Source organism: Pantoea sp. 1B4, from assembly GCF_016925765.1.
Classification (GTDB): Bacteria; Pseudomonadota; Gammaproteobacteria; order Enterobacterales; family Enterobacteriaceae; genus Pantoea; species Pantoea agglomerans.
The window spans coordinates 1,440,938-1,498,608 of record NZ_JAEUWZ010000001.1; the positions used below are offsets into that span (position 1 = coordinate 1,440,938).

Sequence of the window (57,671 nt, forward strand, 5' to 3'; positions counted from 1 at the left end):
GGCCGGGTCGCACTTGAAGCGCAGCTGGAAGAGCAGAAGATTATTCCGCACAGTATCTGGTTTGGCGCGCTGCTGCGTCTGGAACCTGAACTGGCGACCTTCAAGGCGGGTACCTATCGCCTTGAGCCGACCATGACGGTGCGTTCGCTGTTACAGCTGCTGGCCAGCGGTAAAGAGGCGCAGTTCCCGGTGCGGTTCGTGGAAGGCCAGCGGCTGAAAGAGTGGCTGAGTGAGCTGCGCAAAGCGCCTTATATCCGGCATACCCTGAAAGATGATCAGTTCGCCACCCTTGCCAGCGCACTAAAAGTGGAGCCTGAGCAGCTGGAGGGCAACTTCTTCCCGGATACCTGGCTCTACACGGCTAATACCACCGATATGGCGCTGCTGCAGCGCGCTCATGAGCGGATGAAAAAAACCATTGCTGAGGTGTGGCAGGGACGGGCGGATAATCTGCCCTATAAAACCCCACAGGATCTGGTGACCATGGCCTCAATCATTGAGAAAGAGACCGGCGTCAGCGAAGAGCGCGCGCGCGTAGCCTCGGTGTTTATCAATCGCCTGCGCACCGGTATGCGGTTACAGACCGATCCCACCGTCATCTATGGCATGGGCGACAGCTATAACGGGACGCTGACCCGCAAAGATCTTGAGACGGCCAGCGCTTACAATACCTATATCATTAACGGTCTGCCGCCGGGTCCGATCGCCATGCCGGGTAAAGCCTCTCTGCAGGCAGCGGCTCATCCCGAGAAAACCAACTATCTCTACTTTGTTGCGGACGGCAAGGGCGGCCATACCTTTACGACTAATCTTGCCAGCCATAACAAGGCGGTGCAGGTTTACCGGCAGACGCTAAAGGAAAAAAATGAACAGTAAGTTTATCGTCATTGAAGGCCTGGAAGGTGCCGGCAAAACCACCGCGCGTGACGCCATCGTCGCCACGCTGCGTGCACGTGGCATTCACGATCTGGTCTTTACCCGTGAGCCAGGCGGTACGCCGCTGGCAGAACAGCTGCGGGTGCTGGTTAAGCAGGGTATTGAGGGCGAGCAGGTTACAGATAAAGCGGAACTGCTGATGCTCTATGCGGCGCGGGTTCAGCTGGTGGAAACCGTCATTAAACCGGCGCTGGCGCGCGGTGCCTGGGTGATCGGCGACCGCCATGATCTCTCCTCTCAGGCTTATCAGGGGGGCGGACGTGGACTTGACGCCGGTCTGATGCAGACGCTGCGTGATACCGTCTTAGGCGATTTCCGTCCCGATCTCACGCTCTATCTTGATGTGACACCCGACATCGGTCTGCAGCGCGCCCGTGCGCGCGGTGAGCTGGATCGCATTGAGCAGGAGTCATTGCGCTTCTTTGAACGCACCCGAGCGCGCTATCTGGCGCTGGCAGCGGAGGACCCCACCATCATCACCATCGATGCGACACAATCACTGGGTGATGTGACAGCGTCACTTAAGTCGGTGCTGGATGGCTGGCTGGCGGAGCAGGCGTGATGAACTGGTATCCGTGGCTGAATCAGCCTTATCGCCAGGTGATTGGCCAGCATCAGGAGAATCGCGCTCACCATGCGTTGTTGATCCAGGCGATGGCAGGTATGGGCGATGAGGCGCTGGTCTGGGGGGATGAGCCGCTGGCTGATGTGCCAGCAGCGGGATGGCCTGAAAAGTTGCGGGCAGTGTCACGGTTGCCAGCTGATGCAGGCCAATACCCATCCTGACTGGTATCGGCTTGAAGCGGAGAAGGGCAAAAGTACCCTGGGCATCGACGCGGTGCGGCAGGTTACTGAAAAAATGTACCACTTTGGTCAGCAGGGCGGCGCGAAAGTGGTCTGGCTGCCGGATGCCGCGCAGCTTTCGGAAGCGGCGGCCAACGCCTTGCTGAAAACGCTGGAAGAGCCGCCAGCCAACAGCTGGTTCTTCCTCAGCAGCCGCGATCCCTCGCGACTGCTGGCCACGCTGCGCAGCCGCTGCATGGCGCTGCATCTGACGCCGCCGGACGAAGGACAAAGCCTGCTCTGGCTGAAGAAGCACGCTTCGCACGACGAACAGATGCTGCTGGCGGCTCTGCGTCTGAGCGCAGGTGCACCCGGTGCGGCGCTGAGCCTGCTGGAAAACGGACCGTGGCAGGCCCGGCAGAAGCTCTGCGATGCGCTGTCCGCTGCGTTGCAGCAGGACATCCTGCAACTGCTGCCTGCGCTGAACGCCGACGACGCGGCAGCGCGTATCGGCTGGCTGCTCTCTTTGCTGCTGGATGCAATGAAGTGGCAGCAACATGCAGGTCAGTGGCTGAGTAATATCGATCGTCAGGATGTGGTGCAGTTGCTGGCCGGATACTTTTCTGCCAGCGCGCTCAACAGCAGCCTCCAGGATTGGATGCGCTGTCGCGAGCAGCTACTGCATGTGGCATCGGTGAATCGCGAATTATTGCTGACCGATCAGCTTCTGAGCTGGGCGGACAAACAGAAGCCCGCACTTGTCGGCTAAACCTATCTGAGAGTAATTATGTTTATTGTGGATTCCCATTGCCATCTTGATGGCCTGGACTATGAAAAGAACCATCGTGACCTGGATGATGTGATCGCCAAAGCGGCGGCGCGTGATGTGAAATTTATGCTGGCAATCGCCACCACGCTGCCTGGTTTTCATACCCTTAAAAGTCTGGTCGGCGAACGGAAAAATATAGCGCTCTCCTGCGGTGTGCATCCGCTGAATCAGGAAGAGGCCTATGATGTTGAGGAGTTTCGTCGGCTCTCTGCCGATCCTCAGGTGGTGGCTCTGGGGGAAACCGGGCTGGATTATCACTATCAGCCAGAAACAAAAGATCAGCAGCAGCGCTCGTTCCGGGAACATATCCATACCGGTATTGCGCTGAACAAACCGATCATTGTTCACACCCGTGATTCCCGCGAAGATACGCTGGCGATTCTGCGTGAAGAGCAGGTTGAACGTTGCGGCGGCGTGCTGCACTGCTTCACTGAGGATCAGCCCACCGCAGCAAAACTGCTGGATATGGGCTTCTACATCTCTTTTTCCGGCATCGTCACATTCCGCAATGCCGAGCAGTTACGTGAAGCCGCACGCTATGTGCCGCTGGATCGGATGCTGGTGGAAACGGATTCGCCTTATCTGGCCCCGGTGCCTTTCCGTGGTAAAGAGAATCAGCCCGCTTATACGCGCGATGTTGCCGAATATCTGGCTGTCCTGAAGGGGGTGGATTTAGAAACGCTGGCAGCCACCACCACCCAAAACTTCTCCACGCTGTTTCATATCCCGATGAGCCAGCTGGGCGCCTGATCAGCTATTATTTCAGCCTCTGTAATTAATCTGTAACCTGCGTATATGACCCTGTTTTTTCAGACAGGGTCAGCTTTTTTATCGCCGATTAGTGGTGCGGATCAGTAAGAAATTTCGTAAAGTGCGCCCTTGTGATTGTCGAAACGTGATACCCGTCAAAGTAACAAATCGGGAATTATTTTACCCTTCGTAATAAATCAAAAGGCGGTCACCGCCGGCCCGGCAAAGAATCCTCCCTCTTTGCCACGCGCACTGCGCAAATATGCACTCTTACTCAGGAGCTTCACGCTATGTTCAAAAATGCTTTTGCCAACCTTCAAAAGGTCGGTAAATCGCTGATGCTGCCGGTATCGGTTCTGCCGATTGCCGGTATTTTGTTAGGGGTCGGTTCAGCCAATTTCAGCTGGTTACCTGCAGTGGTTTCGCATGTGATGGCAGAAGCGGGTGGATCGGTGTTCGCCAACATGCCGCTGATTTTCGCTATCGGTGTGGCGCTGGGCTTTACCAATAATGACGGCGTTTCGGCGCTGGCAGCGGTTGTTGCTTATGGCATCATGGTGAAAACCATGGCGGTGGTTGCCCCGCTGGTGCTGCATCTGCCTGCGGCGGAGATCGAGGCTAAACACCTCGCCGACACCGGGGTGCTGGGCGGTATTATCGCCGGTTCCATCGCCGCTTACATGTTTAATCGCTTCTACCGCATCAAGCTGCCAGAATATCTGGGCTTCTTTGCCGGTAAGCGTTTTGTGCCGATTATTTCCGGTCTGGCAGCTATCATTCTCGGCGTACTGCTCTCCTTTATCTGGCCACCGATAGGTTCCGCGATTCAGGAGTTCTCACAGTGGGCTGCCTATCAAAACCCGGTTGTCGCCTTTGGTATTTATGGCGTAATTGAACGCGCGTTGGTGCCATTTGGTCTGCATCACATCTGGAACGTTCCTTTCCAGATGCAGATCGGTGAATACACCAATGCGGCAGGTCAGGTGTTCCACGGTGATATCCCGCGCTATATGGCGGGTGACCCGACCGCAGGTAAACTCTCTGGCGGCTTCCTGTTCAAAATGTACGGTCTGCCAGCGGCAGCGATTGCTATCTGGCATTCAGCGAAGCCTGAAAATCGCGCCAAAGTGGGCGGTATCATGATCTCCGCCGCGCTGACCGCATTCCTGACCGGTATCACCGAACCGATTGAATTCTCATTCATGTTCGTGGCACCAATCCTGTATGTGATCCATGCGCTGCTGGCGGGTCTGGCATTCCCAATCTGTATCCTGCTTGGGATGCGTGATGGCACCAGCTTCTCTCACGGTCTGATCGACTTTATCGTCCTGAGCGGCAACAGCAGTAAAATCTGGCTGTTCCCGATTGTTGGTATCATCTATGGTCTGGTTTACTACACCATATTCCGTGTACTGATCGCGAAGCTGGATCTGAAAACACCTGGCCGTGAAGAGAGCAGCAGCAGCGAGCAATCTACCGCAACCGGTACCGAGATGGCGGGCAAACTGGTGGCGGCGTTTGGTGGTAAAGAGAACATCACCAACCTGGATGCCTGTATCACCCGTTTACGTGTCAGCGTCGCCGATGTGGCGAAAGTGGATCAGACTGAACTGAAAAACCTCGGCGCCCGTGGCGTGGTGGTTGCCGGTTCCGGTGTGCAGGCGATTTTCGGGACTAAATCCGATAACCTGAAAACCGATATGGATGATTACATCCGCAGCATGTAATGATTTACAGCGATGAAAAAGCCCCGCTAAGCGGGGCTTTTTTTTGGCCGGGATTCAGAGGTAAACGCGCAGATACTCTGTCAGGCAGAGCAGGGCCATCGCCTGGCCGTAGGGCATAGAGGTCAGAGGAACTGTGCGGTAGTAATCCAGATCCTTGCCCATTGCGGTACCAAAGGAAACCTGTTTTAACTCGCCATTGTCATCAATATTGGCAATCACGCCGCGCAACGCTTTTTCTGCCACCTCGCGATACTCCGCGGGCAGATAACGCTTGCGAACCCCTTTCAGAATGCCATAAGCAAACCCGGCGGTGGCGGAGGCTTCCGGGTAGCTGTGCGGATCATCAAGCAGGGTGTGCCACAATCCGCTGCTGTGCTGACACTCCCTGAGCGCTTTAACCTGGGTCTCCAGCACCTGCTGCAGAAAACGGCGGGTAGCGTGATGCTCAGGCCAGTTCATCATCTCCAGGAAGTCGGGAATGACAATCGTCACCCAGCTGTTACCGCGCGCCCAGCGTGCATCAGCAAAGTTATGGCGGCCGTCAAAGTTCCAGCCGTGGAACCATAAGCCGGTTTTGCGATCCATCAGATACTGGGTGTGCAGCAGGAACTGATAACTCGCTTCTTCAATCCACTCATCGCGCTTCAGCAACTGGCCAATTTTAGCCAGCGCCATCACGCTCATCATCAGCGTATCGTCCCAGAGCTGCTGTGGGTTTTCGTTGTTATAGACAATGTGCTGCAGGCCGCCCTGTTCGGTACGCGGCATCTCATACATAACCCATTCTGCCCAGCGCTCCAGCACCGGCACCCAGGCCGGGTTACCGGTCTCTTCGTAACGGTAGGCCAGCGTCAGAAAAGGACAAACGGTATTCACATTTTTGGTCGGCGTGCCTTCCGCCAGACGCTGCGTAAACCACTCATCAATGATCGCCAGCGTCTGCTGGTCACCGGTCTGCTGATAGTAGTGCAGCATGCCATACAGACCGATGCCGTGTGTCCATTCCCAACCCGCCCAGCCTTTGGTATCAATCACCCGGCCATCGTCCAGCCGTAATAAAAATTCGCCTGTCTCATCGGTGATGTTAACCAGATTCTGTGTCAGCTTTTGAATCAGCTGTACCAGTTCGCTGCGTGGCAACAGATGTTCGGGCTGGCACAATAATTTGCTGTGTTTAACGGGAAATACAGTCATGGTTTATTCCTGTCGTTTTAAGGTCGGGTTTAAAGAAGGGTTTAAAGTGGGATGTGCGGACAATTTTTCCGGCGCTGACTTATTACGATTAAGGAAGCCAATGTTGTTGTTGCCCCAGAGGTTTTCGTAAGGCATGCCAGCCAGCGTTTCTACAATTCCGCGTGCTTCCGGCGTGATGCTTTCCGGCACGATGCGGCCCGCGTCGCGCATCTTCAGCGTCTCCTGGCGCAGCACAGTGTGGGTCTGCAGATTAAGCTTAAAGCGCAGTGACACGATAAAGCCGCAGGCCAGTACGGCCACAGTGCCAATGCTGAGAATCGCCAGAATAGTGTGGCTGACGCCGGGTACCTGGGTCGCCTGGCCAGAAACAAAGCCGGAGAGCTGCAGCACGATACCGACCAGCATAACTGCGCCAGCCTGCGACGCTTTACGCGTCAGGGTCATGATGCCGGCAAAAATCCCTTCACGGCGCTGTCCGGTGATCACCTCATCCACATCGGCGATATAGGTATAGGTGTTCCACGGCACATAGTTGATGCCGCCACGTCCCAGGCCTGCCAGGGCAGAGATCACCAACAGCAGTGACATGTTGTCGTTCATTCCGGCATACCACAATCCAGCGTAGGAGAGCGCCGCAAGGCCAAACAGCACAGCCACCAGACGGTAGGCGGGCGCGGGTCCCATGCGGATGCAGAGCGGAATCATCGCCATCACGGCAATAAACTGCAGCACCGCCATGGTGCCCATCAGGCTGGAGGCGACCTGAGCGCTCTGCATCAGCACAAATACCACATACCAGGTAAAGACGGCGTTAAACACATCCTGGGCGATATAGCCGCCGAGGTACATGCCAAGGTGCTGGCGGAAGATGCGGATGCGTAAGGTTGAAGCCAGCTCGACATAGAGCCGCTTGAGATTCTGCATCAGCGTCAGCTGCTGCTTTTCCTGTTCTGCACGGCGTGACTCGGCGGAAAAGTCGTCGGGGTGACGCTCCCAGGTAAAGCACCACACCAGCGTCAGCACCAGCGCGCAGATTACCGAGAACACCAGGCTGGCGTAGAAGAAGGAGAGAGGATTATCTTTGCCCAGCATACCCAGCAAAATACCGGGTAAAAAAGGCAGCCAGAATGGCCGACAGCTGAGCCAGGCCGATGCGGGCACCGGAGAAGCGGGTTTTCTGTTTGAAATCGTCGGTCATTTCCGGCACCAGCGTTTCATACGGCACCAGGATCATGGTGTAGACGATATCAAACAGCAGATACGTGCAGAGATACCACCAGAAACTCATGTCGCTGAGCCACATCAGGCTATAACTGAATACAGAGGGTATGCCGAGCAGGATAAAAAATTTGCGGCGGCCAAAGCGTTTGCCCAGCCAGGTCGAACCGAAGTTATCGGTCAGAAAGCCCATCAGCGGACTGACTATCGCATCCAGCACGCGGGCAGCGGCAAAGATCAGCGTGGCCTGAATCGGGGTTAACCCACAAAAGGTGGTGTAAAAATAGAGCAACCAGGCGGCGGTCAGCGCCGTGGTGCCTGCTCCAAGAAAATCTCCGGAACCGTAGGCCAGATAGTGGCCAAGACCAATTTTACGTGAGCGCATGTCTGATGCTCCTTGATGTTTATGGCGGTTTATCCCTGGTGACGCCGGTCATCTCACCCGGACTGGTTAGCAAAGTAGAACTGACGGGTCGGCTAAACCTTCGCAATTTGGCAAGTGCTGGCGCTGAAGTGGCAGTCATACAAAGAAAAGGGTGGCGAAATTCTAATTTATAAAACAGCGTTTCATTTTCTGGTGTGGCAGGGGCGTTGTTAGCATTCTGAACAGCGTGCGGGTTACGGAGAGAGGATGCTGCTGCAAAGGCAGGCGAACAATGCAAGAAAAGTGGTCCTGAGGTTGAAAGAAAACAAATTTCTCCCGCATACTGATTGATTAAGACTCAGGCTAAAGGAATTGCACCATGGCAGAAGAAACCATTTTTAGTAAAATTATCCGCCGCGAAATCCCCGCTGATGTGGTTTATCAGGATGAGCTGGTCACTGCCTTCCGCGACATTTCGCCCAAAGCGCCGACCCATATTTTAATCGTGCCGAATGTGCTGATCCCAACGGTCAACGAGGCGGAAGCGGCGCATGAGCATGCGCTGGGACGTATGTTTACTACCGCGGCGAAAATCGCCCGTCAGGAAGGTATCGATCAAAATGGTTATCGTCTGATTGTGAACTGCAATCAACATGGTGGTCAGGAGGTTTATCACATTCATATGCATCTGCTGGGCGGTGAACCGCTGGGACCGATGCTCTCTAACTGACCTGATAACGGAAGCGTGCTATGCGATCCTGGCTGACTGGCCTGCCGATCCTGCTCTGCCTGACGGCCTGCAGCAGTGAAAAACCGATGATTAATACGTCACAGTCGCTGGTGATGGAGTCCTCTGTGTTGTCGGCAGGGATCATTACCGATGAACCGACGCTGGATGAGAACGATGGACTGAAGCGTGCCACCAGCGTGCTCTATAATCAGCGCGAAAAACCGGTTGTTGTGCACTATCGTTACTACTGGTATGACGACAAAGGGCTGGAAATCACCCCGCAGGAACCGGCGCAGACCGTTACCGTTCCGGCGCAGGGCAGCATTATCGCCACTTCGCAACTGGGTAACCTGACGGCCAGCAAGGTTCGTCTTTATCTCTATCTTTAAGGATTTTCTACGTGATACGCAGTGTTAATCGTACCGGAGCGCTACTGATGGCGCTCATTCTGACCGGCTGTGTCGTGAAACAGCAGCAGCCTGCACCGGTTGAACCGACCCAGCCTGTGGAGCCGGTGCAGCCCGTTCCACAACCTGAACCGGTGCCGCAACCGCAGCCTGTGCCGCAGCCACCGAAACTGGTCACTATCAACTGGGATGCCAGCGTTCAGCCGCTGGTGGCGCAGATGTTGCAGGCCGCCAGCGCCGAGCCGGGCAGCGTGTTGCTGGTGGATCGGGTTAAAAACAGCACCAACGGTGCGCTGCAAAGCGAGAAAGCGACGGCAGCTATCCAGAATGCGCTGAATAACAACGGCAAATTCACCCTGGTTTCTGCTGACCAACTGGCGCAGGCCAAGCAGACGCTGGGATTATCGCCGGATGACAGCCTGAACTCGCGCAGTAAAGCGATTGGCCTGGCGCGTAACGTTAACGCTCAGTATGTGCTCTACAGTAACGCGCGAGGCGATGTCAAAGCGCCGACGCTGCAAATGCAACTGATGCTGGTCCAGACAGGCGAGATCATCTGGTCCGGCAACGGCATTGCACAGAATTAATCCCGCTTTCCAGCGGATGATTCAGCAGGTCACCGGCGAACCAGAAAAGACATCCTTTATCCCGCTTGCCGGTCTGACCGGGCACAGCCAGAAGATTGTCAGCCCGCGCGGAACTTTTATCGCGCGGGCGGCACCGCAACCGGTTATTCCGTTTGTGGATCGGCAGCGCGAATTCCGTCTGTTACGCAAACTGCAAGCCAGCGGAGTGGCACCGCAGCCCGTGGCGGGCCATCATCAGGGGGATTATCCTGACCTGGTGCGCAGGCGAAGCGCTGGATGAACACCGTTTCAGCCAGCAGCGTCCACAGATCGTGGCACTGCTACAGCAGCTGCATCAGCAGCCGCTGACCGGCTATCGTCTGCAGTTGTTGCCGCTGTTATGGCGCTACTGGCAGCTCACTCCACAGCGGCATCACCGCTGGTTGCGGGCGCTCAGGCGTCTGACGCAGCAGGGTGAACCCCGGCCGCTGAGGCTGGCTCCGCTGCACATGGATCTGCATGCCGGAAATGTCATACAAGGTCCCGAAGGTCTGCGTCTGATCGACTGGGAGTATGCCGCCGATGGCGACGTGGCGCTGGAGCTGGCGGCTGTCTGTGCCAGCGATCCGCAGCACCAGGCCGACTGGCTGGCAGAGTATGCCGCGGCGATGCAGCTGCCGCTTACCGCGCTGGTGCAGCAGGTCAGACGCTGGCAGCCCTGGCTGCAGTTGCTGATGGCCAGCTGGTATCAGCTCCGTGCCGGTCAGCGTGACGACGACACATTACAACAGCTGGCTCGACAGAGCTGGGAATAGATTTAATCGCGTCACGCAGGTGCGTTTCGCTACAGGATTCATGATATGAGATCAGATTTACCCGGCCCCCCTGATGCTTGACGTCGAGGGTTATGAACTGGATGGCGAAGAGCGCGACATCCTGCAGCATCCGATGGTGGGCGGTTTAATTTTATTTGCCCGAAATTATCATGATCCCGCTCAGCTGGCAGAGCTGGTGCGGCAGATCCGCGCCGCCTCTCACACCCGGCTGGTAGTGGCGGTGGATCAGGAGGGCGGTCGCGTGCAGCGTTTCCGTGACGGCTTCACCCAACTGCCTGCCATGCAATCTTTTGCTGCGTTGCACGACCTGGATACCGCCGGTGAACTGGCGCAACAGGCGGGATGGCAAATGGCGGCCGAGATGATCGCCATGGATATCGATATCAGCTTTGCGCCGGTACTCGATATTGGTCATATCAGCGCCGCGATTGGTGACCGTTCTTTCCATGCCGATCCGGCCATCGCCCTTGACGTCGCCCGCCGCTTTATTGCCGGGATGCACGAGGCGGGCATGAAGACTACGGGTAAACATTTTCCGGGTCACGGTGCGGTGAGTGCGGATTCGCATAAAGAGACCCCACGCGATCCGCGGGACGAAAAGACGCTGCGTGAGCATGACATGGCAATCTTCAGCAAGCTGATTACCGAACAGGCACTGGACGCCATCATGCCCGCACACGTCATCTACTCCGAAGTTGATCCGCTGCCCGCCAGTGGTTCGCCATACTGGCTTAAAACCGTGCTGCGTGAGCAACTGGGCTTTGACGGTATTATTTTCTCCGACGATCTGTCGATGGAGGGCGCAGCGGTGATGGGCAGCTATCCTGAGCGGGCGCAGCAGTCCCTTTCCGCGGGCTGTGACATGATTCTGGTCTGCAATCAGCGTCAGGGCGCCATCAGTGTACTGGATAACCTGATCCCGGTCGGGTCAGAGCGGGTCACACAGCTGTATCATCAGGGCAGGTTTACCCGCGATGAACTGCGGGGAACGCATCGCTGGAAAAACAATGCTCAGCAACTGAGTGCGCTTCAGGAACGCTGGCTGGCTCATAAGGCGTCGTGGTAAGCAGTGACTGCCCGGCGCTATCACTACCTTGAGGATTATCATGATCATCTATCTGCACGGTTTTGATTCCAACAGTCCGGGCAATCACGAAAAAGTGCTGCAGCTGCAATTTATCGATCCTGACGTCAGGTTGATCAGTTACAGCACCCGCCATCCCAAACATGACATGCAGTTTCTGCTAAAAGAGACCGATAAGATGCTGACGCTTTCTGACGACGACCGGCCGCTGATTTGCGGCGTCGGCCTAGGCGGCTTCTGGTCAGAGCGCATTGGATTTCTGTGCGGCATCCGCCAGGTGATTTTTAATCCCAACCTCTCGCCGCAGGCGAACATGGAAGGGAAGATCGACCGGCCGGAGGAGTATCAGGATATCGCAACGAAGTGCGTCAGCGATTTTCGCGAGCGTAATCGTGACCGCTGTCTGGCCATTCTCTCCCGTCACGATGAGGCACTCGACAGCCAGCACATTGCTGACCAGCTGCATCCGTTTTATGAAATTGTCTGGGATGAGACGGAAGGGCACAAATTCAAAAATATATCCCCACATCTTAAGCGGATAAAAGCTTTTAAAACATTAGGTTAAGCAGCAAAGGCACCGCAAGGTGCCTGTTTTTATTACGTAATTATCTGAGTTTTATTTTCCCGCTTTGATGTATATCAATATTCTTATGTTCTCCTCTTCCCGCCATGCTATTCTCCCAGCAGATTGCGATTTTAACTTCGCCAACCCTATGTTTCTTAAGGTTTAATTTAACCTTTGGTTAACTTTTGGTTCACAATTTGAGGGGGTCTTTGTTGACTACGTCTGTTAAGAAAATTGTTATTGTCGGAGGGGGGAGCGGGCGGCCTGGAAATGGCCACGCAGCTGGGCCATAAACTGGGTCGTAAAAAAGAAGGCCGAGATTATCCTGGTTGATCGTAACCACAGTCACTTGTGGAAGCCGCTGCTGCACGAAGTGGCGACCGGCTCAATGGACGAAGGCATTGATGCATTGAGCTATCTGGCTCATGCCCGCAATCACGGTTTTGAGTTCCAGCTGGGTTCGCTCACCGATATCGATCGCACCCGAAAAGTGATCCGCCTGGCCGAAGTGCTGAATGCGCAGGGCGAAGTGCTGGTGCCACAGCGTGAAGTGGCCTACGACCAGTTGGTAATGGCGCTGGGCAGCACCTCGAATGATTTCGGTACGCCAGGCGTCAAAGATCACTGCATCTTCCTGGATAATCCGCATCAGGCGCGTCGTTTCCATAACGAAATGCTCAACCTGTTCCTGAAATTCTCCGCCAGCGAAGGCCGGGTCGAGAAAGTTAACATCGCCATCGTGGGCGGCGGGGCAACAGGCGTTGAGCTGTCAGCTGAATTGCACAACGCGGTGAAACAGCTGCACAGCTACGGTTTCAAAGGCCTGGGACGCGAAGCGCTGAATGTGACACTGGTTGAAGCGGGTGAGCGTATCCTGCCTGCACTGCCACCACGCATCTCTGCTGCGGCACATCAGGAGCTGACCAAGCTGGGCGTTCGCGTGCTGACGCAGACCATGGTCACCAGCGCCGAGCGTAATGGCCTGAATACCAAAGGCGGTGAGTTTATCGAAGCCGATCTGATGGTCTGGGCGGCTGGAATCAAAGCGCCCGACTTCCTGAAAGAGATTGGCGGACTGGAAACCAACCGCATCAATCAGCTGGTGGTCAAAGAGACGCTGCAAACTACGCTGGACGATGACATCTACGCGATTGGCGACTGCGCCTCCTGCGCCTTGCCGGGCGGCGGTTTTGTACCACCGCGCGCCCAGTCAGCGCATCAGATGGCTTCACGCGCCATGGAAAACATCCTGGCGCAGCGTCACGGTAAGCCGCTGAAAGCCTATGTCTATAAAGATCATGGCTCGCTGGTATCGCTCTCCCGCTTCAGTACGGTCGGCAGCCTGATGGGCAACCTGATGCGCGGCTCAATGATGGTGGAAGGGCGCATCGCGCGCTTTGTCTACATCTCGCTTTACCGTATGCACCAGATCGCCCTGCACGGCTACTTCAAAACCGGTCTGATGATGCTGGTCGGCAGTATTAACCGGGTTATTCGTCCCCGGCTGAAGCTGCACTAAGCAACAGCAATAACGCTGGCTAATTAATGTTAAGCCTCCTCGGTTCTGAGGGGGGCTTTTTTTTATGCCCCGGAGAAGCCCCTGAAACAGACGCTGGCGCAGGACAGTGTGGTATCGGTTAAAGCAAAATGCATTCATAATTTTGACTAAAGTAAAATTTTATGAGAATGGCAGAGTAGTATCAGGGTGATGCCTGAAATGCGTACCATTCATAAAAACAGAATAACCGAAAAAATATTTGCTATAGCCAGAAAACTTTTAAGGTAACGAGTTCGGCTACTTCAGCTCCGTCATTAGCCCGGCTACTAATCTGGTCTCTGACGCGCTGAACGAATGGCTAATTCCTTGTTATTCATTGGCTAAAAATATCCGCCTCTGTGCCTTTAGCTAATCCCGGCGATTCGCCAGACTCAGCAATCCCTGAACTACGATTAATTACTGGTACTTTTTTAAATGGCGTGTCTCACTAACTTTTGTAAGTTTAGTGTAAGTTTTTCTATAATTTTTCTTGTGGTTTTTGATTCCAGCGGCATAATGTGCGCAGGAAAGCAGTAATATACATTTTGTTACAACTTAACCACACGGATCGGTTATGCAGCCCCAAAAAAATGGAGTTTTAACAACGCTGGCACCTCTGCTTTGCGCTCTGCTGATTACCACCCTGCCAGTTTGCACTGTGCAGGCGGCACCGGGTGATGAGCAATTACAGCATCAGCAGGAGCAACAAAAAGCGCGTCAGCAGCGGCTGATGCCACAGGTGCCTGATGTGCGTCTCTCAGAAACGGTTCCGGCACCTTCCCACGTGACGTTCCCGCAGGAAACACCCTGTTTTGTTATTCAGCAGGTCACTCTGTCCGGGCAGGAGGCGCTGCCGCACTGGGTGCCTTTGCAGCGTCTGGCCAGTCAGGCCAATGGTCATTGTCTCGGCGTGAAAGGCATCAGCCAGTTAATGAGCACGCTGCAAAACCGGCTGATCAATCATGGCTGGGTTACTACGCGCGTGCTGGCTCCGCAGCAGGATCTGCGTCAGGGCGTGCTGCAACTTCTGATAGTGCCTGGCAAAATCCGCAGTGTGGAACTGTCACCCTCATCATCCCGCTATGTCAGCCTGTGGCCGACATTACCCGCCCATGCAGGCAATCTGCTGGATTTACGGGATATTGAACAGGGGCTGGAAAACCTGCAGCGTCTGCCGACGGTGGAGGCGCATATGGCGCTCCGTCCTGGCCTCAATCCGGGTGAAAGTGACATTGTGATTGAACGCACGCAGCGCCGTTTCTGGCGACTCGGCGCATGGCTGGATGATTCCGGCACCGAAAGTACCGGGCGCTATCAGAGCGGGATGATGCTGGCGCTGGATAACCCGACCTCCCTCAGCGATCTCTTCTACCTGACCGCCAGTCGCGACCTGGGATTTGCTGGCAGAAAAAGCAGCAAAAGCCTGTCGGGACATTACTCGGTGCCTGTGGGCTACTGGCTGTTTGGACTTACCGCCAGCGACTACGACTACCATCAGACAGTCGCCGGTTACAGCCGTGATTTTCTTTACGCCGGAAAGAGCCGCTCGCTGGATGTGCAGGCCAGCCGGGTGATCTACCGCAATGCCGCCGCCAAAACCACCGTCAGCGCCGATGTGCTGGTTAAAGAGTCGCGCAACTTCATCAACGACACCGAAATCAGCAGCCAGCAGCGCCGTACCAGCGCATGGCGACTCGGCCTGTCACACCGGCACTATATCGGTCCGGCGACGCTGGACGCCGGTGTCAGCTATCAGCGTGGTACACGCTGGTTCGGTGCGCTGCCCGCCTGGGAGGAGTCATATCAGGACTCTACCTATGCCACCGCGCTCTCTAAAATCCTGACCTGGCAGGCGGGACTCACCACGCCATTCGCGCTGGGGAATCAGCGTTTAAGTTACAACATCCAATATCGTCGCCAGATGAGCAACACCCCGCTGACACCGCAGGATGAGTTCGCGATTGGCAACCGCTGGACCGTGCGCGGTTTTGATGGTGAGCGCACCCTCAGCGCCAGCCGGGGCTGGACCGTTCAGAACACGCTGGCCTGGCAGACGCCGCTGCCCACTCAGGAGCTTTATCTGGGTGCCGACTATGGCGAGGTGGGCGGCAACAGCGCCTCCCAGGGTGGACCTCTGGGACGACATCTGGCGGGCGGCGTCATCGGATTGCGCGGCGCGATCACGCCCGCCAGCCTGAGCTACGACTTTTTTGCCGGGATTCCTCTGTCGAAACCGGACGGCTTCAAAACCGATCCTGTCACCTATGGTTTCAGCGTGAACTGGAACTACTAAACCTTTTATCGATATTGCTGACAATGGACTGTGCGCATTATGAATAAACTCTGCTATCGCCTTATCTTCAACCGGGTTCGCGGCATGCTAATGGTGGTGTCTGACATCACCCGTAGCGGCTATTCACGTGTTGCCCGAAGCCCGAAGCGCACCTCATATGCAGAGGCGAGGGTGCGGATCTCACCGCTCAGCTTTGCACTCTGGCTGGCAGCGGGCGTGGTCAGTCTGCCGGTGCAGGCCAACATTGTGGCAGACAGCAGCGCGCCGGGCAGCCAGCAGCCTACCGTCATGGCCACCGCAAATGGTCTGCCGCAAATCAACATTCAGACGCCCAATAGCCAGGGTGTTTCCCGCAATCAGTACAGCCAGCTCGACGTTGACGCGCGCGGCGCAATCCTGAACAACAGCCATCAGAACACGGCTACTCAACTGGGTGGCATGGTGGCGGCTAACCCCTGGCTGTCAAAGCAGGAAGCGACGGTTATCCTCAACGAAGTCAACAGCCGTAATCCCAGCCAGCTTAACGGGTTTATCGAAGTAGCCGGTAAGCGGGCTGCGGTAGTCATTGCTAACCCGTCAGGCATTACCTGTAACGGCTGCGGATTTATCAACGCCAGCCGCAATACGCTGACCACCGGACAGGCGCTGATTGAAAACGGCCAGCTCAAAGGCTTCGATGTTAATGGCGGCCGAATCAATATCGAAGGTCAGGGCCTGAATGACAGCGATGCTGACTACACCCAGATCATTGCGCAGTCGGTAGCGGTTAACGCAAAAGTTCATGCCCGCGAACTCAATGTGGTCACAGGCAGGAACCAGGTTGCGACCGAAGGTACCGTCACTACGGTGAAAGCGGATAATGGGACGACACGGCCTGAGTTTGCGCTCGACGTCGCGGCTATTGGCGGCATGTATGCCCATAAAATCACCCTGACCGGCACTGAAAAGGGCGTTGGCGTGCGTAATGCCGGTGAACTGGGTGCCAGTGCCGGTGAGCTGCACCTGACAGTGGATGGCAGACTGGAGAACAGCGGCACGCTGCAAAGTCAGGCTGCGCTGCAGATCGCCAGCACTGGCGACCAGGAGAACCGCGGCAACATCGTGTCACAGCAGGATGTCTCGCTGGCCTCCAGCGGCACGCTGCGCAACAGCGGGCTGGTGAGCGCAGGCCGTAACGCGACACTCTCCGCCAGCACCATTGAGAGCACCGCTGAAAGTACGCTGGCGGCAGGCGTTGGCGGCAATGAGACGCTGAGCCAGCCCGGTAATTTGCTGCTGACCAGCCAGGGCGAGCTTAAGGCGCGGGGTAAAAACCTGGCGCACGACCAGATTCAGGCGCGGGGCAGCCGGGTCGATCTTGCCGGGAGCCAGACCTCAGCCGATGCCATCGCGCTGACCTCTACGCAGGCGGATATCAGCACCCAGGGCGCCACGGTGGCGGGCCGTACACTCGGGATTCAGGCTGCGACGGCGCTTAACAATGATGACGGCAAACTGGCGGCGGGCAGCCTCGCTGTCGCGGCACAAAACATCAGTAACAATCGCGGCCTGCTGCGCCAGCAAAACCGCGAAGCCCTGACGATCTCCACGGGGTCGTTGCTTAACAATCAGGGCACGCTGAGCAATGAAGGCGATACCCGGCTGCAGGCAGAGCATATTGAAAACCGCAGCGGGCTCATCGCAGGTAACGCTGACTTACTGCAGCTGGATACACCATGGCTGGATAATCAGGGCGGCACCGTGCAGCTGGCGGGCAATAATGGCGCGCTGAACCTTAATGCGACCCGGCTGGAGGGCAATCAGGGCAATCTGCTGTCAGCGGGTGCGTTAACGCTCAGCGGCGACAGGCTCGATCTCTCACAGGCACACACCCAGGCAGAGTCGCTGACGCTGACGGCGGGCACGCTGGATCACCGTCAGGGTCTGCTGTCGCAGCGTGGCGCTGGCGAGATGGCGATCGCAGTTTCGGGTGACACAGCCAACCGCGATGGGCGGATTGAGAGCGGCGGTAATCTGCATTTTGCATCAGGCAGCCTGGATAACAGCGGTGGCACGCTGCTGGCTGCTGGCAGCGGCGATCTGCAACTGGATGTTCAGGAGACCCTGACGAACGTGCAGGGTGCGCTGCAGGCCAGTCACAATCTGCAACTCACCAGCGCAAGCCTGAATAATCAGCAGGGCCTGATTGCTTCAACTGGCGGTGACGCTACGCTGATGACCCGCGAGGCTATTGATAATACCCAGGGTCGCATCGAAGCGGGTCAGCAGGTCACTTTGCGCAGTCAGGCGCTGGATAATCAGCGTGGAACCCTGCTTGGCCACGGCGTGACCATCGACACGCAGCAGGGTGAACTGAACAATACTGGCGGTAACCTGGTCGCCCGTACCGATCTCAGCATTTCCAGCGGGACAACGGACAATCACAGCGGTCTGATCCAGTCAGGCGGCGATCTGACACTTGATACCCACGGACAGGCGCTGATTAACCGTGACAGCGGTAAAGCAGGGATAATCAGCGGTGGCGCACTTGCCCTTAACAGTGGCGACCTGGATAACCAGAACGGCGTCATCGCCGCTGCCTCGGCGGCCAACATCACCAGCGGCCTGCTGACCAACATTGACGGCACACTGATGTCTGATGGGGCGCTGACGCTGAAGACCGGCGCGCTCGACAATCAGCGAGGCTTATTACAATCGGGTCAGGCGCTCTCACTGGATACTCACGGCGCGCAGCTGAACAACAACGCCAGCGGCGATCGCGGCGGCATTGTGGCGCGCGGCGATCTGCAACTCTTAACCGGAAAGTTAGCCGGTGATCACGGCGTCATTCAGGGACAAAAACTGGTGATCGATACGCAGGGCCAGGCCGCTGATTTCAGGTCTGCTCTGCTCAGCGCCAGGGGCGAACTATTGCTGAGCAGTGGCGCGCTGAATAACAGCGGCGGGCGACTGCAGTCCGGCGGTGATATGCAGCTTAATACACACGGAGAGGTGCTGAATAATGCGGCATCAGGCGGAGTTATTGCGGGGGGCTAATCTGCATATCAGCAGTGGTGATCTTGATAACGGCACGGGCTCGCTGGTCTCGGCGGGCGCTATGCGGCTCACCAGCGGTGGACTGAACAATGTCGATGGGATTATTAATGCCGATCATGGACTAACGCTGGAAAGCAGCAGCGTGGATAACCAGCGCGGCTTGCTTCAGTCGGGTGAGGCGCTGTCCGTCAACACCCAGGGCGGCGAACTGAATAACCGCGACAGCGGCGAACGCGGTGGCATTGTTGCAGGCGGCGATCTGCTGCTCTCCAGCGGCCAGATTGATGGCCGTAGCGGGGTGATGCTGGGACAAAATATTCGCATCGATACTCATCAGCAGACCTTCGACCACCAACAGGGTCAACTGGGTGCTAAAGGCACCCTGCAACTGGATAGCGGACTCCTCAACAACCGGGCAGGCAGGATTGAGTCGGGTGGCGATTTGCAACTGGATACCCACGGCAACAGCCTGATCAACCGTGACAGCGGAGCCGCAGGCGGCCTGTTCAGTGCGGGCATGCTGAAGCTCTACAGCGGCGCATTGGATAATCTGCGCGGCTTCATCACCGGTCATAGCGGCGCGCAGCTTGTGACGGGCGATATCAACAACCAGTCTGGCACGCTGACGGGCGGCAAAGGGCGGCTCGCTCTCACCAGCGGGGGAGCTGCAAAACCAGGGTGGCCTGTTACAGGCTGGCAGCGACATGACGCTGGACACTCAGGGTCACGCCCTGATCAATCGCGACAGTGGTGACCAGCGCGGTATCGTTGCCCTCAACAGTCTGGATCTGCGCAGCGGAGCAATTGATAACCAGACGGGTTTCATTGCCGCCGGACAGCAGGCATCACTCAACGCCAGTGAACTGAACAATAGCCAGGGGCAGGTCGCAGGCAATGGCGGGCTGACTTTCAACGGTCAGGCGCTGAACAACAGTGACGGTAAACTGCAGTCGGCGGGGGGATATCACCCTCACCACGGCAGGTCAGACGCTGACTAACCAGCGCGGACTTATTGCCGGTGCCGGTAACCTCAATATTGAAAGTGGCGCGCTGGATAACCAGCAGGGACAGATCCAGGGTGGCACCGATCTGACGCTCAATGCGGGACAAAATGCGCTGCTTAATCAGGCGGGCAAACTCCTTTCGGCAGGCACGTTGTCGCTGACGGCAGGTCAGTTGAACAACAATGACGGGGTGGTGCAAAGCGTGGGCAACGGTACCCTGTCGCTGAGCCAGCAGCTGGATAACCGTAGCGGGATGATTCAGGGCGGCCAGCAGATGACGATCACCACGCCATCGCTGATCAACCGCGATACACGACAGAGCGGCAAAGGCATTGAAGCGGGCAGTTTAACCATCGAAACCGGCACGCTGGACAACAGTCAGGGTGCTCTGCGCGCAAAACAGAGGCTGGCGCTTACAGTGCAACAGGCACTGGATAACGTCAGCGGGCTGATCTCGTCAGCGGATACGCTGACTATTCAGGACTCAGCCCAGGGGCAGGCGCTCGCCATCAACAATCAGCAGGGCACGCTGATTGCTGATAAAGAGGCGCAGATCAACGCAGCTTCCCTGAGTGGCGACGGACAGGTGTTGTCGCAGGGAAATCTCGGCATCACGCTGGCAGGTGATTTCCATAACCTCTCAGAGGTCAAAGCCAACGGTACGCTGCGGCTGACGGCGGGCGGAAACGTGACCAACGACGGCACCCTTGCTGCTCAGCAGGCGCTATTCCTTACCGCGCAAAATATCAGTAATCAGGCAAATGGCGAGATAAGCGGTGGGCAGACCGAAATTACGGCAGCCGACACCCTGAACAATCGTGGTCTGATTGACGGCGGACTGACGCACCTGGTGGCAGGCATCCTGAATAACAGCGGCACCGGCCGTATCTATGGCGATCACATTGCCATTGCGGCCACGCTGCTCAACAACCTCAGCGAAGCGGGCAAAGCGGCGGTGATTGCGGCGCGGCAGCGACTGGATATTGCGGCTGGCACGCTGAACAACCGCGACCATGCACTGATCTACAGTGATGGCGATCTGCACATTGGCGGCCAGCTGGACGTGAATAATCAGGCCACCGGACAGGGGCAGCAGCTCAACAATGACGGGGCAACAATTGAGGCCGGGCAGGATGCCACGATCAGCATGGCGGAAATCAACAATACCAACCGCCACCTGACCACGCAGGTCGTTACGACCGAAGATAGCCAGCATCACGACGCGGTGCTAAAAGGCCACACCGATCGTTTTGACTGGGCCGACGTGGATACCAGCAAAAAAAACAAGTATGGCGTGCACACGGCAAAAATGCCGGATGGCACCAGCGGCAGCGAGTTTTATGAGTATGACTACCGACGGGTAGTGAAGGAAACCCAGATTCAGGAGAGCGATCCGGGCAAGATTCTGTCGGGCGGTAACATGACCTTTAACGCCGGCCGTCTTAACAACCACGACAGCCAGATTGTCGCGGGTGCTGTGCTCGGCGGTCAGATAGGCGAGCTGAATAATCAGGCGACAAAAGGAACGCGCGTTACCACGGACGACGGGAAATCGGTTCGCTGGTACGCGAAGAAGAAGAAAAAGAAACTGGGTGGAACCAAAACGTCGCAGGGCAAAGATAAGAAAAACTACCGCCCGGCGCCCGTGACGGAAACCATCGATCTGCAGACGCTGAGCTGGCAGGCGAATGCCGCGCCGCAGGGAAATGGCTATCAGACCGGCAACCGCCAGCAGCAGGGCGTCACCACGCAGGCTGACCGCATCGGCACACCTGCTCTCCAGCAAGCGGTTGCGGCAGTGGCGCTGAGTGCCACGGATAGCGGCAGTGCGTTACTGCCAGCCGGATTACGCTATGACAGTGCGCTGACGCTGGACAAGCTCGGCAGCCTCAAAGACCGGCCACTGCTGTTACCTGCCGGGCAACAATTCTCGCTGACACTGCCAGCAACGGTCGTCGACGGACAGACGATTACGCCGGTGATCCGCGCCGTCTCACCTGATATCCGGCTGCCGGACAACAGCCTGTACCAGCTGCAACCTGGCAGTGACAGCCATTACCTGGTCGAGACCGATCCGCGCTTTGTGAATCAGAAGCAGTGGCTCAGCAGCGACTATATGCAGAACGCTCTGACCACCGACAGCAGCCGGATCCTGAAGCGGCTGGGCGATGGTTATTACGAGCAGCGACTGGTGCGCGATCAGATTATTCAGCTGACCGGCAACCGCTATATCAGCGGGTATGGCAGTGATGAAGATCAGTATCGCGGACTGATGAATAATGGGGTAGCCTTTGGCAAAACGTACCAGCTGGAGCTGGGCGTGGCGCTGACCCCGGCGCAGATGGCGCTCCTCACCAGCGATATCGTCTGGCTGGTGAATCAGACCGTGACGCTGCCGGATGGCACACAGCAGACCGTGCTGGTGCCGCAGGTTTATGCGAAGGTGAAAGAGGGTGACTTAACCGGCGACGGCGCGTTGATCGGGGGGCGGTAGCGTGGCGCTGAATGCCCGCAACGATATCACTAATAGCGGGACCATTAAGGGCCGCGACGTGACGCAGCTGACGGCGCAGTCGCTGACCAACAGCGGCTACATCAGCGGCAACACGGTCAATCTTACCGCCCGTCAGGATATTACTAACCTCGGCGGCGTCATCAGCGGTGATAAGCAGGTGTCGCTGCTGGCCGGACGGGATATTACCAGCCAGTCAACGCTGCGCGGCGACGGCACCGACCGCTGGATAGATCGTCCGGCCGGTATCTACGTGCAGGGCACCGACGGTGCGCTGACGCTGAGCGCGCTGAACAACATCACCCTGGCCGCCAGCGATATCGGCAACGCCGGAGAGAAGAGCACCACGAAGATTCAGGCGGGCAAAGACCTGACGCTCGGCACCCTCAGCACGCAGCACACTGAAAATGACAGCTGGAACAGCAGCAACTACCGTCGCCTGTCACAGCAGAGCGATGCCGGGTCACGCATCACCGCCGTCGGCGCGCTGCAGCTGAGTGCCGGACAGGATATCCGCGCTACGGCAGCGGACGTCACGGCGGGCGGGGCACTGAACGCCAGCGCCGGACGCGACATCGTGCTCAGCGCGGGCAACAGCCGTACCGATCTCACCGAACACAGCAGGCAGTCAAGCAAAGGGCTGCTGTCGGGCAGCAGTCTGGAAACCCACGACGAACTGCACAGCAGCGAGGCGCTCAGTACCACGCTGAGCGGCGACAGCGTCCGGCTTCAGGCGGGCCGCGACATTGCCGTGACCGGCAGCAACGTCGCCGGTACGCAGGATGTTGCCCTGGCCGCCGGCCGCGATCTCAGCATCACGACCGCCACAGAAACGCGTGATGAAGTGCATCAGCGCGAGGAGAAAAAATCTGGCCTGATGGGCACTGGCGGCATCGGTTTCACCGTGGGTCAGGCGATGCAGAAGAGCAGCACCGACGCCAGCGGCGCCCTCAGCCGCGGCAGCACGGTGGGAAGCAGCGACGGCAGCGTTACCCTCAGCGCCGGTAACCAGCTTAACGTGCACGGCAGCGACGTAATCGCCGGTAAAGATCTCTCCCTGAGCGGCAGCGACGTGACCCTCAGTGCGGCCGAAAACAGCCACACCGCACTGACGAAAACCGAGCAGAAGCAGAGCGGGCTGACGCTGGCGCTGTCCGGCACGGTGGGCGCGGCGCTGAACACGGCAGTGCAGACCGCCCGTACCGCCGATGAGAGCGGCGATGACCGGCTGAAGGCGTTGCAGGGCACCAAAGCGGCGCTGACGGCGGCCCAGGCCGCGCAGGCTTACCAGATGGACGGCGCGCAGACCAACGCGGCGAACGCCAGAAACACCGCCGCAGGCCTGAAGCCGGGCGACAAAGGTTATGAAGAAGGCTCCACCAACTCGATCGGCATCAGTCTTTCTTACGGCAGCCAGTCGTCGAAAAGCGAGACCCGCACCGAAAGCCGTGAAGCGCAGGGCAGCACGCTGGGCGCGGGCGGTAACCTGGCCATCACCGCCACCGGCGCACAGCCGGGCAGCGCGGGCGACATCCTCGTGCAGGGCAGCCAGCTTCAGGCGGGCGGCGACCTCGGGCTGACGGCGAAAAACGACATCAGCCTGCTTTCAGCGCAGAACAGCGAGCGCACCGACAGCACTAACAGCAGCAAGGGTGGCAGCCTGGGTATCGGCCTGACTGCCGGGTCGGGCGGCTACGGCATCAGCGTTTCAGCCAGCTTCAACGCGGGCAAAGGCCGCGAGAACGGCAACGGGCTGACCCATACCGAGACTACACTCACGGCGGGCAACGGGCTAAGCCTGAACGCCGGGCGCGACACCACGCTGACCGGCGCACAGGTGCGCGGGGACAGCGTGAAGGTCGATACCGGCCGCAACCTGACGCTGACCTCAGAGCAGGACAGCGACCGCTACGACAGTAAGCAGCAGAACGCCAGCGCGGGCGGCAGCTTCACCTTCGGCTCGATGACCGGCTCCGCAAGCGTCAACCTCAGCCAGGACAAGATGCACAGCAACTGGCAGAGCGTGGCCGAGCAGACCGGCATCTTTGCCGGGAAGGGCGGCTTTGACGTGACGGCGGGTGAGCACACCCAGCTGAACGGCGCGGTCATCAGTTCCACCGCCACCGCCGATAAGAACCGTCTTGACACCGGCACGCTGGGCTTCAGCAACATAGAGAACCACGCGGACTATAAAACCGAGCATCAGAGCGTGGGGATGAGCACCGGCGGCAGCATCGGCAGCCAGTTCGAAGGCAACATGGCGAACGGTCTGCTGGCGGGGCTGAACGGCAGCGGCAGCGCCTCGTCGGTGACGAAGGCGGCAGTGAGCGACGGCACCCTCATTATCCGGGATAAGGCGAAGCAGACGCAGGACGTGGCGGACCTGAGCCGCGACGCGGCGGGTGCGAATCCGGGGCTGGATAAAATCTTTGATAAGGAGAAAGAGCAGCGGCGGATGGAGACGGCGCAGCTGCTGGCGGAAATCGGCAGTCAGGCGGGCGACATCGCGCGGACGCAGGGCGAGATTGCGGCGACCAGAGCGGCCACGGAGAAGATGAAGAACATCTCGCCGGACCAGAAGAGGGACGCCGAAGCGCAGTGGCGCAAAGCGAACCCGGGTCAGGAGCCGACCGCGGCCGACATCACCGGACAGGTCTATCAGACGCTGTACAACCGGGAGATGCTGGCCGGCGGAATGGGAACCGGCGGGCCGGTGCAGCAGGGCATCAGCGCGGCGACGGCGGCGATTCAGGGCCTGGCGGGGGGGCAACATTGCCCAGGCGGTGAGCGGGGCGGCCGCACCTTATCTGGCGGAGCAGATACACAAGCTGACGACCACGAAAGGCCCGGACGGCAAAGAGGTGGTGAACGTTCAGGCAAACCTGATCGCACACGCGGTAGTGGGCGCGGTGACGTCATACGCGTCGGGTAATCCTGCACTTGCGGGTGCTTCTGGCGCGGCGATGGGCGAGTACATCGCGCAGCAGATGTATCCGGGGGGTTAAGCGCGAAGACCTCAGTGAGGAGCAGCGGCAGACCATCAGCGCGCTGGGGACGCTGGCGGCGGGACTTGCGGGCGGCGTGGCCGGAGACAGCACGGGCGGTGCGGTGGCGGGCGCGCAGGCGGGTAAAAATGCATTGGAAAATAATAATCTTCTCTTGCCAAGGCCTGTGCTGGTACCCGTTCCGGGATTACCATTGAGTCCGGGTGACAAGGTAGTTCAGGATGCGAATAACAAAATTGCATCGGAGCTGGATAAGACTCTGAAAGGGTCAGGAACTGAGGCGGATACGCCGCCGATCACTGACGGTCGTGCAATCGTTGAAGCGCGTGATGAGGCTGCAAAATCCCGCGATCCGCATGTGGCACATAATCAGCAGTATCATGATGGCAGTAGTAACAAAACGGAAACTGTGCCGGTGAATGATGATCTGACCGGCGGAAAACTGGTTAATCCTTTTCATGATGAAAATAAAGGAACGTCACTGGTTACGCCGGATCGGTCTGGTGAGCAGGCACCAGGCAATACCGGGAATACTGATGATATGCCGGATACGGGAGGCAATACCACGGTTACACCGATTTCTGAGCAGAATAAAGATGATTTGGCTTATCTGGCCCTTAAAGGAAAAGAGGCTCAAGAAGCTGCTGGGAATTTAGGTTTTGACCGAAGAATTCCGGCACCTAAGGCTCCATTCAATTCTCATGGTCAACCTGTATTTTTTGATGGTAAAACATATATTACACCTGATGTCGACAGCCATAATGTTACCAATGGTTGGAAAATGTTTGACCGTAGAGGGAAACGTATGGGCACTTATGATAGCGATCTAAACAGGATTAAGGATTGACATATGTTTGGTATCTTCCCTGAAGATAAACCAGTGGATATTGAGGGCGAATGCGTCTTACCAGCATTAATAATTATTGATGAATTTTCAGAAATGATGAATATACCTCTATCTTACTGGAATATAAATGATTACAAAGATAACTGGCGATGCTCTCTTGAAGAAGGCTTGGCAAATAAAAAAGCATGCTGCTTTAGCTGTTTCTATGTATGAGCCTGCCAATACAAATTTTATATTTACTTGGGTATTATATTTTTCTGGAGATGTTGTTTTCGTTCAAAATAGCATTTTATTTTTAGATGAATGTCCAGGGTTCACTCCTGAAAATATAAATAGTTTTACTGAACCGCGAACAACGTATAATGAAGATGGCATGAAAATATCGGAATGGAGTACCGATTTAAAAAGTGTTATTAGTTTTTATCATAGCCTTAAAGACTAAAAAAAGATCTCGGCCACCAAGCCTAATGCTGGTCAGTTAAGGAAATGAGGCCCGATAATTCGGGCCTTCAATGAAGTTAAGTAGGGTTGAAACCCTAACTCCTTCGTTTTCCTTCTAAGCAAGACTGTTGAGAATAATGCGCTGGGTGATGGATGGAACAATATACTGCCATCAGGAGCGATAGATTACGGTCAGTCGGTCACCTCTTATGCGTAATATGCCCAAGATAAGAAACTGCCACCGTAACTGGTCCAGGCCGGTCTGGCCCGGATGGTGAAAGGTGACTTACCGGTAAGTGCCAATATCATTAAAGCGATCCTAGAAAATAACCCCGGTTCAGATACGGTAATCCTGGCGGAGCAGATACATACGCTGACGACCACGAAAGGCCCGGACGGCAAAGAGGTGGTGAATGTTCAGGCGAACCTGATTGCACACGCGGTAGTGGGCGCGGTGACGTCATACGCGTCGGGTAATCCTGCACTTGCGGGTGCTTCTGGCGCGGCGATGGGCGAATATATTGCGCAGCAGATGTATCCGGGAGTTAAGCGCGAAGACCTGAGTGAGGAGCAGCGGCAGACCATTAGCGCACTGGGGACGCTGGCGGCGGGACTTGCGGGCGGCGTGGCCGGAGACAGCACGGGCGGTGCGGTGGCGGGCGCGCAGGCGGGTAAAAATGCATTGGAAAATAATAATCTTCTCTTGCCAAGGCCTGTGCTGATACCCGTTCCGGGATTACCATTGAGTCCGGGTGACAAGGTAGTTCAGGATGCGAATAACAAAATTGCATCGGAGCTGGATAAGACTCTGAAAGGGTCAGGAACTGAGGCGGATACGCCGCCGATCACTGATGGTCGCGCAATCGTTGAAGCGCGTGATGAGGCTGCAAAATCCCGCGATCCGCATGTGGCGAAGGAGCTGACGGATGCTGAGAAAGCGGAGCTGGGAGGAACTGGATCAGCAAGTGTTACACCACCACCGCCAGAAAATGACCCTAAGCAGCACAATGAAAAACCTGTACAAAAGCTTAATCAAAAGCAAGAAAGTGCTATTAGGAAGATTGATAACACAATAAAAAAATGCTCTGAAAGATCACGATATAATTGGAACTCTTAAGGATATGGATGGCAATCCAGTCCCTAAAGAGAATGGAGGGCATTGGGATCATATGCAGGAGATGCAAAACACACTCAGAGGATTGAGGAATCATGCAGATACGTTGAAGAACGTAAATAATTCCGAAGCACAAGCTGCATATGGTAGAGCGACGGATGCTATTAATAAAATAGAATCAGCTTTAAAAGGACATGGAATATGATGACCTTCCGTAAATTAATAGGAAATATTAATCTAACTAAAGAGTTAAGTCAGAAATCTTCGCTTGAGCTATGGTTCGAAGGTGTTATTGACACACCTATTGAAGAGCTAACTGTGGAAGATATTTGTCGTGCGATTCGGCAAGAAATATGCATATCCCAATTGATGCCACGCGTTTTGGAGATTCTGACTGATGATCCGTTGGCTGGAGAGTATTACGATGGAGAACTAATAGCCGCTTTATCGACGATAAAAGAAAGCGAGCTAAAAGATCAGGCGAGTACTTTTATCAAAATACAGAAGATTGTAAATCAATTACCCTCCTCAGATGTTAACGATGATTTGAGAAAGGATATACTCAAAATTAATAGAATAATCAAATAGCTGAACCTGGCTAGTGGGCCGGAATTTGACCCAAGCGGTGAGCGGGGCGGCCGCGCCGTACCTGGCGGAGCAGATACATACGCTGACGACCACAAAAGGCCCGGACGGCAAAGAGGTGGTGAACGTTCAGGCGAACCTGATCGCACACGCGGTAGTGGGCGCGGTGACGTCATACGCGTCGGGTAATCCTGCACTTGCGGGTGCTTCTGGCGCGGCGATGGGCGAGTACATCGCGCAGCAGATGTATCCGGGGGGTTAAGCGCGAAGACCTCAGTGAGGAGCAGCGGCAGACCATCAGCGCGCTGGGGACGCTGGCGGCGGGCCTTGCGGGCGGCGTGGCCGGAGACAGCACGGGCGGTGCGGTGGCGGGCGCGCAGGCGGGTAAAAATGCGGTTGAGAATAATGCGCTGCATGCACCAGATGAAAAGAAGCGTCAGGATGCGAAGTGGTCGTTACCGTATCTGGAAGGAGAAAAGAAACAGCAGGCAGAACAGTTAATCAGTGACCTGGATGCGAAAGATAAGGCATTCGATGTAGCGTTAGACTCAGCCTGTAAAGGACTGTCTTCAGCAGCCTGCCAGGGTATGAGGCAGGAACTGGCGGCAATGGGTAAAAGTTATAGCGAACAGCTTGATGGTCAGTACATCGGCAATATGGGAAGTGTCTATAAGGAAGGTAAAGGCCAGGTCGATGCGCTGATATGGCAGTATGCTACGGCGGATGCGAAAGCAGAGCGTGACGCTAACGTCAACCGCATTGCTGAAAACTGGGGTGTGAGTAAAGAAACCGCGGACGGCCTTTATACCACAATGGCTGGTGTTCATACTGCTGCAGCGATTGGTGGTGCTCTGTGGGGATTGAAAGGTCCAGGCACCGTAACTGTTTATCGTGTAGAGGGAACACCAAATACACGTGTTATGATAGGAGACAACGGACAGGTTAGTATTACTGGCAATACAACGCTATATTTGAATTTTGGTGACAAAGCCAGGGCACTAGAGTTTTTCGAAAAACGTGGCTCTCAGAATATGGATGGTGCAGCGATAAAAACGTTTGAGGTACCCCACTCTGTTCTGGATGATTTAAGAAACACTGCTGTGAAAGAAAGCGTGGCTCGATTGCCAGAAAATAAAGGGAAGCCTGTTATTGCAGATCCAACTAAAGCTAAGGATCAATATGGTATAAGGCCAGAAAAGCTGGAAGAATTAAAAGACAAGATTATTCAGGGGACAGGAAGAAATGCAAGTAAGTGATGAAAGGTTGCGTCAAATATTACTGGAGAGAAATAGGTTGCAAAACCCACCTCAGTCTACAGAAAAAGCTACTGGAGTTGGAATCGCCCGTTTCATCGTGTCATGCAATGATGTGTCTAAAGTATTAGGTTTAGCAAAAAATGTAATGATTATTATAAATAATTATTCCTCGCAAAACTGGCCTTCTCTTGAAGAATGGTCAGGTCTTCTTCCATCCCAGTTTGTTGATGGCTTTCTGCCAGATCAGACTGAAGAAGAAAAAGAAAAGTGGAATGAAAGCTGGAGAAGGTTATCTTATGGGCAAAAGTTGATTGAAGCTTCCACCGATAATGAATGGACATTAGCATCATGGTTATCCTGGCTTGAGCCTGATGGGCGAGAGTGGTTTTGGTGGAATGCAGTGTTGTTTGACGCACCTTTAAGTAATAGCCACTTCATAATTGAGGTGACAACGCTTGACTTCTCTTTTATGTCTGGCGCTTTGAAGTGGTTATTTAAGGCCTGTGGAGCTTTAGATGTTATTTCAGAAGATGATTTATAACTTTTAATTTATGTCAAGATTGCGTTTTTTCATAAATAGTTTCTCATGATATACATTTGCCTGTAATTTATTGATATTATTTAATCTCGTTGATGCAATAGATGAGAGTTTTTTAGAATTCCTCCGGGTGGCAAAGGTGCTCCCTGTTGCTGCCTTACAAAGACTTGTTACTTAGTTAACAGCGACTGCTACAACAGGAAGCCGCAGAACGCCAGCGCGGGCGGCAACTTCACCTTCGGCTTGATGACCGGGTCGGCGAACGTGAGCCTCAGTCAGGATAAAATGCACAGCAACTGGCAGAAAGTGGTCCAGCAGACCAGCATTTTTGCCAGAAAGGGCGACTTTGACGTAACGGCGGGCGGGGACACCCAACTCAACGGCGCGGTCATCAGTTCCACCGCCACCGCCGATAAAAACCGTTTCGACACCGGCACGCTGGGCTTCAGCAACATTGAGAATCACGCGGACTACAAACCGAGCACCAGAGCGTGGGCATGAGCACCGGCAGCAGCATTGGCAGTCAGATTGAGGGGGCACTCCTTTTGGGAAAATACAGGTGTTATCTTTCCAAATATTTTCATTGTATTCAGGAGAGGTTAAATAGAACTGTAACTTAGTCTTTTAATGGGTTGTGGATATACAGGTCAGTTAATAATCTGCGTTAATGGATTGTATAACGCAGTATGGTTTTCTGGATCTATGTGCAGTAATGGTTTTCAGGGGTTTTTGCTTTTTTTATGGCAACTCGGTCTTGATACCTCTAATTCTTTTTGGTCTAATAATGCCATTAAGAATTGATTGATAACTAACCGCGAGGATGAATCCTGTGGTTGAATTCTTTACTTAACATAAATTAAATGGCCTAAGTGCCATTTAATAAGGCTGGAGTTTAAGTTTCACATTCACTCAGGCCAGCTTGTTTAAAAAAATCGGGTATGAATAGATGCTCTCCGGACGATCTGAACATCAGACGCGGAGCGCTACATGAAATTCCTGTCCGATACAGGCGGATAGATAAAAAATTATCCTGTCCGTCGGGTATTGGTGATTCAGGGAACGAAGTCCTGCGTTAAGCGCAGGGAAATAATGTTAAATTATGAAAAGGAATTAAATACATGACTTCTAAAATGACGATGCTGGCATTACTGTGTGGCGGTCTTCTCGTGGGCAGCAATGCGCTGGCTGATAATCACACCGTCTCGGTTGGATATGCACAAAGCAAAGTTGAAGACTTTAAAAACATCCGTGGCGTCAACGTTCAGTATCGCTATGAATGGGAGTCTCCTCTCAGTGTGATTGGCTCATTCAGCTACATGAAAGGCGATGAAAGTTTTTCTGAGCGAGAAGATCTTTATGGCGATGTCAGCGGATATGATGGAAAAACCAAAGTGAAATATTACTCACTGATGGCAGGTCCGGCATATCGCATCAATGACTACATCAGCTTCTATGGATTAATTGGTGTTGCCCATACCAAAGTGGATGAGAACGTGACTTATCCTGGAATCTACTCCGAAGAATATAGCGAAAATAAAACATCTTTTGCCTATGGCGCTGGCGTTGTCGTGAATCCTGTCAGCAACCTCTCTGTGAGTGTTGGTTATGAAGGTACTCGCGTAAAATATAACGAAGATGTTGCCATCAATGGTTTTAACATCGCTGTAGGTTATCGGTTTTAAGCCGTTGAGATGATCAAGCATTCCGGTTAACTGACCGGAATGCTTAGCCTGCCAATCCCGACATCAAAAAAATCACAAACTCCCCGTACTCCCCCGCTTAAAGTAACAACCGCATACGTGGCGCATGCTCCCCGATGCCGTAAATGTGGTAAGCAAACGGGGCAGCCCCGATCATAACCCTGGCGCACCTCAGTTGCTAAAATGCATTGTAGCGGCAACTATCTGACTGTTTTTTAAGTTGTTATCTTCTTTGTGGCCGGGTTATCGCTGCTGCTTTTTCAGCCTCAGAACTCTCCTAAAAACTGGTCCTGATAGCAAAGTGACCAATTTCCTCCATTTATCTGATGTTGCATTTTCGGTCCATCTGTAAAACTTCATCTCAACAAACACGGCGCGTCGCGCACGCCGGTTATACCTCAGTTAACGAGGATGCTTTAGCAGCAGGATTGCGCGGTAACACTTTTCAGGAGGAACTTCCTGTGAATAAATCAATGTTAGCGGGTATCGGTATTGGTGTGGCAGCAGCACTGGGTGTTGCAGCCGTAGCAGGCATGAACGTGTTTGATCGCGGTCCTCAATATGCTCAGGTACTGTCTGCAACGCCAATCAAAGAGAGCATTAAACAGCCTCGTCAGGAGTGCCGTAATGTCACTCTGACTCACCGTCGGGCCGTGCAGGATGAAAACCGTCTTGCCGGGTCTGTATTAGGTGCAGTGGCAGGTGGAGTGCTGGGTCACCAGTTTGGTGGCGGTCGCGGCAGAGATGTGGCGACAGTAGCAGGTGCGGTAGCGGGGGGGTTATGCCGGTAATCAGGTCCAGGGCGGACTGCAGGATCGGGATACCTACACCACAACCGAACAGCGCTGCAAAACAGTTTACGACAAACAAGAGAAAAAACTGGGATATGACGTGACCTATAAAATAGGCGATCAGCAGGGTAAAATCCGTATGGAAAATGACCCCGGCACGCGTATTCCACTGGATCGCAATGGTCAGCTGGTTCTCAACGGCGATCAGGCGTAATTGGGCAAAGCTTTGCCGCTCACGCGGCCACACAGCACAACGTAATACAGCAGTAATGAAAAAGGCGCATCTCAGGATGCGCCTTTTTTTTGCGGCAAACTAACCGGCGCTTTACCGGTTAGCTCAGCAACGCACGGGCAGGGTTTTACGCCTGCCGTTGAGCCAGTTGCGAAACGAATCCCTGCACCCACTCAAGCCGCACCTTTCTTTCCGACAGCTCACGGGTAAAGCGCAGTCGTGTCGGCCCGTCCAGCTTCCACTGCTGAGGCTCTTTCTGCAGCAGGCCTATCAGCCATGCCGGATCCACGTTGTTCTTCGGCGCAAAATCGAAATAACCACCTTTGTCGCTGGCTTCGATCTTACGCAGACCGACAGCGCGGGCTTTCAGCCGGATAATCGCCACATCCAGCAGGTTACGCGCCGGATCGGGCAGCAGGCCAAAGCGATCGATCATCTCAACCTTCAGCTCCTGCAACTCCTCTTCAGCCTCCGCGCTGGCGATGCGCTTATAGAGTGAAAGACGGGTACTGACATCCGGGATAAAGGTCTCGGGCAGCAGGGCGGGCATCCGCAGCTCCACCTCGGTCTGGTTGCTGGTGAGATCTTCCAGTGACGGCTCACGACCCGCTTTCAGCGCCTCGACCGCATTCTCCAGCAGCTCCATATAAAGCGTGAAGCCCAGCGTCTCCATCTGTCCGCTCTGCTCATCACCCAGCAGTTCGCCGGCACCGCGAATCTCCAGGTCGTGTGTTGCCAGGGCAAAACCGGCACCCAGATCTTCCAGTGAAGCGATCGCCTCCAGCCGCTTATGCGCATCGGCGGTCATCGACTTCGGATGCGGTGTTAACAGCCAGGCATAAGCCTGATGATGCGAACGCCCGACGCGACCACGCAGCTGATGCAACTGCGCCAGGCCAAAGTGATCGGCCCGCTCAATGATGATGGTATTGGCGGTCGGAATGTCGATACCGGTTTCGATAATGGTGGTACAGACCAGCACGTTGAAACGCTGATGGTGGAAATCGTTCATCACCCGTTCCAGATCACGCTCACGCATCTGACCATGGCCAATCGCGACACGCGCTTCCGGCACCAGTTCGCTGAGACGCTGCGCCGCTTTCTCGATATTTTCAACGTCATTGTAGAGATAGTAGACCTGTCCGCCACGCAGAACCTCTCGCAGTATCGCTTCGCGGATCACCAGATCGTCAAATTCACGGACAAAGGTTTTCACCGCTAAACGGCGGGCAGGCGGCGTGGCGATGATCGAGAGATCGCGCATGCCGCTCATAGCCATATTCAGGGTGCGAGGGATTGGCGTTGCGGTCAGCGTCAGAATGTCCACATCGGCGCGCATCGCCTTGATGCGCTCTTTGTGACGCACCCCGAAACGGTGCTCTTCATCGACAATCAGCAGACCGAGATCGTGCCATTTGAGATCGCTCATCAGCAGCTTATGGGTGCCGATTAAGATGTCGATCTTGCCATCGCTGGCCTGTTCCAGCACCTGCGCCTGCTCTTTGGCAGTACGGAAACGGGAAAGCATCTCAATGCGAACCGGCCAGTTGGCGAAGCGATCGCGGAAGTTGTCGTAATGCTGCTGTGCCAGCAGGGTGGTCGGCACCAGCACGGCCACCTGTTTATGGTTCTCAATCGCCAGAAACGCCGCGCGCATGGCTACTTCGGTTTTACCGAAACCAACGTCGCCGCACACCAGACGGTCCATCGCCAGCGGCTCGCACATATCACTCAGCACCGCGTTGATCGCCTGCGCCTGGTCCGGGGTGGTTTCAAACGGGAAGCTTTCGCAGAACAGCTGATACTGCTCGCGATTATGCTTAAAGGCAAAGCCGGTTTTGGCGGCGCGCTGAGCATAGATATCCAGCAGTTCAGCCGCCACATCACGCACTTTCTCAGCCGCTTTCTGCCGTGCGCGTGACCAGGCATCGCTGCCCAGTTTGTGCAGTGGTGCATTATCGTCGGCACCGCCCGCGTAGCGGCTGATCAGGTGCAGCGATGAAACCGGCACATAAAGTTTGGCGTCGTTGGCGTAAGAGAGCATCAGGTATTCCGCCTCAATGCCGCCGGCTTCCAGCGTGGTGAGGCCGATATAACGACCCACACCGTGTTCCAGATGCACCACCGGCTGGCCGGGATGCAGCTCCGCCAGGTTACGGATCAGAATGTCCGGATTGATAGTGCGACGGGTATCCTGACGGCGACGGCTGACGCGTTCGCCCAGCAAATCGCTTTCGCAAATCAGCGCCCGGTTGCCCTGGGTATCAATAAAACCGCGCTCGCTGGCGCCAATCATCAGTCGGAAACGCTCTTCGCCAACCTCATCGAAGCGGTGCACCGGCTGAGGACGCAGTTTAATCCGGGCCAGCAGATCCTGCAGGCTTTCACGGCGGCCTTCACTTTCCACCGAGAAGACCACGGTGCCGCTGAAGGTCTCAATAAACTGACGCAGATGATCGAGTGGCGCTTTTGCCTGCGCCTGAACGGTCAGGTCAGGCAGCGGGGTATAACCGAGGTTGGTATTCGCGGCTTTGGCGGGCAGCACCTCATTGGTCATCTGGATGCGCGGCCAGGCTTTCAGCTCTCCCATTAATGCATCCGGACGCAGCCACAGGGTGACCGGCTCCAGCAGTGGACGCATCGGATCAACGCGGCGATTTTCATAGCGTGCCTCGGCATCCTGCCAGAAGCGGCTGGCGCTGCCTTCAAGATCGCCACAGTTCACAATCAGGGTATTGTCGGGCAGATAGCTGAACAGGCTGGGTAACGGCTGCTCAAAAAACAGCGGCTGCCAGTATTCGATGCCCGCTGGCAACGTGCCTTTACTGACCTGCTGATAGACATGCTCCGACTCACGGCGCACATCAAACGTTTCACGCCAGCGGCTGCGGAACAGCTCAATGGCGGCTTTGTCGCTGGGAAACTCATGCGCAGGCAGCAGGTTAATTTCGGGGACCGCTTCCAGCGTGCGCTGACTGTCGACGTCGAACAGGCGCAGGCTGTCGATCTCATCATCGAAAAAGTCGATGCGGTAGGGCTGATCGCTGCCCATCGGGAACAGATCGAGCAGGGCGCCGCGCGTGGCGTATTCACCGTGCTCCATCACCTGATCGACATGGCGATAACCGGCCTGCTCAAGCTGGTCGCGCAGCCGGTCGCGAGACAGTTTTTGTCCCTGCTTCATCACCAGCGCATGGCCGTGCAGAAAACTGTGCGGGCAGACGCGCTGCATCAGGGTGTTGACCGGCATGATCAGCATACCGCGCTGCATCACCGGCAGCTGGTAGAGGGTCGACAGGCGGGCGGAGATAATATCCTGATGCGGCGAAAAGCTGTCGTAGGGCAGCGTTTCCCAGTCGGCAAGGTGCGCCACCGGTAGATCGGTAAACTGGCGGATTTCATCCAGCAGACGCAGAGCGGTTTGGGTATCGGGTGTAATCATTAACACCGGACCAGCATGTCGTTCGGTAATGCTGGCACACTCCACCGCGTGCGCCGCGCCTATGAGCTGGCCGAGCTGACGGTGATCGCCGGATTTAACGGGCAGGGTATAACGAGTCTGTTCGGGCATGGGATCTCGGGGTTGCTCCATTTTTCCAGGACGTAATCATTCCATATTATGTCAGGGGGGATCACCTCTGCGGCACAATTTTCCTGCCGCGCCGCGCTGAACCAGGGGATCGGTCAGCCATTACCGGGCGTCAGCGGTAATCGTGCGGATAAAGAGAGGATAGACGGAGTCTGGCAAGGGATCAGAAAAAACCGCCGTCGCCATGCAGCGACGGGGTTAAAAGGGCATTTTATTTTATGGATTGCTGTGTGTAATGCATGCGTGGGCGGTCGATATTCGCCCAGGATAACTCCTGCTCAGGATGATAGCTGAGGTTACCGTCGTCCCACTTTACGTAGTAGCCGGCTGGTGCGTTTCCCTGCTCAAAGACGTTGATGATTTCGCCTCTGATCTCCCCGGATTTATGTTTAACGATGCTGCCTTTGGGAAATTTCAACATGGTCGCTACCTCATACTGCCCGGCAATAAATCACCTGTGATCATGGTACTGATTGTAGTCTACCCCCCCTGAGCGCTGAATAATCAGCCAATAAGCGGCGGCTTTATCGGCTATTCCGCTGCTTTGGCACGTAAAGTGACGCATCCGGATGCAACTTTGCTGCCGACTCAGAGGGTTAGAGGTTTCATAAAGCCAGCCGCTCCTTTATCATCCCACTACCTATTTTCAGGCAACGGCTTACTGGATTCCATGTATCAACCTGTCGCGCTATTTATCGGTCTGCGTTATATGCGCGGACGAGCATCGGATCGCTTCGGTCGCTTTGTCTCCTGGCTCTCAACGATTGGCATTACGCTCGGCGTGCTGGCGATGGTCACCGTGTTATCGGTGATGAACGGTTTTGAGCGTGAACTCGAAGGCAATATTCTTGGCCTGATGCCTCAGGCGCTGATCACCAGCGACAAAGGCAGTCTCAATCCACAACAGCAACCCGCCACCTCGCTGAATCTGCAGGGTGTCAGCCGTATTGCGCCGCTGACCACCGCCAATGTGGTGCTGCAAAGCCCGCACAGCGTCTCCGTTGGCGTGATGCTGGGCATTGAGCCGGCTGAAAAAGATCCGCTTACCCCTTTCCTGGTCAATACCCGGCAGAGCGTGCTGCAGGCCGGGCAGTATAATGTCATCCTTGGCGAACAGCTGGCATCCCAGCTTGGCGTAAAACGTGGCGATCAACTGCGTCTGATGGTGCCGTCGGTCAGCCAGTTCACCCCGATGGGACGCGTGCCAAGTCAGCGTCTGTTTACCGTAGCGGGCACCTATGCCGCTAACAGCGAAGTCGATGGTTATCAGATTCTGGTCAATCTTCAGGATGCGTCGCGCGTGATGCGCTATCCGGCCGGTAATATTACCGGCTGGCGACTGTGGCTGGATAAACCGCTGTCGGTCGACAGTCTGAGTCAGCAGACACTGCCTGCGGGCCTGGTCTGGAAAGACTGGCGTGAGCGCAAAGGCGATCTCTTCCAGGCGGTGCGTATGGAGAAGAACATGATGGGCCTGCTGCTGAGCCTGATCATCGCCGTGGCTGCCTTTAACATCATCACTTCGTTAGGCCTGCTGATCATGGAGAAGCAGGGCGAAGTGGCGATCCTGCAAACCCAGGGCCTGACGCGCCGGCAAATAGTGGCGGTGTTTATGGTGCAGGGTGCCAGCGCCGGTATTATCGGCACGCTGCTCGGCACGCTGCTCGGTGTCTTGCTGGCCAGCCAGCTCAACAACTTAATGCCGGTGATTGGCCTGTTCCTTGATGGTGCCGCATTGCCGGTTGATATTAATGTGTGGCAGGTGGTCACCATCGCCCTCAGCGCCATGATTGTGGCGCTGTTGTCTACGCTCTATCCTTCGTGGCGCGCTGCCGCCGTTCAACCTGCTGAGGCTTTACGTTATGAGTAACACTCCTTTGTTGCAGTGCCGCGACCTGTGCAAACGCTATCAGGAAGGCAGCGTGCAGACCGATGTGCTGCGCAATGTGGCTTTCAGCCTCCAGCCCGGTGAACTGACTGCGATTGTCGGCAGCTCCGGTTCCGGTAAAAGTACGCTGCTGCATCTGCTCGGCGGCCTGGATGCACCGACATCGGGCGACGTGGTGTTTGATGGCCAGTCACTGAATGCCATGTCCTCGTCGGCCAAAGCGGAGCTGCGTAACCGCGAGCTGGGCTTTATCTATCAGTTCCACCATCTGCTGCCGGACTTCAGCGCGCTGGAGAACGTGGCGATGCCGCTGCTGATTGGCAAAACCGCTAAAACGGAAGCACAGGATCGCGCCCGTGAGATGCTGGCCGCGGTCGGGCTGGACCATCGCGCCGCGCACCGGCCTTCAGAACTGTCAGGCGGCGAACGCCAGCGCGTGGCGATTGCCCGAGCGCTGGTTAACCGCCCACGGCTGGTGATGGCGGATGAGCCAACCGGTAACCTCGATGCGCGCAACGCCGATGCCATTTTTGAATTACTGGGCGAACTGAATGTGCGTCAGGGCACCGCGTTTCTGGTGGTGACCCACGATCTGATGCTGGCAAAACGCATGACGCGTCAGATGGAGATGCGTGATGGTCAGTTAAGCGATCAGCTCACCATGGCAGGAGCGGTGTAATGGGTTCGTCGTTATCCCTGTTGCTGGGCCTGCGCTTTAGTCGTGGCCGCCGTCGTGGCGGCATGGTGTCGCTGATTTCGGTGATCTCCACCATCGGTATTGCGCTGGGCGTGGCGGTGCTGATTATCGGTCTGAGCGCCATGAATGGTTTTGAGCGTGAGCTGAACAACCGCATTCTGGCGGTGGTGCCGCATGGCGAGATCGAGGCGGTCAATCAGCCGTTCCAGCACTGGCAGTCGATGATTGCCCCGATTGAAAAGGTGCCCGGCATTGCGGCGGCAGCGCCTTATGTGAACTTCACCGGCCTGATTGAGAGCGGCGCCCGGCTGGAAGCGCTGCAGGTAAAGGGCGTTGATCCGGCACAGGAGCCGCGCCTCAGCGCCCTGCCACAGTTTGTGGCAGATAACGGCTGGTCCTCTTTTGCCGCCGGTAAGCAGCAGATCATTCTGGGCGGCGGCATTGCTAAATCGCTGAACGTGAAGCAGGGCGACTGGATCACCATCATGATCCCCAACAACGATGATGATAACAAACTGCTTCAGCCTAAACGTATCCGGCTTCAGGTCAGCGGTATCCTGCAACTGAGCGGCATGCTCGATCACAGCCTGGCGCTGGTGCCACTCGCCGATGCACAGCACTATCTGGAGATGGGTGACAGCGTGTCCGGCATCGCCCTGAAGATGACCGACCCGTTCCAGGCGGTCAAACTGGTGCGGGATGCCGGTGAAGCGACCCGTTCCTACGTCTACATCAAGAGCTGGATTGGCACCTACGGCTATATGTACCGCGATATTCAGATGATCCGCGCCATCATGTATCTGGCGATGGTGCTGGTGATTGGCGTCGCCTGCTTTAACATTGTCTCAACGCTGGTGATGGCGGTGAAGGATAAGAGCAGTGACATTGCGGTGCTTCGTACCCTCGGTGCTAAAGACCGGCTGATCCGCGCCATCTTCATCTGGTACGGTTTGCTGGCAGGCCTGCTGGGCAGCGTCAGCGGCGTGATCGCGGGCGTGCTGGTGGCGCTGAATCTGACCTCACTGGTACGCGGGCTGGAGTCGGTTACCGGTCATCATCTGCTGGCGGGTGATATCTACTTCATTGATTTCCTGCCGTCGGAACTGCACTGGATTGATGTGTTCTCAGTATTGATTACCGCGATTCTGCTGAGCCTGCTGGCGAGCTGGTATCCCGCCAGACGCGCCAGCCGCATTGACCCGGCTCGGGTATTAAGCGGTCAGTGAAAAAATGCGGCGCGAATCCTTTCGCGCCGCATCTGTTTAAGACCTTTGCTGTTGGGCGCGGCCCTCAGCAACCGTTACTATCGGGTGATGTTAACCCGGAATCTGTTTAGAGCGGCTCGCCGCAGCTGCTACGCCAGGAGATTTTATGCGTACACCACGTCGCCGCATACGACTTGCCCGCCTGAAGAAAACCCGGAGAAAAGTGCATCAGCGCTTTCGCCAGCGCATATTTGAGCGCGATCGTCAGGCCGAACTGGCCGCCCATCCTCAGCCACATGTTGTCGTGCTGACCGGCGCAGGCATCTCAGCGGAGTCCGGCATCCGGACCTTCCGAGCCGCTGACGGCCTGTGGGAAGAGCACCACGTAGAAGATGTTGCGACGCCCGAAGGATTTCAGCGCGATCCTGCACTGGTGCAGCGCTTCTACAATGCGCGCCGCCAGCAATTGCAGGAGGCAGAGATTCAGCCTAACGCGGCCCATCTGGCGCTGGCGGAGCTGGAACAGGTATTAGGCGATAACTTTTTTGCTGGTCACGCAAAACATCGACAATCTGCATGAGCGTGCCGGAAACAGCCGTGTGCTGCATATGCACGGTGAGCTGCTAAAAGTGCGCTGTGTCACCAGCGGTCAGGTCATTGAGTGGACCGGTGATATCACCCCGGACGATCGCTGCACCTGCTGCCAGTTCCCCTCTGCGCTGCGGCCGCACGTAGTATGGTTTGGTGAGATGCCGCTGGGCATGGAGCAGATTTATCAGGCGCTGGAACAGGCCGATTACTTTATCGCTATCGGCACCTCAGGCCATGTCTATCCGGCCGCGGGTTTTGTCCATGAAGCCAAACTGCAGGGTGCGCATACTGTTGAGCTGAACCTGGAGCCAAGCCAGGTGGGCAACGAATTTGCCGAGCGGCATTACGGCCTGGCGAGCGAAGTGGTGCCGGAGTTTGTGCATAAGCTGCTGCGCGCGCTTTATAAGTAAGCAGGGGCGGCTATGGCCGCCTCGCCGTTTTTTGCCCGTCATGCTGATTCCAGCCGCCCGGTGTTTATCAACATTGCGAGGTTTGCCGCAACAATGTCGTAATTAGCCGTTTTTTTCGGGCTTATTGCTTTCCCAAAGGTTATCGACAGCGCTAACCTGTCTGCGAATGATTTTACGCAACGTTGTAACCGGCTGGTCTGTTAATAATACCGGATGGCACTTTTAAAGGATGGGATATGGAACAGTTACTTGAGCGCTTTTTAAGTTATGTGGCCGTTGAGACCCAGGCTAAGCCGCAGGCGCGCCAGGTGCCCAGCAGTGAAGGGCAGTGGACGCTGGCGCGTCAGCTGCAGGAGGAGTTGCTGGCACTGGGTTTTGTCGATGTCTCCTTAAGCGATCACTGTTGCGTCATGGGCACGCTGCCCGCCAATGTTGACTGGCCGACGCCAGTCATCGGTTTCATCTCTCACATGGATACCTCGCCAGACTTTACGGCGAAACATGTTAATCCGCAGATTATTGAAAATTATCGCGGCGGAGACATTGCGCTGGGTAACGGCAACGAAATTCTCTCGCCGGTGATGTTCCCGGTGCTGCACAAGCTGATTGGGCATACGCTGATTACTACCGATGGCAAAACTCTGCTGGGCGCGGATGATAAAGCGGGTATCGCTGAGATCATGACGGCGATGGCGCAACTGGCTGCGAGCGATACGCCGCACGGTGCGATCCGTGTTGCCTTTACGCCCGATGAAGAGATTGGTCGCGGCACTTCTCACTTTGATGTGGAAGGCTTTGCCGCTGACTGGGCCTACACCATTGATGGCAGTGATTTAGGGGAGTTCGAATATGAGAACTTCAATGCTGCTTCGGCCACCGTCAAAATTGTCGGTAATAACGTGCACCCTGGCTCCGCCAAAGGGGTGATGGTCAATGCGCTGGATCTGGCAAACCAGTTTCATGCCGCGGTCCCGGCCAGCGAAAAACCGCAATATACTGACGGCTATCAGGGCTTCTATCATCTGCATCAGATCAAAGGCAGCGTTGAACACGCCGAGATGCTCTATATCATTCGTGACTTCGAAACGGAGAGTTTTGAACAGCGTAAACAGACGCTGCTGCAGATTGCCGCAGAGATCAACAAAACCCTGCACCCGGACTGTTCGGTCACCGTCGAGATCACCAACAGCTATCGCAACATGCGTGAAAAGGTTGAGCCGTTCCCGCACATCATCGAACTGGCTTTACAGGCGATGCGTGACTGCGGCATTGAGCCGGTAGTGAAACCGATTCGCGGCGGTACGGATGGATCGGCGCTGTCCTGGAAAGGGCTGCCTTGCCCGAATATCTTCACCGGTGGCTATAACTATCACGGCAAGCATGAGTTTGCTTCGCTGAATATCATGGCGAAATCGGTGGAAGTGATTGTGCGGCTGTCAGAGCTGGCGGCGCAGAAGAAGAATTAAATCCGCAGACACAAAAAAAGGCTCTCTGCCACGGCGGCAAGAGAGCCTGATTCAGTATCAGTTCAGATTATTCGTCGCCGAAGTACCAGTAACCGGCATTGACCAAATCGGCGATCTGCGCCAGTACCGACGGGTCATCCAGCGCATCGCCCAGATCGTCCAGTGTGATGCGATAGTGGCGCGCCAGGACCGCCATCACATCGGGATGTGAACACTCAACCCGCTCACCGTTGACATAGACCGCATCGCCAATCGTCAGGACACGCAGGCCACCTAACCGGCTCAGGGTATCGCCCTGTTGCAGCGCATCATAAATTTCATCAGGCTGGTAAGGCGGTTCCGGTGGCGCGACATCGAGTTCGTGACGTGACTGGGAAATGAATTCGCCAAACCACTGAGCGAACTGCTCCGGCTGATTGACCACATCCAGCATCAACTGACGTACGCCTTCAATCTCCTGCGGCAGAATCTGCGACGGGCAATCACGTGCAGGCACATCCGGATCGCTGAAGCGCAGGCTGCCCAGCTCATTGGCCAGCGCGTAATCCGCAAAGCCGCTGATTAACTCGCGTCCGCTGGGGGGCACGGAAACCCACGGAGTAGTTCAGGGCGTTTTCCAGCGAGTAGCCTTCATGCGGGAACCCCGGCGGAATATAGAGAATATCACCCGGCTCCATCTCTTCATCGATGATGGCGTCGAATGGCTCAACCTGCAGCAGATCCGGGTGCGGGCAGTGCTGCTTCAGCGGCACCTTTTCACCGACGCGCCAGCGACGGCGACCGGCACCCTGAATAATAAAGACATCATACTGATCAAAATGGGGACCGACGCCGCCGCCAGGGACGGCAAACGACACCATCAGGTCATCAACACGCCAGTCAGGCAGGAAACGGAAAGGGCGCATCAGTGCGGCAGAGGCTTCATGCCAGTGATTGACCGCCTGTACCAGCAGCGACCAGTTGTTTTCACCCAGATGATCATAGCTCTCGAACGGGCCGTGGCTGACCTGCCATTTGCCATCCTGATGGCTGACCAGGCGGCTATCCACCTCGTTTTCCATCGCCAGACCGGCCAGTTCATCCGGTGAAAGAGGATCGACAAAGTTTTTAAAACCACGCTTCAGCACTACCGGGCGTTTCTGCCAGTAACGCTGAATAAAATCGGGCCAGTTAATATCGAGCTGATAGTCCATAAAAGGGTTCCGCTTAGGGCTGTAAATGCCAGCAAGTATAACAGCCCTGAGGGTTTTCTACTCGCGGCGATGTTCGACTTCCTGGCGCTGAAAGACCACTTCCATGCGTGTTCCGCCGAGTGCGCTACCGGAGGCGATGACGTTGCCCTCATATTGCTCAAGAATATCACGCACCACCGCCAGACCCAGTCCCTGACCGGGACGCAGGGTATCGGCGCGCTGACCCCGGACAAACACTAAATCGCGCTTGCTCTCGGGAATGCCCGGACCATCATCGTCAATATAGAGATGGAGTGCATTTTCGCTCTGAAAAGCGCTGATTTCGATAAATTCCAGGCAGTACTTGCAGGCGTTATCGAGCACGTTGCCGAGTACTTCCATAAAGTCATTCTGGTCGCCAACAAAGGTCAGCTCCGGTGAGATATCCAGCGAAATCGCCACGCCTTTACGCTGATAGACTTTATTCAGGGCTGAGCAGAGCTTGTCGAGCAGACCGGAAACGGAATGCAGATCGCGCTGCAGCGGATTGTGATCGGCCTGCATACTGGCGCGATGCAGATAATAACCGACCTGCTGCGAGATTCGACTAATCTGCTCCAGCATCACCGGCTCAGCCTGTTCCACCGTCAGTTCCTTGCCGTTGCGCAGCGAGCGCAGGGTGCTCTGCAACACGGCCAGCGGCGTTTTCAGACTGTGGGTCAGGTCTGAAAGCGTGGTGCGATAGCGGGTATAGCGTTGTCGCTCATTGGTCAGCAGCAGATTGAGGTTACGCACCAGACTGCGCAGTTCCTGCGGCGGATTATCCGCCAGATTTTCGCGCTGGCTGGTCTCCAGTTCGCGCACCTGCTGTGTCAGCGCGCCAATCGGCCGCAGACTCCAGTGCGCCGCCAGCCACAGCAACGGAATGATCAGTATCAGGTTGGCTGCCAGCACATAGCTGAACCACGACCAGACCACATCAGAATGCTGCAACTCCTGCGGGATAGAGTCGACCACCACAATGGTGAGCGCGGGCAGATTCGTGGTGGCATCGTAACGGTTAACGGCGACCGAGTGGGTAAAGGTATCGTTGCTGTCATTGTCCCAGTCGTTGAGTCGTTGCTGAGCATTCAGGTTATTGCCCATTGCCACCATGCTGGTACGGTTACTGGTATCAATCTCGTAGAAGTCAGGCTTCAGCAGCCATTCACGGCGGATCTTCTTGCGGATCTCTGGCACGTCGCGTTGTTGCCACAACAGTTTGCCGTGCTCATCGTAAATAAATACCAGCGTCGGGAAGTTGAGCGTCATCCGTTCCGGCTGGGCGATGGTGAGTTTGTTGTCATGCCATTGCGCCAGCGTAAAGAACAGGTTGCTCTCGCCGCGCATCACGCGGTAGGTGTTTTTATCGAAACTGACCACATAGCCAATCACCGCCACCATGCCATAGGAGAGTGAGAGGAAGAGGACGATCGCTGCGGAGGCCAGCAGAAAGCGGGCGCGCAGCGAAATAGGGCGATAACGATTAAACCAGGACATGGTCAGAGATCAAAGCGGTAGCCCTGGCCACGCACGGTGGCGATCACGTCAGTAGGATGCAACGCCAGAATTTTTTTGCGCAGACGGCCCATAAGAACGTCGATGGTGTGGCTTTCACGCAGTTCAGCGTCAGGATAGAGCTGCAGCATCAGCGAGTCTTTGCTCACCACTTTGCCCGCGTTACGGATCAGCGTTTCGACAATGGTGTACTCAAAGGCCGTGAGCTTCACCGGCTGTTCATTGACCGTCAGTTCACGGCGGGAGAGATCAACCTGAAACGGGGCCATATCGATGATTTGCGAGGCATGTCCGCTGTTACGACGCATCAGCGCCTGCAGGCGTGCCGCGACTTCTTCAATGTGAAACGGTTTGGTGACGTAGTCATCCGCACCGGCTTCCAGCGCCTCAACTTTGGCCTGCCAGCCTTCACGGGCGGTCAGCACCAGAATCGGCTGGCGCACAGCATCGCTGCGCCAGCGGCGAATCAGAGACATACCATCTTCATCCGGCAGGCCGAGATCCACCAGCGCGATATCGGGCAGATGTTCCCGAAGAAAATAGTCAGCTTCTTTGGCGTCTTCGGCGGCATCGACCTGATGGCCCATGTCACGTAACTGGACGGCGAGATGATGGCGCAGCAGGGCATTGTCTTCAACAACCAGAACACGCATAGAAATTCCTTACACTCTGTTTGAGTCAACCTGCAGAAAGTATACGCGAAATGTATTAAACAAGATGTTAACGCAGACCGGACTGGGCCGGTCTGCGGCGGGCATTATTTCAGATCGTCAACCATCTGGATAGCGCGACCAATATAGTTTGCAGGCGTCATCTGCTTCAGACGGACTTTTTCCTCTTCCGGCAGCGCCAGGCTGTCGATAAAGGCCTGCATGCCGGCGGCATCGACGCGTTTACCGCGCGTCAGCTCCTTCAGCTTTTCATAAGGCTTCTCAATGCCATAACGGCGCATTACCGTCTGGATCGGTTCTGCCAGCACTTCCCAGTTGTGATCCAGTTCGTCCAGCAGACGATCGCGGTTCACTTCCAGTTTCGAGATGCCTTTCAGCGTCGCCTGATAGGCGATCAGCGCATAACCGACGCCCACACCGAGGTTACGCAGCACGGTGGAGTCGGTCAGATCGCGCTGCCAGCGTGAGACCGGCAGTTTGCTGGCCAGATGCTGCATTACCGCGTTCGCCAGGCCCAGATTGCCTTCGGAGTTTTCGAAGTCAATTGGGTTCACTTTGTGCGGCATGGTCGACGAGCCAATCTCGCCCGCAATGGTCTTCTGTTTGAAATGGTTCAGCGCCACATAACCCCAGATATCGCGATCGAAATCGATCAGGATGGTGTTAAAGCGGGCGATGCAGTCGAACATTTCGGCAATATAGTCGTGCGGCTCAATCTGGGTGGTGTAAGGGTTCCAGGTGATCCCCAGCGAGGTGACGAAGTTCTCGCTCAGCGCATGCCAGTCCACTTCGGGATAGGCGGCAATGTGGGCGTTGTAATTCCCTACAGCGCCGTTGATTTTGCCCAGTACTTCAATCTGCTTCAGCTGACGTAACTGACGCTCCAGACGGTAAGCGACGTTCGCCATCTCTTTACCCATCGTCGACGGTGTAGCCGGCTGGCCGTGGGTGCGGGAGAGCAGCGGAATGTCACGATATTCGCTGGCAAGATCCTTCACAGCGGTAATCAGCTGCTGCCAGTAAGGCAGGATCACGTCACGACGGGCTGTTTCCAGCATCAGGGCGTGCGACAGGTTGTTGATATCTTCAGAAGTACAGGCGAAGTGGATAAATTCAGAAACAGCATGCAGGGCAGGGACGTCGGCAACTTTCTCTTTCAGGAAATACTCAACCGCTTTGACGTCGTGGTTGGTGGTGCGCTCAATGGTTTTGATGCGCGCGGCATCTTCTTCGGAAAAACCGGCGACAATCGCATCAAGGAAAGCGTTTGCGTCGGCATCAAATGCAGGAACTTCCTTGATCTCTGCGGTCGCGGCCAGTTTTTGTAACCAGCGAACTTCAACCTCAACGCGGAATTTCAGCAAACCGAATTCGCTGAAAATCGCACGCAGCGGGCTGACTTTATCGCCGTAACGACCATCGACAGGTGAGACGGCGGTCAGAGAGGATAATTCCATCAGTGCAACTCCTGAATCATTTAGCAGTGTTTTGCCGCACCGACTTAGTAAGTCAGTGGCAGCCGGGATAAGAGGGTTTTCGCTTCACGCAGCAAACGCTGACGCGAGAACATCAGTTGCAGTCGGCCACCACCGACCTGCTGCCACAATACGGCAGCACGGATACCGGCTAACAGGGTGGCGCGCACTTTACTCTGTACCTGCGTATTCTGCAGTACCGCAGGCGAACCGGTGACCTGAATACGCGGGCCAAGCGGGCTGATCACATCCACATAGATGGCAGCCATCGCGCTGAGAATGGTGTCTGACTCCAGTTCATAATGCGCCAGCTGGCGATCCAGCTGAGTGATGCGCTGGGCCAGCGTCGCCATGGCTGTTTTACTGGCGCTGAGCTTGCGCTCCAGCACCATCATGCTCAGGGTGTAACGCGTCAGCTCTGCACCTGCACCCTGACGACTGCTGCTGTTCAGCACCGCCATCAGCGTTTCAAGTCCGAGGCGCAGGTTGGCTTCATTGTTGCCAAACACCGCCAGCGTTGAGCCAGGATTGAGGTCCAGCACGCTGCGCAACGATACGGTCAGCGCCTCCGGCTGGCAGTGACCCTGCTGAGCCAGCTGCTGCACCAGATGGGCCGACTGACAGATGCCCGCCAGCGCCAGCGTAATTTCCTGATAATTTTTCGCCACGGTTACTCCTGTTTACGCGTCATCAATGCGGGCTGAGCCCGCTTACTCCGCCACTAACGGCAGACGCTGTTCGATAATACCGCCACCGAGGCAGACCTCACCAAGGTAAAACACCGCAGACTGACCCGGCGTCACCGCTGCAACCGGCTCGTCGAAACGCACCTCAATCCGATCGTCGCCGTGTGGGATAATCTCACAGGGAATATCGGTCTGACGATAGCGGGTTTTCACGGTGCAGCGAAGCGGGGCGGTAATCGGCTGGCGATCAACCCAGTGCAGCTGCTGCGCAATCAGGCCGACGGACATCAGACGCGGATGATCGCCGCCCTGGGCGACAATCAGGCGGTTACGCGCCACATCTTTGTCGACCACATACCAGGGATCATCTTTGCTCTCTTTCAGGCCGCCAATACCCAGGCCTTTACGCTGTCCCAGAGTATGGTACATCAGCCCCTGATGTTCACCGACGATCTGGCCTTCGGTGGTTTCTATTTCGCCAGGCTGAGCCGGGAGATAGCGCGCCAGGAAGTCGCGGAATTTGCGCTCACCGATAAAGCAGATGCCGGTGGAATCTTTCTTCTTCGCGGTGATAAGGTCGAGCTGTTCGGCAATGCGGCGCACTTCCGGTTTTTCCAGCTCGCCAACCGGGAACAGACTTTGGGCGATCTGCTGGTGGCTCAGGGTATAGAGGAAGTAGCTCTGATCTTTGTTGCCATCCAGACCGCGCAACAGCTGGCTCTGGCCAGCCACGTCCTGACGACGCACGTAGTGACCGGTGGCGATAAAATCTGCGCCGAGATCTTCAGCCGCGAACTCCAGGAACGCTTTGAATTTGATCTCTTTGTTGCAGAGGATATCGGGGTTGGGCGTGCGGCCCGCTTTGTACTCTTCGAGGAAATGCTCAAAGACGTTATCCCAGTATTCAGCGGCAAAGTTAACTTTGTGCAGCTTCATACCCAGCTTGTCGCACACCGCTTGCGCATCCGCCAGATCGTCCGCGGCGGTACAATACTCCTCGCCATCGTCCTCCTCCCAGTTCTTCATGAACAGGCCTTCAACCTGGTAACCCTGCTGTTGCAGTAACCAGGCGGAAACGGAAGAATCGACGCCGCCGGACATACCGACGATCACTTTTTTCTGGCTGTTGTCAGACATGACACGCTCGCATTACGATAAAAAAACAGGCGGCGCATTCTATCATGCAGAAGGCAGGCGCGCACCCTCGTGAAACGGCCACCGGAACGGGCTGACCAGATGTAGCGGGTAGCGCGTGCCCTGTTGCCACAGGCGTACGCTTTCCGCGACCAGCGGCGAACGCAGGTTAGAGGCAGTGAGAATCTGCGCTGGCGGCAACCACCAGCAGCAATCGATGTCGCTGTCCTGCGGCTGGGTTGGCGCTTTTTCCGCCAGATCCACGCCAAACAGAAAACGCACAAAAGGCGTACTGTCGGGTGCGATCCACTGGTTTATCGCGATGAAATAGTGCATCGGCGTGGCGATGCCAGTCTCTTCATAGAGTTCGCGCTCTGCGGCTTCCAGCAGAGTTTCATCCGCTTCAAGATGCCCGGCGGGCTGGTTCCAGGTGGGGCGATCGTTGATCGTCTCTTCCACCACCAGTAATTCACCTTCTGCCTGAACCAGACAGGCGACAGTAACATGAGGTTTAAACATCACTTCTCCGCAATTGTTAACCTGAGGTTATAAAAAACCGGTTTTCAGAGCGCACTTTCACTGAGTTCACGCCACGCGCCCGGAGCCAGATCGTCGAGCGAATAACTCCCCATCGCGTACCGGATCAATCGCAATGTGGGAAAGCCAATGTGGGCGGTCATCCGGCGAACCTGACGATTACGGCCTTCATACAGCGTGATTTTCAGCCACTGCGTCGGGATGTTTTTACGTTCGCGTATAGGTGGCTGACGTGGCCAGAGCCACTCAGGCTCAGCCACTTTTTCTACCCCAGCGGGCAGCGTCAACCCATCTTTCAGATTAACCCCATCCCGCAAAGGCTGCAGATCCGTCTCCTGTGGCTCGCCTTCCACCTGCACATAATAGATCTTACCTGTGCGTTTGCCGGGCTGAGTCAGCGCAGCCTGCAGCGCGCCGTCGTTGGTCAGCACCATCAATCCTTCGCTGTCGCGATCGAGGCGACCTGCGGCATAAACCTCTGCGACGCTGACAAAATCCTTCAGTGTTCGGCGGCCCGCTTCATCGGTGAACTGCGGTAACACGTCGAACGGTTTGTTAAACAGAATCACGCGGCGCGGCGCCGCAGGGCGGGCAGGGGAACGCCGCGCATCACGCGTCGGGCGGCTGAATCGTTTATCCTGGTGAATTCGTTGAGAAGTTTTTCGCATGGGCTTTGCAGTCAGAAACATTCGGCGCATTATAACGTGAAATTGCGGTGATTGGCGTGGCGGAAATATTCAAGTAGTATTGACGCGCATCTTACAAATCATTAACAAACGCCCAGGAGAGGTTAATGGAAAGCAAAGTAGTTGTTCCGGCGGAAGGTCAGAAAATCACCCTGAATCAGGGCAAGCTCACAGTGCCAAACAATCCGGTCATTCCTTACATTGAGGGTGACGGTATCGGTGTTGATGTTTCCCCGGTAATGCTGAAAGTCGTCGATGCGGCGGTGAAGAAAGCCTACAACGGCGAGCGTAAGATCTCCTGGATGGAGATTTACACCGGTGAGAAGTCAGTTGAACTCTACGGCCAGGATGTCTGGCTGCCACAGGAAACTCTCGACTTAATTAAAGAATATCGCGTGGCCATTAAAGGCCCACTGACCACCCCGGTCGGCGGCGGTATTCGTTCACTGAACGTGGCCCTGCGTCAGGAGCTTGACCTCTACGTCTGCCTGCGTCCGGTACGTTACTACAAAGGCACGCCAAGCCCGGTTAAACGTCCTGAAGAGACCGACATGGTGATCTTCCGTGAAAACTCCGAAGATATCTATGCCGGTATCGAGTGGAAAGCGGGCTCTGCCGAAGCGGACAAAGTGATCAAGTTCCTGCGCGAAGAGATGGGCGTGAAGAAAATTCGCTTCCCTGAGCAGTGCGGTATCGGCGTTAAGCCGTGTTCAGAAGCGGGCACCAAACGTCTGGTGCGCGCGGCAGTGGAATACACCATCACTAACGATCGTGATTCACTGACCCTGGTCCACAAAGGCAACATCATGAAGTTCACCGAAGGCTCTTTCAAAGACTGGGGATACCAGTTAGTGAAAGAAGAGTTCGGCGGCGAACTGATCGACGGCGGCCCGTGGATGAAGTTCAAAAACCCGAACACCGGCAAAGAGATCATCGTTAAAGATGTGATTGCTGATGCGTTCCTGCAACAGATCCTGCTGCGTCCGGCTGAGTATGACGTTATCGCCTGTATGAACCTGAACGGTGACTACATCTCTGACGCTCTGGCAGCGCAGGTTGGCGGTATTGGTATCGCACCAGGCGCCAACATCGGTGACGAGTGTGCGCTGTTCGAAGCGACCCACGGTACAGCACCTAAGTATGCAGGTCAGGATAAAGTGAACCCAGGTTCAATTATTCTGTCCGCAGAAATGATGCTGCGTCACATGGAGTGGTTCGAAGCGGCTGACCTGATTGTTAAAGGTGTTGAAGGCGCTATCGCTAACAAAACTGTGACTTACGATTTCGAACGCCTGATGGATGGCGCTAAACTGCTGAAATGTTCAGAGTTTGGTGACGCGATCATCGAAAATATGTAATCAGCTTTACGTAACATATAGCCAACACGGATGTAAAAATCGTGTTGGCTTTTTTATTTCACGCCTTCTTTCCCCAAAATCTCCCCAAAACAGTTTATAAAATCACCTTCACACAGCAACCACAATCCAGACTTTGCCGCGATCATCGTTATAGCGATTACTCATCTAAGCGCTTATTGCTTTCGCACCGTGCTGTTTAAGACATTTACTCCGTGAGAGTGCTGCTAAATCATTTCTCGCTGACTGGCATTTTACTCTCTCTGCAAATTGAATTGTCTGATGCCACGGTAAAAGAGTGAGTGAACGCATATCTGTCATCCACCCTGTCACGCCTGATTGGTTAAACGACCCTCTGTTAATCTCTTTCAGTACCAGTTAAGCGCCCGGCATTAAATGTGTCGGGCCACGTTATTTGCTCCTTACAGCTGATTCATTTTTGTAACCTGTACCACAAAAAAATAGAGTTACGCATGATCCGGTTGCCGCAGACGTGTACGCTTCTGCCGATACAGAGGGAGAGCATTATGGATGATGAAGCGGTAAGTGATGCTATTGCGGCATGTCGCCTGCTATTTGGACAGGCGGTGATGGAAATCGTGGCTGAAAATAAGCCTGTGACTGGTGAAGCCATTTCTGAAAAAATTCATCAAATGTTTACCGGAATCAACCCGGAACCCGTGATGAAGCTGGCTATCAGCCTGCTGACAACCCGCGCCGACTGACCGATCCCGGTCATCAAGCCAAAGACCTCAGGCCGCCATGGGCGGCCTTTTCCTTTCTATACGCTGGCCCGGCAGGGCCGACGCCGTAAAAATAATAATCCGGTTAATAATTCAGGTCTGTCTCTGGCCTGTCGTGCTGGCCTCTTATTTTAACAATATCGCAACTATGGAACCAATCTGACACTGCGCTGACTAATTTGCTGACTATACCGTTACGTTACCGTTTTCAGAACGTTAACCGGGCGAGTCTTACTTTTATTCAGCCAGAACGGCGTAGCCTTTGCGCAGAGGATGTCAGACATGCGGGTTTTAATTATTTGTCGGGATAATATTGGCGACACCTTACTGACCACGCCGCTGATCAGTGCGCTGGCGCAATCGGGGCAGCATCAGGTCGACGTGCTGACTAACAATTACGCTGCGCCAGTGTTGCAGCATAATCCCGATATCCGGCAGCTCTTCTATTACACCAAACTGCATCACCGTGAGGCAGGGCAGGGACGACTGGCCTGTGTATTACAGCGACTGAAGCTGATGCTGACCCTGAAAAAACAGCGTTACGATGTGGTGATTCTGGCAAAAAGCCGCTGGGATCAGCATGGCCTGAAGTGGGTTAAAACAGTGCGTCCTGCCAGAGTGATCGCCCTGGGCCATCCCCATCCGCTGATTACCGATCTGTTGCCGCCACCCAGCCAGTCGCCGTGTCATATCAGTGAAACCCTGTTTAGCCTGGGGCGGCCTTTCAATCTCAGCGCCACAGCGCCAGGCAAACTGACGCTGCTACCGGATGCGGCAATCGCGGCCAGCCTGCGTGACAGCTGTGCAATTGATCCCGCTGTTCCGGTCTATGCATTGCAAATCAGCGCCCGCAAGCCGAGCCAACAGTGGGAAGCCGCGCGGTTTGCCGGGCTGGCTGAAAAAATCGCGGCGCGTCATTCCTGCCAGATAATGCTGCTCTGGTCACCCGGCAGCCGTGATAATCCGCGTCATCCGGGAGATGATGAAAAAGCGCGTGAAATTATGGCGCTCTGCCCGCATCTGCCAATCAAAGCGGTGGCAACCACCAGCCTGCCGCAGTTGATTGCAGCAATGTCGTTGTGTCAGGGGCTGGTGAGCAGTGATGGCGGGGCAATGCACATTGGTGCGGCGCTGGGATTGCCGGTCGTCGCGCTGTTTGGCGACAGCGATCCGGCATGCTGGCATCCGTGGCAGGTTAACTATCAGGTGCTGCAACCGGCGTCACGTGAGGTCAATGCGCTGAGCAGCAGCGAGGTCTACGACGCCTTCGCCCATACCATTACTCAGTAATCCTCTTCAGGCCAGCGTCCCAGTCTGGCCGCTTCACACAGCATGGCGACCGTCAGTGGACGATAAGGCCGTGCTGTGCCCGCAGTAAACCAGTTTGCCACTGCAAAGCGCCGTCGGCGCGGCTCCGGAAAATAGCGGGCGTCATCATACTGTTCTGAACAGACGCCGAAAGTGATAAAAAAATCACTCATCAGAATGGCAAAGTCCACTTCACTCAGCGGTAACTGCTGCAGATGAAATCCCGCCCGATCCACTTTCCGGAACCAGCCCAGTGCGGTTGGCTGATTGTGGTGCTCAATCAGCGCAATGATGGATTGAGAAAGGTCGTTCATTACCCCACCAGTTTCGCCACGGCCTGCCCGACCTCATCGGCCTTGATCGTTGCCATCGGATGCTGTGAGGCGGTTTTATCCGGGCGGTGAATAATGATGTGCCGATCGCTGTCCTGGCAGGGACCGGTATAACGCGGATTGGCGGTCGAGAACAGGCTGACCGTCGGCGTTTGCGCGGCCACGGCGATGTGCAGTGGACCGGTGTCCCCGGTAACCAGCACATCCAGCGTGCGAATCAGGCTAATCAGGCCGCTGAGATTCGTTTTACCCGCCATCGGGGTCACACACTTACGGTAGTGCAGGGGCAGGCTTTCAATAAATTCCTGCTCAAGAGGCTGCTCAGCGGCGGTGCCGGTAATGATAATTTCCGTGTCAGGCCAGCGTTCAAGCAAGGCTGTCGCCAGCTGGCTGAAGGAGGCCAGCGGCCAGCGGCGAATATCTTTTGATGCCCCTAACTGAAAACCGATACGGCGATGGTCAGCCTTTGCAGTCGGACTGTTGTTCAGTGCCGGAAGGTGCATCCGGGTTTGCTCTGTCTCTGCGCCCAGGACTTCAATCAGTTTCAGCTTACGCTTGATGGTATGGTCGTCAAAATAGCCTGAATAGTGATCGAGATATTTATTTAGCAGAGGCGACTCTCGGCCGTAATGATCGCGCACAATCACCTTACTGCCGGTCAGTACCGAGCTCATAATATCGTAGGGGAAATGGGCGTGTAATATTACTGACAGGTCAGGTTTCTGACGGCGCAGTTTGAAAAAAGCGGCAGGAAATTCGCCAGTTTGTTATCCCAGATATAGATCTTATCAAACCAGTTATAACGGCTGACGAGATCCTTATTTTTCTTGCTGGAAACCAGAATAAACTTGCTGGCGGGAAAGCGATTTTTCAGGCTCCAGATAGCCGGCGTATTCATCAGAAAGTCGCCCAGTGCCGTGGTGGAGTAAATCACCACTGTTTGTGGGGCCAGGTCGTGCAAGGCCTGTGGTTTTGTTCTGCTGGAAAATCGAGAATAGAGCGTTAAAAGTCGGTCTATCAGATAAATCTTTTTTTTCTTCACGTCTGAATTCTCTTGAATTTACCAATGTTATTAACAGGGAAATATTATGGAGTGTTAGAGATTAACGCTACAGAGAAGTTCATTATGACAGGATGTTTTTTTTCAGTCATTGAGTTTTTGTTTGAAATACACTCGCTTTCTGGTTTAAATAAAAATGAACTTTAATTTTTTGTTATTTGGAAGATGTTTTATGTGCACTTTTATTAATGAATGATTACGGCTTGTAATTCTATGAAAAACTAATAGCAGGTTAATGATTAGCGGAATTATTCTATGACTTCTATCTATTAAAAAAACATGCGATAAAACAAACCCCGGCACGTGTGCCGGGGCAGAGTATTACGACTGTGGCTGACCCACCGGGCCTGAACCCAGCGTACCGCCCGGTGACGACTGACCGCTTGGTGCATGAGGGCGGCCATCATCTTTAATTGCGTCGCTCTTCTGCGAGCAGCCCGCCAGAGAGGTTAAGGTCGCTGCAACCAGCAGCAGGGCAGGAATTGTTTTCATAAGGTCACCTTGATGTTGTCAGAAAGAGACGAAACCAGACTAAGCATAGATACTTACCGCACTCTGGCCTGAAAAGGCTTATCTTTCAGATGTTTCTCAGCCGGCGGAAGGCGGCCTGGCAAAAAAAACGGAAGCCAGTGGCTCCCGTTCTGTTGACGTTCAGCGCGATTACTTGCGGCCCAGCAGGAAGCCGATAAATACGCCAACGCCTGCAGCAACGGCCAGACCTGCAACAGGATTGGATTGAACCTGATCTTTGATACAGTCAGCAGCATCGCGGGCAGCATAGCTTGCCTGGTTGGTGTAACGGCGTGCTGCGCCTTTAGCCTGATGCTCAGATGAACCGGTTGCTGCACCCCATTGTTCCTGAACTGCGCCAGCGGCTTCTTTTACTTTATCTTCGATTTTTCCTGACATTTATTGCTCCTTGGTTTTGAGTGAGACCCTCAAAGCGTAGCAAAGATAGTGAATTCTGCTCCTCCAGCGGAGGAAAATGGGCTAAAAAATCATTTCTGGCTGTTAATGGCGCTGCGTTTGCGGGTAAGGGATTTACTGTCTAGCCTTTGGAAAGAGAGGCGCACTCAGGCGCTGCCACAGCCATAGCCAAAGCTACAGCCGGAGGATAAGCAATGAAACGTGATGCACTGAATGATGACGACTATGACGAAGTCTGCCGGGTCATTGGCGATGCGGTCATTGTGCTGTCGGAGCGCGGCCATGACACCCGCCGTGGCGAAATCTACGACCTGCTTAAACGTATACGTCAGCAGCGGGCCCACAGTGAACGGGATGAGCAGCGGATGCTGGATCATGCTATCCGGCTGATTAAGCCTGAGGTTTAGCATAGTGCGGAAACGCTGCGCTACTGCAGCAGCACGCCCTGAATCAGACTGGCCTCAACAATCGTAACCTCATTAATTTTCAGCGCCTGCATATAACCTTCAACCAGTAAGAGATTGCTGACATCAGTGGCCCGGTAGTCGCCCGGGAGTTCACTGTCGCCTTTCCAGACCTGCTGCTGCGACAGCTGACTTAATGTCGTCAGGCTGTAACGATGGGGTTTGCCCGGTAACTGATTGCGGATTGAAAAACCATGGACGCCGCCGATGCCAATGACCCGACGGCTCGCCAGATCCTGTTTAATCTGCGGACTGACCTCATTAGCGGCATAAAATTGCACAAAGCGCAGCACCGACTGCCGCCAGGAGCCAATCGGATTAGGGGGATTTGGCCTCCGGGCTGTTCTTCAGCACCGTCAGAATAAAGTTTTTCAGCGTCACCGAGGCCAGTTTGCCCTGATAGATATCTGCAACCGGCTGACCCGCCTGCTGTCGCCAGGCAGTCATCTGCATCGATCCCCCACCAATATCCCAGACCAGCAGCTGCTCATCACGGATCGCCGGATCGTTAAGCGCGGCTTTAGCGGAGAGGAAACCGAGTTTCGCTTCCTGCTGCTGCGAGATGATGCTGATTTGCGCACCGGTCTGGCGCTGCAACTGATCGATGACCGCCTGACCGTTGCTGGCGTTGCGGAACACCGCCGTGGCAACGCCGCTGATCCGCTGTGGATGAAAGCGCTGTGCCTGCGTTAAAAGCTGCTGCAGGGCAGCGGCACCTTCATGAGTCATCGCCGGGCCGAGCTGATTATCTGTTGAATGCGCTAAGGCCTCGTTCCAGGCCACGGCGCGCTGATCCTGATACAGCATCTTTTCGATGCGCAGCTGGCAGACATTGACA

Annotated in this window: 46 protein-coding genes and 10 pseudogenes (2 of these 56 running past the window's edge); 38 read left to right on the plus strand and 18 right to left on the minus strand. The window is 55.4% G+C overall.

Annotated features, from left to right (window positions below):
- From yceG to ptsG, 5 genes and pseudogenes are all read left to right on the plus strand, one after another.
- Positions 1 to 876: the 3' portion of a cell division protein YceG gene (gene yceG, locus JNO11_RS07000; RefSeq protein WP_010246324.1), read on the plus strand. It extends 144 nt beyond the left edge of the window; the window shows 876 of its 1,020 coding nt (coding positions 145-1,020); its start codon lies beyond the left edge, outside the window; its stop codon occupies positions 874 to 876.
- Entirely contained in the window at positions 866 to 1,498 is a 633-nt protein-coding gene (gene tmk / locus JNO11_RS07005) for a dTMP kinase (RefSeq protein ID WP_325177101.1), read from the plus strand. The genes yceG and tmk overlap by 11 nt, the downstream gene beginning before the upstream one ends.
- Positions 1,498 to 2,488, plus strand: a pseudogene (holB, locus tag JNO11_RS07010) (DNA polymerase III subunit delta'). Before tmk ends, holB begins: the two are co-directional and overlap by 1 nt.
- A gap of 18 nt (positions 2,489 to 2,506) precedes the next feature.
- Positions 2,507 to 3,298 carry a metal-dependent hydrolase gene (locus JNO11_RS07015; RefSeq protein ID WP_325177102.1) on the plus strand — a complete coding sequence of 264 codons (792 nt, stop codon included), beginning with the start codon at positions 2,507 to 2,509 and terminating at the stop codon, positions 3,296 to 3,298.
- A gap of 290 nt (positions 3,299 to 3,588) precedes the next feature.
- Positions 3,589 to 5,025: a PTS glucose transporter subunit IIBC gene (ptsG, locus tag JNO11_RS07020; protein ID WP_010669858.1), complete on the plus strand. Its 1,437-nt coding sequence runs from the start codon at positions 3,589 to 3,591 to the stop codon at positions 5,023 to 5,025.
- Between the two features lie 54 nt (positions 5,026 to 5,079).
- Here the strand turns inward: ptsG and JNO11_RS07025 are convergent, their stop codons facing one another.
- Both JNO11_RS07025 and JNO11_RS07030 read right to left on the minus strand, forming a co-directional pair.
- The gene (locus JNO11_RS07025) at positions 5,080 to 6,219 is read right to left on the minus strand and encodes a glycoside hydrolase family 88 protein (RefSeq protein WP_033786538.1); all 1,140 of its coding nucleotides are present in this window, start codon (positions 6,217 to 6,219) and stop codon (positions 5,080 to 5,082) included.
- A 3-nt stretch (positions 6,220 to 6,222) separates the two neighbouring features.
- Positions 6,223 to 7,822: pseudogene (locus JNO11_RS07030) on the minus strand (MFS transporter).
- A gap of 358 nt (positions 7,823 to 8,180) precedes the next feature.
- Between JNO11_RS07030 and hinT the strand changes: the two are divergent.
- The 24 genes and pseudogenes from hinT (at position 8,181) to JNO11_RS07150 (ending at position 32,862) form a co-directional block, all read left to right on the plus strand.
- Positions 8,181 to 8,531 (plus strand): purine nucleoside phosphoramidase, encoded by a 351-nt coding sequence (gene hinT, locus JNO11_RS07035; protein ID WP_009090851.1) that lies wholly within the window; start codon positions 8,181 to 8,183, stop codon positions 8,529 to 8,531.
- A gap of 20 nt (positions 8,532 to 8,551) precedes the next feature.
- Positions 8,552 to 8,920, plus strand: coding sequence for a DUF1425 domain-containing protein (locus JNO11_RS07040; protein ID WP_325177103.1), 369 nt, complete (start codon positions 8,552 to 8,554; stop codon positions 8,918 to 8,920).
- Positions 8,921 to 8,931: 11 nt separating this feature from the next.
- Positions 8,932 to 9,525, plus strand: coding sequence for a penicillin-binding protein activator LpoB (gene lpoB / locus JNO11_RS07045; RefSeq protein ID WP_022625861.1), 594 nt, complete (start codon positions 8,932 to 8,934; stop codon positions 9,523 to 9,525).
- Positions 9,526 to 9,541: 16 nt separating this feature from the next.
- Positions 9,542 to 10,319, plus strand: a pseudogene (thiK, locus tag JNO11_RS07050) (thiamine kinase).
- 73 nt (positions 10,320 to 10,392) lie between these two features.
- The gene (nagZ, locus tag JNO11_RS07055; protein ID WP_325177104.1) at positions 10,393 to 11,406 is read left to right on the plus strand and encodes a beta-N-acetylhexosaminidase; all 1,014 of its coding nucleotides are present in this window, start codon (positions 10,393 to 10,395) and stop codon (positions 11,404 to 11,406) included.
- 40 nt (positions 11,407 to 11,446) lie between these two features.
- On the plus strand, positions 11,447 to 11,989 hold the full coding sequence (ycfP, locus tag JNO11_RS07060) for an alpha/beta hydrolase YcfP (protein WP_010246299.1): 543 nt from the start codon (positions 11,447 to 11,449) through the stop codon (positions 11,987 to 11,989).
- A 212-nt stretch (positions 11,990 to 12,201) separates the two neighbouring features.
- Positions 12,202 to 13,508 (plus strand): annotated as a pseudogene (locus JNO11_RS07065) (NAD(P)/FAD-dependent oxidoreductase).
- A 592-nt stretch (positions 13,509 to 14,100) separates the two neighbouring features.
- Positions 14,101 to 15,819, plus strand: coding sequence for a ShlB/FhaC/HecB family hemolysin secretion/activation protein (locus tag JNO11_RS07070; RefSeq protein WP_325177105.1), 1,719 nt, complete (start codon positions 14,101 to 14,103; stop codon positions 15,817 to 15,819).
- Between the two features lie 39 nt (positions 15,820 to 15,858).
- Positions 15,859 to 18,855, plus strand: coding sequence for a filamentous hemagglutinin N-terminal domain-containing protein (locus tag JNO11_RS07075; protein WP_325177106.1), 2,997 nt, complete (start codon positions 15,859 to 15,861; stop codon positions 18,853 to 18,855).
- The gene (locus tag JNO11_RS07080; protein WP_325177107.1) at positions 18,842 to 19,609 is read left to right on the plus strand and encodes a hypothetical protein; all 768 of its coding nucleotides are present in this window, start codon (positions 18,842 to 18,844) and stop codon (positions 19,607 to 19,609) included. The genes JNO11_RS07075 and JNO11_RS07080 overlap by 14 nt, the downstream gene beginning before the upstream one ends.
- Positions 19,560 to 19,853 (plus strand): hypothetical protein, encoded by a 294-nt coding sequence (locus JNO11_RS07085; RefSeq protein WP_325177108.1) that lies wholly within the window; start codon positions 19,560 to 19,562, stop codon positions 19,851 to 19,853. Before JNO11_RS07080 ends, JNO11_RS07085 begins: the two co-directional genes overlap by 50 nt.
- Positions 19,789 to 22,353, plus strand: a complete 2,565-nt coding sequence (locus JNO11_RS07090; RefSeq protein ID WP_325177109.1) for a hypothetical protein — start codon at positions 19,789 to 19,791, stop codon at positions 22,351 to 22,353. Before JNO11_RS07085 ends, JNO11_RS07090 begins: the two co-directional genes overlap by 65 nt.
- Before the next feature lies 1 nt (position 22,354).
- Complete coding sequence (locus tag JNO11_RS07095; protein WP_325177110.1) at positions 22,355 to 25,303, plus strand: hemagglutinin repeat-containing protein; 2,949 nt, start codon at positions 22,355 to 22,357, stop codon at positions 25,301 to 25,303.
- 14 nt (positions 25,304 to 25,317) lie between these two features.
- The gene (locus JNO11_RS07100) at positions 25,318 to 26,223 is read left to right on the plus strand and encodes a VENN motif pre-toxin domain-containing protein (protein WP_325177650.1); all 906 of its coding nucleotides are present in this window, start codon (positions 25,318 to 25,320) and stop codon (positions 26,221 to 26,223) included.
- A 127-nt stretch (positions 26,224 to 26,350) separates the two neighbouring features.
- Positions 26,351 to 26,665, plus strand: coding sequence for a hypothetical protein (locus JNO11_RS07105; RefSeq protein WP_346267486.1), 315 nt, complete (start codon positions 26,351 to 26,353; stop codon positions 26,663 to 26,665).
- A 429-nt stretch (positions 26,666 to 27,094) separates the two neighbouring features.
- A pseudogene (locus JNO11_RS07110) lies at positions 27,095 to 27,983 on the plus strand (VENN motif pre-toxin domain-containing protein); the annotation flags it as partial.
- Positions 27,980 to 28,366 (plus strand): contact-dependent growth inhibition system immunity protein, encoded by a 387-nt coding sequence (locus tag JNO11_RS07115; RefSeq protein ID WP_122458868.1) that lies wholly within the window; start codon positions 27,980 to 27,982, stop codon positions 28,364 to 28,366. The pseudogene JNO11_RS07110 and the gene JNO11_RS07115, both read left to right, overlap by 4 nt.
- Positions 28,367 to 28,391: 25 nt before the next feature.
- Positions 28,392 to 28,625: a hypothetical protein gene (locus JNO11_RS07120; protein WP_325177111.1), complete on the plus strand. Its 234-nt coding sequence runs from the start codon at positions 28,392 to 28,394 to the stop codon at positions 28,623 to 28,625.
- Positions 28,567 to 28,719: pseudogene (locus JNO11_RS07125) on the plus strand (VENN motif pre-toxin domain-containing protein); the annotation flags it as partial. The gene JNO11_RS07120 and the pseudogene JNO11_RS07125, both read left to right, overlap by 59 nt.
- A gap of 9 nt (positions 28,720 to 28,728) precedes the next feature.
- Complete coding sequence (locus JNO11_RS07130; protein ID WP_325177687.1) at positions 28,729 to 29,619, plus strand: DUF6862 domain-containing protein; 891 nt, start codon at positions 28,729 to 28,731, stop codon at positions 29,617 to 29,619.
- Entirely contained in the window at positions 29,606 to 30,160 is a 555-nt protein-coding gene (locus JNO11_RS07135; protein WP_031594688.1) for a hypothetical protein, read from the plus strand. The genes JNO11_RS07130 and JNO11_RS07135 overlap by 14 nt, the downstream gene beginning before the upstream one ends.
- A 243-nt stretch (positions 30,161 to 30,403) precedes the next feature.
- The gene (locus JNO11_RS07140) at positions 30,404 to 30,658 is read left to right on the plus strand and encodes a hemagglutinin repeat-containing protein (protein WP_264366923.1); all 255 of its coding nucleotides are present in this window, start codon (positions 30,404 to 30,406) and stop codon (positions 30,656 to 30,658) included.
- Positions 30,659 to 31,275: 617 nt separating this feature from the next.
- A complete protein-coding gene (locus tag JNO11_RS07145; RefSeq protein ID WP_320503840.1) occupies positions 31,276 to 31,839 on the plus strand; it encodes an Ail/Lom family outer membrane beta-barrel protein in 564 nt (187 codons plus the stop codon).
- Positions 31,840 to 32,318: 479 nt separating this feature from the next.
- Positions 32,319 to 32,862: pseudogene (locus JNO11_RS07150) on the plus strand (glycine zipper 2TM domain-containing protein).
- A 145-nt stretch (positions 32,863 to 33,007) separates the two neighbouring features.
- On the opposite strand, the gene mfd reads toward JNO11_RS07150, so the two are convergent.
- Both mfd and JNO11_RS07160 read right to left on the minus strand, forming a co-directional pair.
- A complete protein-coding gene (mfd, locus tag JNO11_RS07155; protein ID WP_187484150.1) occupies positions 33,008 to 36,451 on the minus strand; it encodes a transcription-repair coupling factor in 3,444 nt (1,147 codons plus the stop codon).
- 229 nt (positions 36,452 to 36,680) lie between these two features.
- Positions 36,681 to 36,890, minus strand: coding sequence for a hypothetical protein (locus tag JNO11_RS07160; protein ID WP_003849845.1), 210 nt, complete (start codon positions 36,888 to 36,890; stop codon positions 36,681 to 36,683).
- 249 nt (positions 36,891 to 37,139) lie between these two features.
- On the opposite strand from JNO11_RS07160, the gene lolC reads away from it, so the two are divergent.
- The 5 genes and pseudogenes from lolC (at position 37,140) to pepT (ending at position 42,726) form a co-directional block, all read left to right on the plus strand.
- Positions 37,140 to 38,339 (plus strand): lipoprotein-releasing ABC transporter permease subunit LolC, encoded by a 1,200-nt coding sequence (gene lolC / locus JNO11_RS07165; protein WP_010246284.1) that lies wholly within the window; start codon positions 37,140 to 37,142, stop codon positions 38,337 to 38,339.
- A complete protein-coding gene (gene lolD, locus JNO11_RS07170) occupies positions 38,332 to 39,036 on the plus strand; it encodes a lipoprotein-releasing ABC transporter ATP-binding protein LolD (RefSeq protein WP_010246282.1) in 705 nt (234 codons plus the stop codon). The genes lolC and lolD overlap by 8 nt, the downstream gene beginning before the upstream one ends.
- Positions 39,036 to 40,280: a lipoprotein-releasing ABC transporter permease subunit LolE gene (lolE, locus tag JNO11_RS07175; RefSeq protein ID WP_325177112.1), complete on the plus strand. Its 1,245-nt coding sequence runs from the start codon at positions 39,036 to 39,038 to the stop codon at positions 40,278 to 40,280. The genes lolD and lolE overlap by 1 nt, the downstream gene beginning before the upstream one ends.
- A gap of 145 nt (positions 40,281 to 40,425) precedes the next feature.
- Positions 40,426 to 41,260 (plus strand): annotated as a pseudogene (cobB, locus tag JNO11_RS07180) (Sir2 family NAD+-dependent deacetylase).
- Positions 41,261 to 41,496: 236 nt separating this feature from the next.
- Positions 41,497 to 42,726, plus strand: a complete 1,230-nt coding sequence (gene pepT, locus JNO11_RS07185; RefSeq protein WP_010246276.1) for a peptidase T — start codon at positions 41,497 to 41,499, stop codon at positions 42,724 to 42,726.
- A gap of 67 nt (positions 42,727 to 42,793) precedes the next feature.
- Here pepT and JNO11_RS07190 read toward each other — a convergent pair.
- The 8 genes and pseudogenes from JNO11_RS07190 to rluE all read right to left on the minus strand — a co-directional run bounded on the left by JNO11_RS07190 (position 42,794) and on the right by rluE (position 50,647).
- Positions 42,794 to 43,919, minus strand: a pseudogene (locus JNO11_RS07190) (cupin domain-containing protein).
- 57 nt (positions 43,920 to 43,976) lie between these two features.
- Positions 43,977 to 45,437 (minus strand): two-component system sensor histidine kinase PhoQ, encoded by a 1,461-nt coding sequence (gene phoQ / locus JNO11_RS07195; RefSeq protein ID WP_010246272.1) that lies wholly within the window; start codon positions 45,435 to 45,437, stop codon positions 43,977 to 43,979.
- Between the two features lie 2 nt (positions 45,438 to 45,439).
- Positions 45,440 to 46,108 carry a two-component system response regulator PhoP gene (phoP, locus tag JNO11_RS07200; protein WP_010246270.1) on the minus strand — a complete coding sequence of 223 codons (669 nt, stop codon included), beginning with the start codon at positions 46,106 to 46,108 and terminating at the stop codon, positions 45,440 to 45,442.
- Positions 46,109 to 46,212: 104 nt separating this feature from the next.
- The gene (gene purB / locus JNO11_RS07205) at positions 46,213 to 47,583 is read right to left on the minus strand and encodes an adenylosuccinate lyase (RefSeq protein WP_010246268.1); all 1,371 of its coding nucleotides are present in this window, start codon (positions 47,581 to 47,583) and stop codon (positions 46,213 to 46,215) included.
- Positions 47,584 to 47,627: 44 nt separating this feature from the next.
- The gene (gene hflD / locus JNO11_RS07210) at positions 47,628 to 48,269 is read right to left on the minus strand and encodes a high frequency lysogenization protein HflD (RefSeq protein WP_010246266.1); all 642 of its coding nucleotides are present in this window, start codon (positions 48,267 to 48,269) and stop codon (positions 47,628 to 47,630) included.
- A 42-nt stretch (positions 48,270 to 48,311) separates the two neighbouring features.
- The gene (gene mnmA, locus JNO11_RS07215; RefSeq protein ID WP_010669869.1) at positions 48,312 to 49,424 is read right to left on the minus strand and encodes a tRNA 2-thiouridine(34) synthase MnmA; all 1,113 of its coding nucleotides are present in this window, start codon (positions 49,422 to 49,424) and stop codon (positions 48,312 to 48,314) included.
- Between the two features lie 42 nt (positions 49,425 to 49,466).
- A complete protein-coding gene (locus JNO11_RS07220) occupies positions 49,467 to 49,940 on the minus strand; it encodes an NUDIX domain-containing protein (protein ID WP_132498423.1) in 474 nt (157 codons plus the stop codon).
- A gap of 44 nt (positions 49,941 to 49,984) precedes the next feature.
- Positions 49,985 to 50,647: a 23S rRNA pseudouridine(2457) synthase RluE gene (gene rluE / locus JNO11_RS07225; RefSeq protein ID WP_031293006.1), complete on the minus strand. Its 663-nt coding sequence runs from the start codon at positions 50,645 to 50,647 to the stop codon at positions 49,985 to 49,987.
- Positions 50,648 to 50,751: 104 nt separating this feature from the next.
- Here rluE and icd point away from each other — a divergent pair, with 104 nt between their 5' ends.
- The 3 genes from icd to JNO11_RS07240 all read left to right on the plus strand — a co-directional run bounded on the left by icd (position 50,752) and on the right by JNO11_RS07240 (position 54,032).
- The gene (icd, locus tag JNO11_RS07230) at positions 50,752 to 52,002 is read left to right on the plus strand and encodes an NADP-dependent isocitrate dehydrogenase (protein WP_010246256.1); all 1,251 of its coding nucleotides are present in this window, start codon (positions 50,752 to 50,754) and stop codon (positions 52,000 to 52,002) included.
- A 524-nt stretch (positions 52,003 to 52,526) separates the two neighbouring features.
- The gene (locus tag JNO11_RS07235) at positions 52,527 to 52,724 is read left to right on the plus strand and encodes a hypothetical protein (protein ID WP_192072594.1); all 198 of its coding nucleotides are present in this window, start codon (positions 52,527 to 52,529) and stop codon (positions 52,722 to 52,724) included.
- Between the two features lie 300 nt (positions 52,725 to 53,024).
- Positions 53,025 to 54,032, plus strand: coding sequence for a glycosyltransferase family 9 protein (locus JNO11_RS07240; RefSeq protein ID WP_089414311.1), 1,008 nt, complete (start codon positions 53,025 to 53,027; stop codon positions 54,030 to 54,032).
- Here the strand turns inward: JNO11_RS07240 and JNO11_RS07245 are convergent.
- The 4 genes and pseudogenes from JNO11_RS07245 to JNO11_RS07265 form a co-directional block, all read right to left on the minus strand.
- Positions 54,026 to 54,364 carry a DUF1493 family protein gene (locus JNO11_RS07245; RefSeq protein WP_158131795.1) on the minus strand — a complete coding sequence of 113 codons (339 nt, stop codon included), beginning with the start codon at positions 54,362 to 54,364 and terminating at the stop codon, positions 54,026 to 54,028. The genes JNO11_RS07240 and JNO11_RS07245 overlap by 7 nt on opposite strands.
- Positions 54,364 to 55,424, minus strand: a pseudogene (locus JNO11_RS07250) (glycosyltransferase family 9 protein). The gene JNO11_RS07245 and the pseudogene JNO11_RS07250 overlap by 1 nt, the downstream one beginning before the upstream one ends.
- A 339-nt stretch (positions 55,425 to 55,763) precedes the next feature.
- Positions 55,764 to 55,934 (minus strand): hypothetical protein, encoded by a 171-nt coding sequence (locus JNO11_RS07260; protein WP_010246238.1) that lies wholly within the window; start codon positions 55,932 to 55,934, stop codon positions 55,764 to 55,766.
- 168 nt (positions 55,935 to 56,102) lie between these two features.
- Positions 56,103 to 56,351 (minus strand): DUF883 family protein, encoded by a 249-nt coding sequence (locus JNO11_RS07265; protein WP_010246235.1) that lies wholly within the window; start codon positions 56,349 to 56,351, stop codon positions 56,103 to 56,105.
- A gap of 212 nt (positions 56,352 to 56,563) precedes the next feature.
- Between JNO11_RS07265 and JNO11_RS07270 the strand changes: the two genes are divergently transcribed.
- Entirely contained in the window at positions 56,564 to 56,776 is a 213-nt protein-coding gene (locus tag JNO11_RS07270) for a DUF2767 family protein (protein ID WP_010246232.1), read from the plus strand.
- Between the two features lie 20 nt (positions 56,777 to 56,796).
- Here JNO11_RS07270 and JNO11_RS07275 read toward each other — a convergent pair whose 3' ends face one another.
- Together JNO11_RS07275 and JNO11_RS07280 are read right to left on the minus strand one after the other, a co-directional pair.
- Entirely contained in the window at positions 56,797 to 57,126 is a 330-nt protein-coding gene (locus tag JNO11_RS07275) for a hypothetical protein (protein ID WP_325177115.1), read from the minus strand.
- Between the two features lie 25 nt (positions 57,127 to 57,151).
- Positions 57,152 to 57,671, minus strand: partial view of a hypothetical protein gene (locus JNO11_RS07280; protein ID WP_325177116.1) — the 3' portion only. The gene runs 137 nt beyond the window's last position; the window shows 520 of its 657 coding nt (coding positions 138-657); its start codon lies off the right edge, out of view — the gene reads right to left on this strand; its stop codon occupies positions 57,152 to 57,154.

What these genes read in the sequence shown, in the direction of transcription:
- tmk (WP_325177101.1), top strand. Translation starts at nt 866, where the DNA reads ATGAACAGTAAGTTTATCGTCATTGAAGGCCTGGAAGGTGCCGGCAAA.
- JNO11_RS07015 (WP_325177102.1), top strand. Translation starts at nt 2,507, where the DNA reads ATGTTTATTGTGGATTCCCATTGCCATCTTGATGGCCTGGACTATGAA.
- ptsG (WP_010669858.1), top strand. Translation starts at nt 3,589, where the DNA reads ATGTTCAAAAATGCTTTTGCCAACCTTCAAAAGGTCGGTAAATCGCTG.
- JNO11_RS07025 (WP_033786538.1), bottom strand. Translation starts at nt 6,219, where the DNA reads ATGACTGTATTTCCCGTTAAACACAGCAAATTATTGTGCCAGCCCGAA.
- hinT (WP_009090851.1), top strand. Translation starts at nt 8,181, where the DNA reads ATGGCAGAAGAAACCATTTTTAGTAAAATTATCCGCCGCGAAATCCCC.
- JNO11_RS07040 (WP_325177103.1), top strand. Translation starts at nt 8,552, where the DNA reads ATGCGATCCTGGCTGACTGGCCTGCCGATCCTGCTCTGCCTGACGGCC.
- nagZ (WP_325177104.1), top strand. Translation starts at nt 10,393, where the DNA reads ATGCTTGACGTCGAGGGTTATGAACTGGATGGCGAAGAGCGCGACATC.
- ycfP (WP_010246299.1), top strand. Translation starts at nt 11,447, where the DNA reads ATGATCATCTATCTGCACGGTTTTGATTCCAACAGTCCGGGCAATCAC.
- JNO11_RS07070 (WP_325177105.1), top strand. Translation starts at nt 14,101, where the DNA reads ATGCAGCCCCAAAAAAATGGAGTTTTAACAACGCTGGCACCTCTGCTT.
- JNO11_RS07075 (WP_325177106.1), top strand. Translation starts at nt 15,859, where the DNA reads ATGAATAAACTCTGCTATCGCCTTATCTTCAACCGGGTTCGCGGCATG.
- JNO11_RS07085 (WP_325177108.1), top strand. Translation starts at nt 19,560, where the DNA reads ATGACGCTGGACACTCAGGGTCACGCCCTGATCAATCGCGACAGTGGT.
- JNO11_RS07105 (WP_346267486.1), top strand. Translation starts at nt 26,351, where the DNA reads ATGATTACAAAGATAACTGGCGATGCTCTCTTGAAGAAGGCTTGGCAA.
- JNO11_RS07115 (WP_122458868.1), top strand. Translation starts at nt 27,980, where the DNA reads ATGATGACCTTCCGTAAATTAATAGGAAATATTAATCTAACTAAAGAG.
- JNO11_RS07135 (WP_031594688.1), top strand. Translation starts at nt 29,606, where the DNA reads ATGCAAGTAAGTGATGAAAGGTTGCGTCAAATATTACTGGAGAGAAAT.
- JNO11_RS07140 (WP_264366923.1), top strand. Translation starts at nt 30,404, where the DNA reads ATGACCGGGTCGGCGAACGTGAGCCTCAGTCAGGATAAAATGCACAGC.
- JNO11_RS07145 (WP_320503840.1), top strand. Translation starts at nt 31,276, where the DNA reads ATGACTTCTAAAATGACGATGCTGGCATTACTGTGTGGCGGTCTTCTC.
- mfd (WP_187484150.1), bottom strand. Translation starts at nt 36,451, where the DNA reads ATGCCCGAACAGACTCGTTATACCCTGCCCGTTAAATCCGGCGATCAC.
- JNO11_RS07160 (WP_003849845.1), bottom strand. Translation starts at nt 36,890, where the DNA reads ATGTTGAAATTTCCCAAAGGCAGCATCGTTAAACATAAATCCGGGGAG.
- lolC (WP_010246284.1), top strand. Translation starts at nt 37,140, where the DNA reads ATGTATCAACCTGTCGCGCTATTTATCGGTCTGCGTTATATGCGCGGA.
- lolD (WP_010246282.1), top strand. Translation starts at nt 38,332, where the DNA reads ATGAGTAACACTCCTTTGTTGCAGTGCCGCGACCTGTGCAAACGCTAT.
- lolE (WP_325177112.1), top strand. Translation starts at nt 39,036, where the DNA reads ATGGGTTCGTCGTTATCCCTGTTGCTGGGCCTGCGCTTTAGTCGTGGC.
- pepT (WP_010246276.1), top strand. Translation starts at nt 41,497, where the DNA reads ATGGAACAGTTACTTGAGCGCTTTTTAAGTTATGTGGCCGTTGAGACC.
- phoQ (WP_010246272.1), bottom strand. Translation starts at nt 45,437, where the DNA reads ATGTCCTGGTTTAATCGTTATCGCCCTATTTCGCTGCGCGCCCGCTTT.
- phoP (WP_010246270.1), bottom strand. Translation starts at nt 46,108, where the DNA reads ATGCGTGTTCTGGTTGTTGAAGACAATGCCCTGCTGCGCCATCATCTC.
- purB (WP_010246268.1), bottom strand. Translation starts at nt 47,583, where the DNA reads ATGGAATTATCCTCTCTGACCGCCGTCTCACCTGTCGATGGTCGTTAC.
- mnmA (WP_010669869.1), bottom strand. Translation starts at nt 49,424, where the DNA reads ATGTCTGACAACAGCCAGAAAAAAGTGATCGTCGGTATGTCCGGCGGC.
- JNO11_RS07220 (WP_132498423.1), bottom strand. Translation starts at nt 49,940, where the DNA reads ATGTTTAAACCTCATGTTACTGTCGCCTGTCTGGTTCAGGCAGAAGGT.
- rluE (WP_031293006.1), bottom strand. Translation starts at nt 50,647, where the DNA reads ATGTTTCTGACTGCAAAGCCCATGCGAAAAACTTCTCAACGAATTCAC.
- icd (WP_010246256.1), top strand. Translation starts at nt 50,752, where the DNA reads ATGGAAAGCAAAGTAGTTGTTCCGGCGGAAGGTCAGAAAATCACCCTG.
- JNO11_RS07235 (WP_192072594.1), top strand. Translation starts at nt 52,527, where the DNA reads ATGGATGATGAAGCGGTAAGTGATGCTATTGCGGCATGTCGCCTGCTA.
- JNO11_RS07240 (WP_089414311.1), top strand. Translation starts at nt 53,025, where the DNA reads ATGCGGGTTTTAATTATTTGTCGGGATAATATTGGCGACACCTTACTG.
- JNO11_RS07245 (WP_158131795.1), bottom strand. Translation starts at nt 54,364, where the DNA reads ATGAACGACCTTTCTCAATCCATCATTGCGCTGATTGAGCACCACAAT.
- JNO11_RS07260 (WP_010246238.1), bottom strand. Translation starts at nt 55,934, where the DNA reads ATGAAAACAATTCCTGCCCTGCTGCTGGTTGCAGCGACCTTAACCTCT.
- JNO11_RS07265 (WP_010246235.1), bottom strand. Translation starts at nt 56,351, where the DNA reads ATGTCAGGAAAAATCGAAGATAAAGTAAAAGAAGCCGCTGGCGCAGTT.
- JNO11_RS07270 (WP_010246232.1), top strand. Translation starts at nt 56,564, where the DNA reads ATGAAACGTGATGCACTGAATGATGACGACTATGACGAAGTCTGCCGG.